The following is a 57,671-nucleotide window of genomic DNA, read 5'->3' on the forward strand; positions in this document are numbered from 1 at the left end:
GGTCCACGGCTTCGGGACGCGGCTGCTGGCGGCGTACGGCATCTTCATCATGGCGGCGAGGATGCGGCGCTGGTCGCGCTCGCTGATCACGGTGCCGGTCGGGTCCGGCTGGTCTGCTCGGTCACTAGGGCACCATCCTCTCGACGGATGTCCGATGAGCATTCGTTGAAGGGACTCGGCGAGGGCCGAGGTGACGGCCGTGCTCGGTCGCCCCGTGAGGGCCACGATGACACCGCCGCCCTCGGTCCTCCCGGGGTCGCAGACCGGCATCAGGAAGACGCGCCACAGAGCGCCAGTTAGTGACCGTCCGGCAGCCGATTCCGGGGGCCTTGCCGGGTCGTCGCTGCCAACCTGAGGAGTTCCGTTGTCTGAAGAGACCCCTGAAGTCGTCTACGTCGGCCTGGACTGGGCCGCTCTCGTGCATGCCGTGTGTGTCATGTCCGCGGCCGGGAAGGTGCTGGCCCAGTTCACCATCGAGCACACCGCCGAGGGCATCGCGTCGCTGATCCGTCGACTCGCCAAGCATGGCGACCCCGAGCTCGTGCAGATCGGTATCGAGCGCCCCAACGGGCGCCTGGTCGACCTGCTGCTCGAGGCCGGACACCCGGTCATCCCGGTGTCCCCGAACGCGATCAAGACCTGGCGCGAGAGCGAGGTCCTCTCCGGAGCGAAGTCCGATGCCGGCGACGCGATGGTGATCGCTGAGTACCTGCGGCTGCGTCACCACCGCCTCCATCCGGTCCAGCCCTACTCGAGTGAGACCAAGGCGTTGCGCACCGTGGTCCGCACCCGCGACGACATCGTCGAGATGCGGGTGGCCGCGACGAACCAGCTCAGTGCACTGCTGGACGATTTCTGGCCCGGCGCCAAGGCGATCTTCGCCGATGTCGAGTCCCCGATCAGCCTGGCGTTCCTGCGCCGCTATCCCACCGCCATGGCAGCCGCCCACCTGGGCGAGAAACGCATGACCGCGTTCCTGACCAAGCACGGCTACTCCGGCCGCCGTCCCGCCAGTGAGCTGCTCGCACGACTGCGCCGCGCACCGGCCGGGACCAACGACTCGGCCCTGGTCGAGGCCGTCCACGACGCGGTGCTCGCTTTGGTCACCGTGCTCGAAGCCCTCAACACCGCCGGGAAGAACCTCGACCGCTCCGTGGTCGCCCACCTCGGGGAGCACCCGGACGCCGCTGTCTTCACGTCGCTGCCAAGGTCGGGTCAGATCAACGCCGCCCAGGTACTCGCCGAGTGGGGCGATTCCCGCGCAGCCTACGCCGGACCCGACGCCGTGGCCGCCCTCGCCGGCGTCACACCGGTGACCAAGGAATCCGGCAAGCAGCGCGCCGTGCACTTCCGCTGGGCATGCAACAAACGCTTCCGCAAAGCCATCACGACCTTCGCAGACAACAGTCGGCACGAGAGTCCCTGGGCCGCTCACATCTACGCCCGAGCCCGAGCCCGGGTCCACGACCACCCCCACGCGACCCGTATCCTGGCTCGTGCCTGGATCCGAGTGATCTACCGCTGCTGGCACACCGGCCAGCCCTACGACGCCAACCTCCACGGGGGAGCCCAGAGGTTGCCGATCGCGGCCTGAGGTTGACTCAGGAAGTGTCATCACAGCTCCTGTTCGGTGGTGCGGGTGGCGTACTCGGCGTGCAGGGCGTCCAGCGCCGTGGCGACGCTGGACAGGGCCGCGTCCAGGTGGGCGCGGGCGGTCTCGGGGGTCCAGCGGCGCACGTCGCGCAGCCGGTGCTCGATGACGATCAGGTCCGACGTGGTCTCGCTGAGGGTGTGCCGGTCCTTGGCCGCGCTGGCGGCGATGTCGGCGGCGGTGCCAGTCGGGGTGGTGTCTCGCTTCGCGATGGGGACGAACTGGTTGAGCGGCAGGGTTCGGGGGCCGAGGACTGGGGCTGCGATGTGGACTTCGCGTCCGGCGCGGCCGGGCTCATCCACCCTCACGGTGGTGATGGGGAATGCGATGCCGGTGTCGGGGTCGAGCAGGGTGTCGGTGGGCCGGAGATCCCATGCGCGGACCTGCTCGGTGGCGAGGTCGGTGTGAGTGGTGGTGTCGGTCATGGCTCCTCGTTCGGTTGGGCCGGTGGCGGGCCGGACTCGGGGTCTCGGCCCGCCACCGGAGGAACTGGGGTGACGGTCAGGCCGGGGCGAGCGCGGTCCTGGCGCGGCGCTTGATCCGGTCGGGGTCCTCGCTGGTGAGCATCCGCGTGGCCCGGGCGGTCTGCTCGTCGCCCTTGGTGCGGACCGGGGCGTAGTGGTCGACGTACTCGGCCACGGCCTGGTAGCCGGCCCACGCGGTGTCGCGCATGCCGGCCTGCGTCTCGGCGTCGGCGAAGAGCCAGTGCAGCCGGGAGCGGCGACGGCGCTCGGTCTCGCGGACTTGCTTGGTCGCGTTGGCCTCGGCCTTGCCGAACGTGGCGTCGATCAGGGCGTCGAACGCGGCGTCGGTCATGGTCTGCTGGATCAGCCGCTCGGCCTCGACCTGGAAGGCGTCGACGTAGGTGAAGGTCAGCCCGAGCGCATCGCGGGCGGCCTGTACGGCGGCCTTGGCGTTGCGGGTGTGCCGGATCGAGAACGACGACTCGTGGTTGCGCAGCGCTGCGCTCTGGGTGTTCGCGCACACGACGCGGACCGGGGTGAGGAGGATGCGGAACGCGCTAGACCCGTCGTGGCTGTTGAGCGCGGCGATGTTCAGGTCGACGCGGTCGGTGCCGCCGACGGTGAGCGAGTCCGGCAGCTGCATCGTGATGGACACCTGCCGACCGCCACGCAGCGACCCGGCGGTGTCGAAGATCGCGCCGGACTCGTCGGCCAGAAGGTTCAGGAACTCGGCGTGGTTTTCGTTCTGCAGCGGGGTGTAGCCGCCGCCGACGACGCCGAGCGCCTCAGGCTCGCCGGTGAACGGGTTGGTGCGCACCGTGGCGAAGCCCGGGACCTCGATCGCGGTGACGCCGCCCTCGCTGACCTCGGCGGTGGTGAGCGGCAACTTCCGGACGTCCCAGCCGCCCAGGTGGCCGAGCGTCATGGCCGCCTCGGCGGTGAACGCGCGGTCGCGGACGGTGGTGCCCAGGCGGTGCCAGGCGTCCTTGCGGGCGAAGACGGCTGCGGCCTGCGAGCCGTGGGTCTCGTCTCGTGTGACATGTCGGGGTCCTCCCGGGTAGCGGATCAAACGAACTGGGTTCGTTCTATGGTTTCTATTCCATTGAGGGCGGGTTCTCCACAGGAAGAACCGCCCTCAGGTGGTGGGGGTGGGGGAGTGCGACCCGGTTAGGCGGCGCTGTCGCTGGCCTCGGTGCCGCTGGCCTCGTCCTCCGGCTCGTCGCTGCCGGTGGTCGTCTGCGGCTCCTCGCCGAGCAGGATCCGCTCGACCTCGCTGGGCTGGTAGCCCCACTCCACGAGCGCGCCGAGCACGCGGGCATCCCACGCGGTCGGGTTGCGCCACGAGTGCTTGCCGGTCGTGGCCTCCCACGCGGCGATGACGGCGGCGAGCGTGGTCATGGTCGCGGCCTTCGGCGTGCTCGCCTTGGTGGCGATCTTGTGGCACTCGTCGTGCCCCGCGCCGTAGTAGCCGGTCGGACGGTCGACGCCCAGCAGCGTGAACAGCATCGGGTGCCGGTGGTCCATGGCCTTGCTCAGCGAGTGGTGGCCGGTGACGACGGCCTCGCAGATCAGGGCCTCGGCACCCTTCGGGGCGGTCTTGCGGGCGACGAACGTGGCCAGCCACTCGCGGCGCACCGTCTCCGCGCTCGCCCAGGCCTTGTTGTTGGCGATCACGCGGCGGCGCTCCTCGCGGCGGGCCTCGGCCTCCTCCTCGCTCTCGCCCTCGTGGCTGCTGTCGCCGGAGGTGCTGCCGGACGCGCCGCGACGGCGCAGGCCGGAGGCGGCGAGGTCGGTCACGACCCACACCGGCAGGTACTGCTGGTAGGGCTCGGCGGGCTCGTAGACCTCGTCCTCCGACTCGTCGCCGTCCTCGCTCTCCTCGTCGTACTCGTCCTCGGGGTAGACCCACTCCTTGACGACGTGGACGCGAGCGCCGGGGACGTTGGGCCACTCCTCCTCGGGCAGCGGCTCGCCGTCCTCGGTGACCAGCCGCTCGATGCGCAGCACCTCGTCGGCCTCCTCGACCTCCTCGGCGCTCAGCACCGGCAGGCCCTCGGCGCGCAGCCGCTCGACCTCGGTGGCGTCGGCCTCGCGCTCTGCGGCCTCGTCGCGCAGCCGCTGGGACTCGTGGGCGAGCGAGCGCCGCCACTTCTTGGTGTTCTCCAGGCGCTCGACGGCCTCGGGGTCGTGCTCGAACTCGGCGAAGATCGCGGCCTCCTCCAACGTCAGGTCGCCGGAGTCGAGCCGGTTGCGGCTCTGGTCGGCCTTGGTGACCGTCAGGGCGGCGTTCACGGTCGGGCGGTCGATGCTGGTGCGCTTGGCGATCTGCGCGGCGCTCACGCCGAGCAGGGCCAGCTGCTCCACGCCCGCGACGACCTCGGCCTCGCGCATCCCAGCGCGGTGGATGTTCTCGACCATCTGGTCACCGATCCGGTCGGCGTCGGCGGGCTGGGGCACGACGCGGGCCGGGATCAGCCCGGTCGGGGTGCCGACCTCGGCGGCGGTCACGGTGCGGCGCTGGCCACGCAGCAGGACGTACTGGCCGTCCTCGTTGCGGTAGACCGTGACGGCCTCCAGCACGCCGCGCTCCTTGATCGACTTGCGGAACTCCTTGTGGTCGGCGCGCAGGTCGGTCCGGACGTTGGTGCCGATGATGATGTCGGCGGGGTCGAAGTACATGAACTCCTCGGCCTGGACGACCTCGGCGGCCTCGTCGGCGACGGTGTCGGCGGGGGTCTGGACGCTGTCGGTCATGCTGCTGTCCTCCATGAGTAGAATAGAAAGAACTGACAGGACTGAGTCTCCCAACGGGGGCCGACGCCTACCGGGCCACGGGGCGGACTTGTGGAAAGGTGGGCACCCGGTGAGGGTGGGGTAACCCCGGCCTCACCGGGCGCGGACTCCGCTGCGGCGGCGCGGCGCAGTTGCACCTCGTAGCTGGCTGGACGGGAAGGACTCGAGCGAGGGTGGGAACGGCTGCGCGGGGCCCCGACCGGGAATGCAGCGGCGTTGGTGTTAGCCGCTGCAGCTCGGCGCCGGCGGCCGAGGCCAGGGGAGTGATCAGGTGACGAGCCAGACCACGATCCCGGTGGGGATCTACTGGAAGCCCGGTGTGTGGGACCTCGCGCGATCGGCCTACCTCGCAGACCTGGACACCGACGCCGACTCGCCCGGCTCGTTCGTCGGGTGGCTCGCCCAGGCGCTCGAGGTGCACGCCCGGCGCTCACCGCAGCAGCGGGCCGAGCTTGCGGCTGCGGGCGAGAAGCATCCCGCCCTGGTCAGCGTGACGCGCAAGAGCTTCAACAAGAAGCACGACCTGCCGGCCTCGACCCTCGAGGCGGTCGAAGACGCGCTCGTGGCCGATCGCCAGGAGCTCGGCCGGATGCTCGCCCGCTCTGCGTTCGCCCAGGAGGCGGTCATCGCGGCGGCCGAGGAGGCCCGCCGGCGGCTGGGCCGAGACCTGCCCCCGCCGCCGCAGAAGCTCAGCAACCGCCCGCCGCGGCGCCGGCCGGCACGGTAGGCCAGCTGCCCGCCGGCCGGGTGGTGTCGGTGGCTGCGAGCGTCCTTCCCGGCGCCCCGATCCGGTACCCGAGAGCCGGTCGGGGCACTTCCGTGCGCTGTGGGGATGACCGGCTGCACGCGAGCTCGAGCAACTAGTTCGACAGATGTAATCGCTGCCGGACCCCGACGGGACCTAGGTGACTGCGGGACCGATTTCCGTCTCGCAGTCACCCAGGAGGAAGTCATGTCGACCACCGTCACCTTCGCCGGCAACCTGGCCGAGGCGCCAGAGCTGCTCTACACCCGCGAGAACAAGCCGTTCGTCAGCTGCCGGGTCCTGGTCAACCGCCGGACCCAGAACGACCAGGGGGAGTGGGTCAACGACGAGCCCACCGCCCACAACGTCAAGATCTTCGGCTCGGCCGCCACCCACGTGCACGACAGCTGCGGATCCGGCGACCCGATCTTCGTCCACGGCCTCGAGCGCACCGAGGCCTGGGCTGACAAGGAGACCGGCGAGAAGCGCACCAAGGACGTCGTGGTCGTCGACAACCGCTTCGGCGAGGTCGGCCTGTCGCTCAAGTACGTCTCCGCGCGCATCGAGCGCGCCCCCCAAGCGGCCCAGGTCAGCTGAGGAGGTTCGCTCCGATGGATCTCGTCGTACAGTCCCCGGACGAGCTGCTGGCCGCGGTGCCGCACGTCCTCGGCTTCAAGCCGGAGGAGTCGATCGTGCTCGTGCCCTTCCGGCCCGGGCTGTCCATCACTCGCGTCGACCTGCCGAAGACGGCGGCAGACCGTGAGGAAGTGTGGGACGCCCTCAGCGGCCCGTACGGCCGCCACGCCCGCCCCGGAGCCCGCCTGGCGATCCTCTGCTTCACCGAGGACCGCCGCAGCGCCGAGCTGGCCAGCCAGCATCTGTCCAACCGCCTCGAGACCGTGGGCATCACCACCCACATCCGGCTGTGGGCCGACGGCGAGCGGTGGCGTGAGTTCAACACCGGCCAGACCGGGCTGCAGACCCAAGCGACCGCCGAGCGGATCGCGGCCGCCACCGTCCTGACCGGCGCCGCCCAGCCGGCGGCCAGTCGAGCCTCGCTGGCCGCCTCCATGGTCGGTGACCGGGAGCCGATCGCCCAGCTGCTCCCCGCGGCCCGGGCCGCGGCCGCGGACAGCACTCCCGTCCTCGAGCGGGACTGGGCGCTGGACCGGCTCGAGCAGTTCCACGCCGACGGCAACCGGCTCTCCGACGTCGACGGCGCACGGATGCTGGTGGCCCTGGGGACGATCAGCACCCGCGACGCGCTCTGGGAGGACATGAGCCGCGAGAACCGCACCTGCCACATGGCCCTGTGGAACGACCTCACCCGCCGCGCTCCTGACGAGGTCCGCGCAGCGCCGGCCTCCATGCTCGGCTTCGCCAGCTGGCTGCACGGCGATGGGGCCAAGGCCTGGTGCGCCCTCGACCAGGTGCCCGCGGACCGGCCCTACTCCATGGCCGCCATCGTCGCCTCGGCGCTGCAGAACGGCATCCACCCCCGTGAGTCGGAGCGGTACCAGACCCAGACGCGTGGCCTCGCCGCCGAGCTGGACGAGTCCTTCGTCCCCAAGCCAGCCGGCCAGCAGCGCGACATCCCCGGCACGCAGCCCATCACCGACCGTCCGGCCCCGGGCCGCTGAGGAGGACCACCGCGATGAACCACGACGACGACACCACGGTGCAGCACAGCACCACCGAGCGGCAACTGCGGCGCCTGGTCGTACCCGAGCGCGCGGCCTACGCGGCCGACAAGCGCCTCGACGTCATCCACGAACCCGACCTCGACCTGCTGTGGGGAGGCCCGGAATGAGCACTCCGCACGCCGACGTCGACGACCGGCTGGCTCGCCCGCGTCAAGCTGAGCAGCACCATCGAGTCCGGCGACCTGCGCGTCACCGGGCTGGTCAGCGAGCTCGGCGTACCGAATGTCCTGGTATCTCGAGGCCCGGGCGAGGTGGAGAACCACTGGGCTTCTGCATCGGCCAGGAGCTCGCCCACGACGACCCACCAGGCTGCTCGAGCAGGTCGCCGGCGCCGGCGTCCGGTTCATCATCCCGTCCGACCACTCCAAGCCGGCGACCTGATCCAGCTTGGAGCCGACGCCGTGGCCGTGGTCGGGTCGCGTGCCGCGACGAGCTACAGCACGCACCAGGCCACCGAGCTGAACCGCGAGCTCGCGACCATGGGCCACACTGTCGTCAGCGGCCTCGCCTACGGCGTGGACCAGGGCGCGCACCGCGGCGCAGTCGTTGGCGGCGGCCCGACCATCGCCGTCATGCCGTCCGGCGCCGACCGGTCCCCTCCGGCCGCGAACGCCCAGTTGCTCGAGGCGATCGCGGAACGCGGCCTTATCGTCGCCGAGGCGCCCCCGGGGGCCGCGCCCACGCGCACCGCGTTCCTCGCCCGGAACAGGATCGTCGCTGGTCTGTCCGAAGGCACTGTGGTCGTTGAGGGCGCCATACGCAGCGGCGCCCTCAACACCCTCGCCCAGTGGACCGACACACTCGGCCGTCCCGTCATGGGCGTCCCAGGACCAGTCAGCAGCGCCGCCACGCGGACCGAGAGTCCTGGCCGCCGACGGCAACCTCGACGCACTACGTTTGCGTACCGGCCTCCCCAGCGTCCATTTTCGCCTCCCGAGCTGGCTGCGCGAGACGGAGCACGGCCCTGCTGTCCACCTCGAGGTCTGTAGGGAGGGCCGGGATGATCGGCGGCCGCCACGACGTCGACGAGGTCGACAGAGTGGGGCGCGTCAAGCACTGCTGCACGCTCGACCCCGGCGACCCCAGGGGACCGGGCTTAGTCAGCGACCTCGGCGCCGGAAAGGTCCTCGGCTACCTCGATGCGCCGGCCGACGTGGACGAACACGTGGCCTGTCGATCGGCCAAGACGTCGCGCACGTGGACCCCGGGGGGGGGGGGGGGGGGGGGGGGGGGGGGGGGGGGGGGGGCGAAGAGCAGGCAGCTCACCAGGGCATTCGGCTTCCTCGCATCGGCCGACGCCGAATGGCCCCGACTAAGTCGGAGCATTGCCCGACGGCTGTCAACTGCGTAAGCGGGGCGGGGAGCCGGTTGGGTCGTGAGTCGGGGAGAAAGAGATCTGCGTCAGGCGGCGGACCCCTCGGTGACACTGGTCGGGTCACGAGCCGCCACGAGCTACGGCCTGGAGTTGGCCACCAATCTCGGTCGAGATCTCGCATCCATGGGGCGGGCCATCAACGGCGCCCCGTACGGCAGCGCCGAGCCCACCCACCTGGGGGTACACGACCTCTTGGGTCGAGAGGCCATCGCCGCATCTCGACAGCGGCGGGCCACTCCTTCGCCAGGCAGCGCGACCGCCGCTCGTGCACTTCGGCCACCGGGTCTTTTCGCAGTCCATTGAACGGAACAACGACGTTGTCCTGGATTCGGGGGCGGGCCATCATCTTGAACGTCGGCCAGAGCGGGACACCCGTTAATCGTGGAGACGACCGAACTTTGAGGACCGAGTGATCTAGGACGATGGTATAGCGGTATCTAACGAGAACCAAGCAATGCTCGGTTCTCAACAATAGGTAGGACTCTAGGCGCATTCTTAACGAGCAATATCGGGTGTTCGGCCATGTCTTCGCAGCTTATGTCCACGTAGAGATCTGCCTGCCATTGGCCATACCAACATGAAGCGTTGATTCATCTATACCACAAGGAGGTACACCAGTGGCAGTCGACAGGAGTGAGTTGTTGGCCAAGGTTGACTGGGAGCGAGGTGAAGTGAGCGCCGATATCTTCATTGATGAAGATATCTATCGTCTCGAACTGGAACGGCTGTTCAGCAGGGCCTGGCTGTTCTTGGCCCACGACACCATGATCCCCAAGCCCGGTGACTTCCTCAACACCTACATGGGCGGGGACCCCGTCCTCGTGGCACGGCAACGCGACGGCAGCGTCAAGGCATACCTGAACGCCTGTAGGCACCGGGGCATGAAGGTGTGTCGCGCCGAGGACGGAAACACGAAGCACTTCATGTGCACGTACCACGGTTGGACGTACGACATTGCAGGCAATCTCGTCAACGTGCCGAACGAACATGACGCATACCACGGCGAGCTTCCTAAGGAAGAGTTCGGCCTAAAGCAGGTTGCACAGATCGATAGCTACAAGGGTCTCATCTTTGCCACGTTCGACGCCGACGCTCCGCCACTCCTGGAATATCTGGGCGACTCTGTCTACTATATCGATGCATGGGTCGATCATGTGCCCGGCGGTATCGAAGTTCTGCCGGGAGTCGTGAAGTGGACAATTCATGGCAATTGGAAGATCGCCGCGGAGCAGTTCGCTGGCGACGGGTACCACGTCAATGTGACCCACATGAGTTCGCTAGCCCAGATCAGTAATACCGATCTTTACACTGGCCCTTCTCCCGCTGGATTCCAGTTCTCATCCAGGCTTGGACACGGCTATTCAGGTATCTACAATCAACCCAGCCGATTTGAGGACGGGGCGGCAGATTATCGTACCCAGCGCATGCAGACTGCTATCGATCGTCTCGGGCCAGAACGCGCCAACACCGTGGGCAACTTCACGGTCTTCCCGAACCTCTCTGGGCTCCCAGGTCAGTCGAACCTCCGCGTCTGGCACCCGAAGGGCCCGAACACCTTTCAGATCTGGTCCTGGACGGTAGTAGACAGGGACGCCCCAGAAGAGGTAAAGCGCGCACAGCAGTTGTCGTCGACGTTGACCGAGGGCGCGGCCGGCACCGTTGAGGTCGACGACGGGGAGAACTGGGACCTGATGGGCCAGCTGCTCCAGGATGGTTATCAAACAAGGCTTCTCAAGTGGAACTACCAGATGGGCCTCGGTCACGAAACCGACGACCACGCGACGTTGCCCGGACGTATCAATGAAATGTATTTCGGCGAGGGCCCGCAGCGCGCCTTCTATCGGCGGTGGCTGGAGTTCATGACGAGCGAAAAGTGGCCACACTGTGACGACTTCGACGATGACTGGTCAAAGAAGGTGAACCGATGACGACGCAACTCGAGCGTTCTACTGCACCGATCGCCACGGGTGTAACGATGCAAGTCCAGCACGAGGTGGAACAGTTCCTCTACGCTGAGGCCCAGTTGCTCGATGACTGGCGCTACCGACACTGGTTTGAGCTCATGGCGGACGACATTCGCTACCGGGCTCCACTTCGGAAGAACCGCCTGCGCCGCCAGCGCCTTGAGGACGAAGTTGCCGACCGCGGAACTGAGATGGCGCTGTTCGACGACGACAAGGAATCCCTCGACGTTCGCGTCATGCAGCGCGAGACTGGAAAGTTCTGGGCTGAAGACCCGCCGTCACGCACGCGCCACCTGATCAGCAACGTCCGGATCTCATTGCCCGTCGATTCTGCCGGGGATGAGTACGACGTTCGGTCGAACTTCATCGTGTACAGGAACCGGCTTGAGACCGAGGTCGACATCTGGGCGGGTGAACGATTCGATCTACTGCGACGCGATGGCGCCTCGTTCAAGATCGCCCGTCGAACGATCCTTCTGGATCAGAACGTGGTGCTGTCGAAGAACCTCAGCGTCTTCTTCTAGGAGAGACCAGGTGACTCGCACCAGCAGGGAAATCGATTCCACATGAGCGCAGATCTGAACGACAACCAGTCGATGTCATCGCCAGGCAGTCCGCTGCCGCTTAGTCAATCGCTGTGGCAGAGCGTAGCTAGTGTCTCCCACCAACTGCGGTACATCGAAACAAGCACGGGGGCCCGAACTCGCATCATCGAAGCGGGCGCGGGCCCCTCCCTGCTCCTCTTGCATGGTACGGGCGGGCATCTGGAGGTCTTTCTGCGAAACGTTGGGTCCTTCGCTGACGACTTTCACGTGGTCGCGATGGACCTATTGGGTCATGGTCTAACTGATTTCCCGGATGATGAGCAGCCGTTCGACTGGCGCACAGTCGGGGAGCACGTTCTCGCGACCATGGACGCGCTTGGCATCGACTCCGCGGCCATCGTCGGTGAAGCTCTCGGTGCACAAGTTGCCCAGTGGTTGGCTGTCAATCACCCAGCTCGGGTTGACTCCCTGGTCCTGTGCTGCGCATGCATTCTTCCGGAGGAAGACGCAGACGATCCCTCTCTCATGCACTCTCAAGCGGCTTTTCAGGAGCTCACGGCACGGGTACTCAAGGACCCCGGATCTGTTGAACTCATGCGTGAGCGCATGAGTTGGTTGCATTTGGGACGGGAACAAGTCGACGAGGAGATGCTCGAACTACGGATGCGGTTCTGGACACGTAAAGGGTTCACAGATGCGCACAAGAGGCTTCTGGGCTCATTGCGCACCGCCAGGCATGACTCTCGAACGTCCGTCAGCCAGACTGAACTGCAGCAAATCCGCATCCGAACGCTGATTGTATGGACCGAGCAGAATCCACTGTTCAGCCTCGACTCTGCGCTCCGACTAGCGGAGTATCTTCCAAATGCACAGTGTGAGGTCTTCTTGGAGTCTGCGATGTGGCCCCAGTTTGACGAAGCGGCCAAGTTCAACGCGCTGGTCAAGTCATGGCTACGGGCATAGTCGCCACCATCTCGCGTTCTGCGTGGATCCGCTGCCCAGTGCATGTCTAGGTCAGCGATTCTGTTATCTGGCCGCGCCATTAGAACAGATCGCGGCTTATGCGCACCAACAGCCAGCGACATCCCTCCAACTAACACTTGAAGCCTGTCCGGAGGTCTGCTCAGTGGAACACATTGCTACACGCCATCCAGTACATCTGTAAGAATCCTCACACGCTGAGGGAGGAACTTTGTCTGAGGGGAGTGGATCGTTGACGATGGATGAGAAGCAAAAGCCGGCCTTCATCCGCGTGCGAGGAATATGCAAGTCATTCCCTGGCGTACAGGTGCTGGATGACGTATCGCTCGATCTTCACAGGGGCGAAATTCGCGGGCTCACCGGCGAAAACGGGTCCGGAAAGTCCACTCTCGCCAAGATCTTGACGGGCCTGTATCAGCCGGAGGCGGGATCGATTGAAATCGACGGAAAGGAGGTGCTGCTAAAAGGTCCCGCAAGCGCCGCCTCGTACGGAATCATTGCGGTCAGTCAAGAACTCACTCTCGCGCCCGAACTCACGGTCGCTGAGAATATCTGCTTGGGACAACTGCCCCGCAAGAAGTTGGGCACCGTCGATTGGCAACGTTGTCGACTGATTGCCCGTGATGTGCTTGCCCGTTTGAATTTGGAAATCGATGAACAGGCGATCGTAGGGAAGTTGCCCATCGAACTGCGTCAGGCAGTGGAAATCGCGCGTGCCCTTTCCAGGAACGCGAAGCTCTTGATTCTCGACGAGGCCACAAGTTCCTTGTCAGAGGCTGCCACAGACCGCCTATTGACAATAGTTGAGGAGATGCGCGACAAGGACGCCGCCATCCTCATGATCACCCACCGGATGCCAGAGCTCTATCGATCAGCCAGCCGGGCCACTGTGCTGCGAGACGGCAAAGTCGTCGACACCGTTGCGCTGCCCGCGACATCTGAGTCGACGCTCGTTCGACTCATGGTCGGGCGCGAAGTGGGCGACTATTACGGCGCGCGCACGTCTGCCCCGGGCGACGTGGTCATGCGCGTACGGGGGCTCGACACGGACGGAGGAGTTCTCGGGGGAGCGTCGTTCGACCTCAGACGTGGCGAGATCCTCGGTATAGCTGGACTCGTCGGCTCTGGAAAGTCTGAGCTGGCGTTGGCTATCGCTGGTGCCATCCCAAGCACAGGATCGATCGAGGTCGCCGGAAGGCAGCTCAAGGACCGATCTCCCCGCGGCGCACTCGCAGCCGGAATCGGTTACGTCCCAGACGATCGGAAGGCGGCAGCCATCCTGCCCCGGAGGAGCGTCGTCGAGAATTTCGCTCTCGGATGGATGGACAACGTCTCGCGCTATGGGTTCATGCGCGTCCGCGAAGAGCGCAGACGGGTCAATGAGGCGTCGGCTGACTACGGTGTACGGGCCCTATCTGAGGCGGTACCGATCGCGCTCCTGTCTGGGGGCAACCAGCAGAAGGTGGTCGTTGGTCGAACGTTTGGGCGTGCGGAGTGCAACATATTCGTGCTTCACGAGCCGACGCGTGGCATCGATGTTGCAGCCAAGAGCGAGTTGTACAAGCTCGTGCAAGCCGAAGTGGACGCTGGCGCAGCTGTCATCGTCGTCTCGTCCGAATTGCCCGAGCTGCTCGGCTTGGCCGATCGCATCCTTGTATTCCATCGCGGCAGGGTCCATGCAGAATTTGCGGCCGGCCAAGTGGACGAAGAAACCCTCGCTGCCGTTGCGGTATCAGGTACGGACTCGGGCATGGACCTGGCAAGAGAAGGCGAGGCCATGTGGGCCGATATCACGGATGGCGCGTCACCGAGTCTTAGGTAGGAATTATGACATTGCTGGCACCTGAGGATCTCCAAATGGAATCCACCGACAACAACAGGAGTATTGGGCTCGCCAAGAAGAGCTACGTGCGCCTGGCCCAGGGTAAGCAATCGGGCCTGCTCATCGCGCTCCTATCGGTCTGTACCTACTTCGCGATTACAGAACCGATCTTCGCTACGTGGGGAAACGTGACGAATATCGTTTCGAGCAACAGCTCGGTCCTGATCTTGGCAATCGGGGCGACGTTCGTGATCTTGATCGGACAGCTTGATCTGTCTGCCGCCGCGGCCGCCGCTGCGTCAGGAGTTGCTATGGGGTTGGCTTTGGAGAGTGCTGCGCCGACCGTAGTTGCTGTTGTCCTTCCTATCGCGGTGGGCGTCGCCATCGGCTTGATCAACGGAGCGCTTATTGCGTGGGCGAAGATCTCGTTCCTAGTCGTGACCCTCGGCACAATGTCAATCCTCATGACCATCGCACTGGTGCCAAGCGACGGACACACCATCAGTGTTTTCGGGTTCGCGGGTTTCGGGCCGATCGCATCATTCGTCAATAGCGGCGTCGGTCCGTTTCCGGTGCTGATGCTGTTCGATGTGCTGCTGGTTGCACTGGCAATAGTGGTGTTGCGATTTACCAAATTCGGCCGCTCAGTCTTTGCGATCGGATCAAACATCGAGGCGGCGCGGCTTAATGGTATCCACGTGACACGGATGATCATTTCTGTCTATGTCCTCGCAGGGATGACCGCAGGTATGGCCAGCATCGTTCAGGTTGGTCGACTAACCGGCGCTTCGCCGGCTGTTGACATGACACAGCTGATGACTGTGATCGCTGCTGTACTCATCGGTGGAACAGCATTCTCCGGTGGTGAGGGCGGTGTTTTAGGAACCGTCCTTGGCGTAGTTTTCTTGAGCGTAGTTCAGAACGGCGTGACCCTGAGCGAAGTGTCGTCATTCTGGCAAGGAGCAATCAATGGCTGCATCTTGATTGCAGCCGTTGGCCTCGGATCTCTTCGTGGGAGTGGTGGAAGACTCGGGCCGCGAAGGAGGGGAGGGCGCAGAGGCCGCATCAGGGCCTGAACAGAAAGCGTCCACCCTAAACATAGTTCCCCTTTGAAAGGATCGGATATTACTGTGAAGTTGGTCTTTGTACGTCTTATGGTCCCACTTCTTGCCTGCGGACTCACTGCCTCCGCGTGCGGATCTTCAAGTGACGCTTCTCTCAACGGGTCCTCTGAAGAAAGTACGATGATAGGATTTGCTTCTCCTGTCGCTTCACAGCCAAGCGTTGCGCTCGTCGGGCACGGAATGAAGGAAGCCGCGGAGTCCATCGGCTGGCATGCGACCGTTCTCGACGCCAATCTCGATCCGAATGCTCAGGTCTCGAACATTCAGAGCCTGATCCAGCAGGACGCTGGCGCGATCGCATCGTGGACCCTTGATGCAGGTGCCACGGCAGGTATTTACGCCCAGGCCGATCAGGCAAACGTTCCCATCATCGGTGTCAACTCCGAGGGTAGCGGCGTCAAGTACGCCGTGTGGAATGAGATCCAGCAGTGCTCGCCCGGGGGCCCGGCAGAACAGACCGCCGATCTGATCGCATCGAAATTCCCCGATGGGAACGTCGTCACGATCGGGCTCGACGTTGTGCCGTCGTGGGCGTCGGTGGCCGATTGTTTCGAGAAGGCCGCGAAGCAGGCGGGCCTAACCATCCTCGCACATCAGTCGAACAATAGCGACGACGCTGCCGGCGCGCAGAAGCTCACCGCTGACATGCTCACGAAGTATCCGGACGTGAACGCCATCTGGGCGTACAACGACGCCTCCGCGCTTGGCGCCTCGGCCGCAGTCATTGCAGCAGGGAAGACCGTCTCAGATGGCGAATCCGATGGAATCATTATCACTGGCGAGAATGGCGACTCGGACGCAATCCAAGCTGTGCGTGACGGTCGTCTCACCGGCACATGGGATCTGAATATGGTGGAGTTCGGCTGGCTCATCGTGAAGACGGCGGAAGATGCACTTAAGGAAGGTACGGCTCCCGCGAAGACGGTTCTTCGGTCGACTCTGTGGACCGCGAACAACATCGACGATTACGTGCCCCCGAAGGATCGCGATGTCAGTTTCGAGGAGCTGGACATCGTCGAGTAGGACGACCCCCGCGTTGGGGGCTCTGACTCTACCGAACCGAACGAAGTCGACCGGAGGAATTGTGATGTCTGGAGGCGGTGTGTCGCAGCTCGCTTACGTCGAGCTGCGCGTGATGAGCCTGTCGGAATGGGAGCGATTTGGTCGAGCAATAGGGGTACAGTGCGTCAGGCGCGAGGCGGCGCCTGACAGCGAGATGCTTCTGCGCATCGACGAGCGTGATTACCGCTTCTGGCTCAAAGAAGACCGTGCGGACTCCCTTGGAGCCGTCGGGTGGGAGGTACCCTCCGCTGAGGCGTACTCGGGAGTGGTGAACAGGGCACGCGAGTGGGGCGTTGAGGTCGAGGAGTGCGATCCTTCTTATGCGATCGAGCGGCGGTATGGACGCGTCGCTCGGTTGCGAGACCCAGCCGGGATGCCCCTCGAGATTGGGTATGCACCGATTGTGGGTCCTGCACGATTCGAGCGCTCGCGTCCAATTAGCGGCTTCAAGGCGGACAATCTGGGGCTGGGACATCTATTTGCGTACGTTCCTGATATTGGCGAAATTGAGGAATTCTACAAAGAGGTTCTCGGTTTCCGCACGAGCGATTACATCACTTGGCCCGAGGCCGACATTGACGCGGTTTTCCTCAGGTGCAATTCGCGACACCACAGTGTGGCGTTCGCTGAGAGCTCTTCTGCTGCACCTCGCCATCTCGAGCACGTAATGCTGGAGACATACGAGGTCGACGATCTGGGCTTGGTGCTCGATGCGTTGCAAAGTGAAAAGTTTTCATTGGGGACGTCCCTTGGTCGTCACATCAATGACAGGATGCTGTCGTTCTATGCAAGCACCCCGTCCGGTTTCTGGCTGGAGTACGGGTGCGATGCAGTGTCTGTTGAGGACAACGGGTCTTGGGAGATTAAGCGGTATTCAAACGGACACACATGGGGTCACGCCATGGGTGTCGGACTGACGCCTCGGCTTCTGTCGTTCGGGTAGGGTTTGATATCGACACACATCCCCGCTTGTACGAGAGTTCGTGTTGCCAACAGTTTGCTTGGCGCTGATCCGTAGCCGGCCCGTCTAGCTGAGGGACGCGGCCCCTCCCGCCGAGCACGGCCTGCCGAAGTTTGCGATTAACGCTAGTATGTCATTGAAGGGTGTTGGTGCAAGAGTGAGCGACTTCGAGCTGCTGCCTCCTGCCGATATGAGCCACATGATCTCCACACGTGAGGGCCCACTTCACTTTCAAGATGTCGGTACAGGTCAGCCGGTGCTCTTCATACATTCCTTCGGTCCTCAACCAGGCGTGACCGCGTGGATGATCTTCCACCGCGTGCTGCGGGAGATTTCGACGTCGAGAAGATGCATCGCCCTGGACATGCCGAACTTTGGCTTGTCTGGACCGATTGTCTACGACGAACCGTTCCACGACGTGGTCGTGCGTTCAGTTCTGTCGTTGATGGATCATCTCGATCTCGACGAGGTTCCAGTTGTTGGAACATCCATGGGCGCAACGGTTGCGCTCGATCTCGCGATCACGGCTCCACACCGAGTATCGGGACTCGTCGTTGGATCGTGCCACGCGTCAACTGGAGGAGATCCATATCTACTTGGGCCATTTCCGTCTGAAGTCCAGCGACTTTATGACGAGGCGCAACTCCATCCGACGGATCTGACTCATACTGTGCGGCTACTGAAGGCATTGGTGTACGACGAGACGGTCGTGACAGAGGCCATGGTGTCCGCGATTCAAGCCTTTCGCGATAGCCGGCTGGGCCATTGGAGGGCTGTGTCTCAATCTACGAGCAGGGCGCACAGCAATTTGAGCGCATTGTCCTCGATCGGTATCCCCATGAGGATTATTCACGGTCGATTCGACCGGATGGTCCCTTTTGAACAGGCGCTTATGCTCATGAGCTATGTTCGTCATGCCGATGTAACTCTTCTCAATCAATGCGGCCATTGGCCTGCGTTCGAACGTCCTGTGGCGTTTTCGTCGATTGTGGAAGAGTGGCTGGATTCGAATCATTGGTGAGGCCGGTGACGCGGTTGTCGTAGAGCAATCCGGATTCGCGTGAGCCCTTTGACAAGATTTTGGAGAGTGCGAGAGAATGATCAACCAGACGGAACCCGAATGGCACGACGTTTGTGCCGTTTCCGAGCTTGCGCCGGGCGATGCGCGAGTGTTGGAGATTGAACCGCCTGTCGCGATCTTCTTTGTGGGTGGTGAGTACTTTGCAACGGACGATACGTGCACCCACGCTCAGTCGTCGTTGGCCGACGGATACATCGAAGGCCAGACTGTTGAGTGTGAATTCCATTTCGCGAAGTTTTGTCTCCGGACGGGTGCAGCTCTAACGCCCCCGGCCGTGACGCCACTTAGGTCCTATCCTGTAGACATCGTCGGTGGGATGGTACGGGTAGATCTATCGGCTCGTAACGCTGATCCTAATTGAACTCAGGGTTTGGGGTCGAGTCTCGAACGTGCACATCCCACGTGAAGGAGGTTGCGGCTGTCGGCGACGCCTGAAAACGCACCCGGTATCGACGCGCGGGTTCCATGGCGGATTCGAACCGGCGTCGCAACACTTCGGTCAGGAGGAGGCTAGCGCCGCGCACACAATCTGAGTTGGGGAAGCCCATGTCAGCGTCCTTCGGGGCCGGTTGTTTGATGCGCTCCCGACCCGGCGTAGGTCGTCCGAACTGTAAGCGCGGAGGTCAGTTTCCTTAGGAAGTACTGGCGCCGGGGACCGTTGCTGCTCTCGTTGGTCGGTCGCTTCCAAGGCTTGCCGGCGTGGGAGAACACTCCCTCAGCGAAGAGCGCAGCGATCTGCTCGAGGCGTGCCATCTGGGAACCCTAATCCCACGCCAGCGTGAGCCGTGCGGCGTCAGGGAGTTCGGTCATGACGTCGTTCATGCCGGCAACCAATTCCTCGGCGGGGCGGCAGCCGGGCAGGTGGATCAACCTGATGTAACGGCTGCGGCGACACACCAGTGTGCCATCGCGGACAGTCCTCCCCGGCCGGTGATGAGGATGCCTTCCCAGTCGCCGATCCGGAATCGTTGCTGGACCGCAAGCGGGCGGTGGTCGATCAGCACAGGGCAGGTGCAATGAACCGCGGAGTCTGCTCGTGTGCCGTCGCCGGCGCTCTCGTAGGGGCCACCCGGTACGGAGCTTGTTGGTGAGTTGCCTGCAGGCCGCCTTTCGACCCGTTGTAGAGCGCGTGGTAGATCGTTTCGTGGCACAAGTGCCAGGTTGGCCGGTCGGGAGATACTCGGTGCGGAGCCACGCGGCGATCTGCTCGGGACTCCATTCCAGGAGCAACTTCCCTTGTGTCGCTTCCCGGAGCCCGGCTCCTGGGCTATGCGACCGCCCCGTGGTCGCTCAAGCCGCTGGCGAGCGGGAGCATGGGCGAGGTCGCCGGCCTAGCCCCGACGTCGTGTGGGGACGTGTTGCGCCGCATCTCGCGGCTAATCGTCGAAGATGCTGTCCGTGGCCATGAAAGAGTCCCCACTGGTGGCCAGGTTGAGGTCCCCGCTGGTGGCCAGATAGAAGTCCCCACCCTTCGTGTCGTGTCGTAGCCGACGGTGAAGGCCCTGCGTGGTGACGGTGGCGGTGCCAACCAGTCACCGAGCACCACGCAGGGGCTTCCATTGAAGAACGCGAAGGAACGGATGGACGTGATTTCGGCCTACCGAGATGTAGGCACTTACCGGGGAGCGGCCGCGATCTGCGGGACGACCCACAAGACCGTCAGACGGATCATCGAGGCCCACCAGGCTGCCAGTCGGGGCGATGCGCCGGCGTCGCGGGCGGTGCGGCCCAAGAACTACGAGAGCGTGGCCGAGTTGGTCGCGGCCAGTGTGAAGAAGACCGAGGGTCGGATCAGCGCCAAGCGGTTGCTCCCGGCTGCCCGCGCGGCTGGCTATGGGGGCTCGGACCGCAACTTCCGGCGCCTGGTCGCCGAAGCAAAGTCCGCTTGGCGGCAGGGACAGGCGCGGGCCGGTGGCCGTCGTCCGGCGGTGTGGTCACCGAGCGAGGTGCTGGCGATCGACTGGGGTGAGGAGGTCGTCGCCGGCCGAAAGGTGCACGTGTTCTGCGCGGTGCTGGGTTGGTCGCGGTTCCGGTTCGTCCGCTTCGCTGCTGATGAACAGCAGGCCACCACGCTGGGCATGCTCGCGGAGTGTTTCGAGGTCCTCGGCGGGGTCCTGAAGACGGTGCTGGCCGACCGGATGGGCTGCCTGAAGGGCGGCGTGGTCGCAAACGTCGTCGTCCCGGCGCCGGACTACGTCCGGTTCGCGACCCACTACCGGTTCCGGCCCGACTTCTGCCACACCGCAGACCCGGAGTCCAAGGGCATCGTGGAGAACCTGGTCGGCTACGCCAAGGACGACCTGCTGGTCCCGCTCGAGCTCGACGACCCCTGGGTTGGCGGCCTGGCTGGGCTCAACGCCCGAGCGCGGGTGTGGTGCGGCGAGGTCAACAGCCGCCGCCACAGCGAGATCCACGCGATCCCCATGGAGCGGCTGGAGTCGGAGCGGGAACTGCTCGCCGAGCTGCCGTCGCTGCGCCTGGAGGTGGGCGCGAAGCCGACCACGAGGAAGGTCGACAAGCTGTCCTGCATCCGGTTCGGCTCAGCGCGCTACTCGGTCCCGAACTGCCTCATCGGGACCACCGTCACCGTCGTCGTGGACGAGCGGGAGAGGGTGCTGCGGGTCATCGAGCCGGTGACCGGCGAGGTCCATGCCGAGCACCAGCTGGTCGCGCCCGGGGAGACCAGCATCCTCGACGCCCACTACGACCGCCCCCGTCCCGACACGCCGCACCGTGGTGCGCGTCCGCGGACGCCGGTCGAGCGGGAGTTCCTGGCCCTGGGCCCGGTCGCCGAGCAGTTCCTGGTCGGCGCTGCCGCCGCGGGCGTGACCAAGCTGGGCACCGAGATCGCCGAGATCCTCACCCTGGACGCGGCCCACGGCACTCACCGCTGCTGGCCGCACTGGAAAGAGCTGTGGCGTTCGGTCGGTCGCGCGCCGACGACGTGCGGTCAATCTTGGCCACCAACGGCCACGCCCCCCGGCCCACCGCCGCGGGGCAGGCGCTGGTGATGACGCTGCCCACGGTCCCGACCAGGTCACTGGACGCCTACCGCGTCGACGCAGACGGGGGTGAGGGAGCATGACCGCCACGGCTCCGCCGCCGCTGCCGGCCGACCTGAACGAGGGCCTGAAACGGTTGAAGATGGCCGCGATGCGTCGGCTGGCATCCGAGCTGCTGGTGACCGCGAAGACCCAACGGTGGAAGCCCGAGGAGTTCTTGCGCACCCTGGTCGAGGCCGAGATCGCCTCGCGTGATGAGTCCAACGTCCGTACCCGGATGCGGCAAGCGAGCTTCCCGGTCGCCAAGCGGCTCGAGGAGTTCGACGTCGCCGCGTCCTCGATCCCGCCCGCAACGTTCGACTACCTGGCGTCGTTGGAGTGGATCCGCGCGAGGGAGAACGTGTGCATGATCGGCCCGGCCGGCACCGGGAAGTCCCACACGCTCATCGCTGGGGATCGCCGCCGTCGAACACGGGCACCGGGTCAGGTACTTCACCGCCGCCGACCTCGTCGAGACCCTCTACCGCGGCCTGGCCGACAACTCCGTCGGGAAGGTCATCGACACCTTGTTGCGCAACGACCTCGTCCTGTGTCGACGACGCTCGAACTCTGGTCGGTTCCGACGCCCGAAAAGTGAACGGTGTGCGGGGCAGCCTAACCGGGCTGGTGGTCCGCGGTCTCCCGGATGCTGGGCAGTGTGTCGATGCCGCGGTTGCGCAGTCGGTAGCTGGCCCCTTTCAGGGTGAGCACATCAGCGTGGTGGACAACGCGGTCGATCATCGCGGCGGCGACGACCTGGTCACCGAACACGCCGCCCCAACCGCTGAACGGCAGGTTCGATGTGAGGATCAGCGAGGCGTGTTCGTAGCGGCTGGACACGAGTTGGAAGAAGAGGTTCGCGGCGTCCTGCTCGAAAGGCAGGTAGCCGACCTCGTCGACGATGATCAGCCCGTAGCGTCGTAGCCGAGCCAGCTCGTTCGCGAGCTTGCCGGCGCGGTGGGCCTCGGTGAGCCGGGTGACCCATTCGGTCGCGGTCGCGAACAGCACCCGGTGACCGTGATGCGCGGCCGCTATCCCTAGCCCGGTGGCCAGATGGGTCTTGCCGGTGCCGGGCGGACCGAGCAGGACGACGTTGCGGGCTTCGGTGAGGAACCCTCCCGATGCCAGTGCGGCGATCTGCTGACGCACGCCCGGTTGGGCGTCCCAGTCGAACTCCTCCAGCGTCTTGCGCGCAGGGAACCCGGCGGCCCGGATCCGCAACTGGGCACCCGATGCGTTGCGGGCGGCGACCTCGCGGTCGAGCACCGCGGCGAGGTACTCCTCGTGGGTCCAGCCCGCGTCGCGGGCATGGTCGGCCAGCCGGACCGCGGACTCCGTGATACGGGGCGCCTTCAACGCGGACGCCAGGTAGGTCAGCTGCTTGAGCGCCTCGGTCGCATCGCTCTTCGCCCTGCCCGCCATCAGGCCACCTCCTCACCGTCGATCACGCCGTTGACAGCGCCGTCGGTCAGGCCGCCGTCGATGAGCCCGAACGCACGGTCGTAGTCAGCCAGGTCCCGCACCAGCCCCTCGTCCGGATCGGCCGCTGGTCGGGGTCGCTGGTAGTCCTCGCGCAGCACCTTCGCGGCCGCGACGTGGACAGGGTCAGTGATCGTCATGCCGCGGGCCCAGACCCGGTCATGAGCTGCGACCAGACGTCCCTCGTGGCGAACCTCGACCCGGGACAGATCCGCGCTCACGTCGACGAACCGGCCGATCACCGCCGGGTCGACGGAGTAGTCGGATGAGTCGACGCGGACGTAGTAGTCGCGGCCGAGCCGGACCCGGTTGGCCCACCCGACCGCTGGCGGCACCGGCGGCAGGGGCAGCATCGCGGCCCGGTCGACCTCGAGCAGGTCCACCGGATGTGCCTTGATGGTGCGCACGATCCGCGCGTTCGCGCGGGTCAGCCAGTCGCCGAACTGGGCGTTGAAGTCGGCCGGCGACGCGAACTCCCGGCCCGGCATGAAGGAGGTCTCGAAGAATCCGTTGCGGCGTTCCACCAGGCCCTTGGACTCGGGGTCGTAGGGCTTGAGCCGGACCAGTGTGGTGGCCAGGGTGCCGGTGAATGCGCCGACCCCATCGGCGTGCCGCTTGCCGCGGCCGATGCCGGCCTCGTTGTCCCAGATCAGCCGGCGCGGGACCGCGCCGAGCTGCTGGAGCAGCATCCACATGCCCAGCAGGAGGTCCTCGGTGTGCCGGGTTGGGATCATCCGCCCGACCATGAACCGGGAGTGCGCGGCCGTGATCACCAGGACCGGCAGCAGCGTCTTGGAGCCGTCTTCGAGCGGGACCTTCCTCGGCGGGAACCACAGGTCGCACTGCGCCGCATCACCCGGCAACCAGGTCAACCGGTCCGCCGGGTCGACCGGCCGATGCTCGGGCCGGAGCCGGCGAACGTTGTCGCGGAACCACGTGATCGACCCGGTCCAGCCGACCCGCTCGGCGATCACCGTCGCCGGCATATCCGGCGTCTTCGCCAGCAGCTGCCGCACCACGGGCTCAAACGGCGTGAACGACGTCGACACCGCCCGCCGCTCGTACTTCGGTGGCGCATCCGATGCCACCGCCTTGACCACGGTCGTGCGCGAGATCCCCAGCCGCGCCGCGATCTGGGCCTTCGGAACGCCCTCGCCGGCAAGCCGCCGGATCAACGCCCAGTCCTCCAAAGTGATCACTCTCCGATCGTCGCGAGTGTTCACTTTTCAAGCGTCGCAACTGTTCAGTTTTCGAGCGTCGTCGACAGTCCTGGTTGACGAGCTCGGGTTCGCCCCGCTGGACGACACCGGCGCCCAGGTGCTGTTCCGGTTCGTCGCGGCCGCCTACGAACGCAGGTCACTCGGGATCGCATCCCACTGGCCGTTCGAGTCCTGGGGACGGTTCCTGCCCGAGCACACCACCGCGGTCAGCATGCTCGACCGGCTCCTGCACCACTGCCACACCGTCGTCACCGACGGCGACTCCTACCGCATGCGAGAGGCCCGGGCGAAGGGAGGAACCCGACTCAAGAACAGCGGAAACTCAGCGAAGGGTGGGGACTTTTAGTTGGCCACCAGCGGGGACCGCAACTTGGCCATTGACAGATGCCCGGCCAAGTCGTCTGGCGATCTCCCGTATCGAGAGCCCGTGCCGGCGCAGCGCCGCTATCCGCTGCCGCTCGAGCAGCGACAGGTACCGCTCCTGACCTCTCGCGATCGATGCGCCGAAGCGGCGGTAGCCCGGCGCGTTCGGCAGGCCACCGAAATCCAGTCTCGCGACCCATCCCGACCAGCGTGCAGGCCTCGATCGTGCCGACCCCCGACAGGATCAGGTGTCAGTACTCGTCCTCGACTCCCAAACGCCGCTCGCGGCCGCGTCTCGCCAACTCCATGCCCTCATCCAGCAGAGAGCGTTGCGACGTGACATGGAGCCGCGCGACGGAAGGGGGTTGAACATGCAACGAAGGCAGTTCTACGCGATCTGGCGCGAGATCAGCGCAGCGGTATCTCGAACAGCGGGCGCGAGTCGACGCGGATCGATCATGTTGCCCAGTCCAGCGACCGAGATCGCTGCAACAGGGAGGCCCCGTGCATCCAGGACCGGTGAAGCCGCACACACGAGCCCGACCGTTGACTCTTCCCACTCGAACGCTACGCCCATCTCGCGTGCTGTTGCGAGTTCTCGGATCAACAGTCCGGGCATTGTGATCGTTCTGGGCGTTCGTCTCTCCAGCCCCGCGTCGAGGACGGCCTGGACTTTGTCTGTCGACGAGTGGGCCAAGATGGCCTTACCAAGGCCAGTGCAATAGGCCGGCATGCGGCCGCCGGGACGCGTGGGGACTCGAGGTCCGCGTGGGCCGACCAACTTCTCCAGATATACGACGTCGGTCTGATCTAGCACCACCATGTGGACTGTGGCGCCCGTCCTCTCGCGGAGATGATCCAGGCGCGGGAGCGCTCTGTCTCTCAAGGTGCGTACTTCATTCGCAAGCTGTCCGAGTTCGAAGAGCCGCATGCCGATCTGATAACCTGTGCCGGTACGATCGACAACGCCGAGCTTGATCATCTCCTGCAGCATGCGATGGGTGGTTGCCTTCGGCATCCCTGAGCGTCGCGCGAGTTCGGTGACCCCCAGACTGGTTCCGTCCGTTGGAAAACATCCCAGCAGCGCGAATGCGCGGCTGAGTACGGAAGGGGAGAGCACGTCCCGCTGGGTGACCCGCATTTGGATAGTGTGCCTCAACTGGCGCGCACTTGTCCCGGGATTCGGAGTCTAGCCTCGATCTTTCGTCCAGCCGCTGGCTGAGTCGTTGACCCGCTGGTTGATGAGGATCGTCGCCGGGGCATCGCCGGTCTCCGGCGCTGTGTCGCGCCGGTTCTCCGATGGCCTTGGGTCGCTGGGTCAGGGTCGCTGGGTCAGCCGGGTTGGAGGGCTGCCCACCCGGTGTCGAGGAGGTTGTTCCATGGCCAGTGGCGCGGCAACCGGAGCCGCCGTCGTCGCCCGGACCGGGTGATCCGTCCGGCGACCGAGAGCAGTCGTAAGCGCAGTCGCTTGGGTTCCCAGCGTCGGGCGGGGTGGTCGTGCCAGGCGAGGTTCTGGGTCCAGACGAGCAGGTCGGCGGCGAGCGCGATGATCTCGAGCCAGATCTGGTTCTGAGCGAACCCGTGAAAGGGAAGGTTCCGCAGACCGGTGTCCTTGAGGTTGCGGATGCGGTCCTCGGCGCGGGCGCGTTGCCGGTGGCGGACTTCGAGGTCGGCGAGCCGCCAGCCCTTGGTGTTGATGGCAAAGCAGGTGATCCGCCAGCCGTCCTCGTCGGTCAACCGGAGCGGGGCTCCAGGGTGCGGGCGTTCGCGGCGGGCGATGACCCAGCGCGGACTGGCCGGTGTTCAGCTGGCCATCTCCGACCAGCACTCCGGTCTCGTGGCAGCGCTCAAGCGATCCTTCCAAGGCTCCGCGCACCAGCGGCGCCGAGTCCACTTCGCCCGCAACCTGCTCGCCCACGTCGCCAAGACCCACGCCGACATGGTCGCCGCAGTGTTCCGCACGATCTTCGCCCAACCCGACCCCGAGGCAGTCAACAAGGCCTGGGACGAGATCCGCGCCCAGCTCACCAAGACGTCTCCGAAGGTCGGGCCGCTGATGGACGACGCGAAGGCCGAGGTGCTCGCGTTCACCGGCTTCCCCAAGGCCCACTGGCGCAAGATCTGGTCCACCAACCCGCTCGAGCGGGTCACAAGGAGATCAAGCGCCGCAGCCGCGTCGTGGGCATCTTCCCCAACGCCGCCGCGGTCATCAGACTGGTCGGCGCGGTCCTGATCGACATGCACGACGAGTGGATCGCTGGCGACAGCCGCTACCTCTCAGAGGAGTCCATGGCCCTGCTCACCGCGACCATGGATAATGGTGACCACGCCGCCATCGAGAGCGGCGAGTAGGGCACCGAGGAACCCCTCAAGGCCCACCACCCCGCGAGGCTCTGTTCATGCGCTTCACCTCGAGAGGCCGTCGGTCGCGGTCGTCGGCGACGACGGGGAAGCGGCTCACACCAGTTCATCGCTCAACGGGATCCCCGATCACTTCACGCAAGATCGCCTTCTCGGGTGTCGGCCCCGCCGCCCGCCGCTGGGTGTTCTGGGCCTCGCCCCAGCGGCCCCGGCGCACACTTCCAGCGTGCACCTCGCCCATGATGACGCCGTCCAAGCGACCCCCTGAGAACTCAAGAGTCCGGTCCGCTTCGGCCCTCTCCAACTGCTAGGCATCTGAGCCCTGGAGGCCAACGGCGCGAACGATGGAGGCGCACAATATTGCTACGGGCGCACGAACGAAGGTGGGAAATGCCGCTGGGTCAAAGACCGCAATGACTGAGCCCCTTGTTCCACTCTCTTGAACGGGATCCTTCGCGTCGGTTCGCGACGGACCTAGGATCTTCGCAATGCCGCAGAGGCATTCCATCGCTGCGAAGGAGGGTATGTGGATCCGCTGGCCAGAGCCTCAGCAGCTGATCGGCTCATGGAAGCGAATCGAACGGGGATTCCGATCGCACCGCTATCTGAGTCTCATTCCGGGATGACAATCGACGACGCGTATGCGATCCAGTTGCTGCAGGTCGACGCGTTGCAGGCACAAGGGCGTTCGGTCCGCGGCCATAAAGTAGGGCTTACTAACTCTCGGGTGCAGGCCCAACTGGGCGTCAATCAGCCAGACTACGGTCATCTGCTGGACGACTACTTCTACCCTGAGCACCTTCCAATTCCGGTCGTTAGGTTCCTTCAACCGCGGATTGAACCAGAAATCGCATTTGTGTTGCGTGCACCACTCAGCGGTCCTGGTGTGACGGTCGTGCAGGCACTCGCGGCAGTGGATTACGTGCTGCCGGCGTTGGAAATCGTGGACTCCCGAATCGACGATTGGCGTATCACGATCGTAGATACCATCGCCGACAATGCATCTTCAGGAGCGCTCGTACTCGGCAGTAAACCGACCCTTGTCAGTGAATTGGACTTGCGCCTCGCCGGGTGCGCCCTTTTCCAGAACGGCAGCGTCGCTGCGACTGGAGCGGGTGGCGCGGTACTGGGGTCGCCGGTGAACGCGCTGGTGTGGCTTGCCAACACCCTCGGAGCGTTGGGAATCGCGCTTCAGCCCGGCCACGTCGTACTAACTGGCGCGGTGACCCCGATGGTGGGGGTCGGCCCGGGCGACACCATCACTGCGTCGTTCACCGGGCTCGGATCAGTGACCGCCCGGTTCACTCAGGAGACAACATGAACCAAGCTCCCCGTGGCACAGCAGCCATCGTCGGCTCAGGAAACATCGGTAGCGATCTGATGTTCAAGTTGATGCGCCGAAGTCGGCACATTGAGCCACGCTTCATGGTCGGCGTGGATCCGGCCAGTGACGGCCTAGCGCGCGCAGCCCGGATGGGCTTAGAAGCCTCAGCTGAAGGTGTCGACTGGTTGTTGGCGCGCCCAGAACTGCCTGACATCGTGTTTGAGGCGACCTCAGCACGAGCACACGCCACCAACGCGCCGCGCTACGCGGAGGCCGGCATCGTAGCGGTCGACCTGACGCCAGCTGCAGTCGGTCCGTTTGTGTGTCCACCCGTGAACCTTGATTTCAATGTACACGCCATGAACGTGAACATGATTACGTGCGGTGGTCAGGCCACGACCCCGATCGTGACTGCGGTCTCGCGTGTCGTCCCCGTGGTGTATGCGGAAATCGTTGCATCGATCTCATCACGATCAGCCGGCCCAGGGACCCGAGCAAACATCGATGAATTCACGGAGACAACCGCTGCCGCGCTGGAGGTGGTTGGTGGCGCAGAGCGCGGAAAGGCGATCATTATCCTCAATCCGGTCGAGCCTCCGCTAATGATGCGCAACACCGTCTTCTGCGCGATCCCCGCTGAGGCCGCTGAGGCCGGCATCGTGCGGGACCGACTTGACGAATCCATCCACAGAATGGTCGATGCAGTCCAAGAGTATGTACCTGGATATGCCCTGCGCGCGGATCCACAGTACGATCCGCCGCGCGCGACATGGCGCGGGATGGCGCGAGTAACAGTGCCACTGGAAGTCCGCGGACGCGGGGACTATCTGCCCGACTACGCCGGCAACTTGGACATCATCACCGCCGCGGCCGCGCGTGTAGGCGACATCTTGGTCGCGCACAAGCTTGGCCTGCCTCCCGACGGGGCCGCAGGCCCATCCCTTGATGTCCGTGAGCAGCCGGTAGGAGCACGCGCATGAAGCACCAGTTCACCGACGCCGGGCCCGGGGAATCCAGCTTAACTGGCCGAGATCTCAGGATTACCGACTCAACGCTGCGAGACGGCTCTCACGCGATGAGCCACCAGTTCACTGAAGAGCAGGTGCGTGGCGTCGTGCACGCACTGGATGCTGCAGGCGTCGAGGTCATCGAAGTTGCCCACGGAGACGGCCTAGGCGGGTCGTCATTCAACTATGGCTTCTCCCAGGTCGACGAGTTCGACCTGATCAAGGCGGCAGCAGAGGAGGCACAGCAGGCGAAGATTGCCGTGCTGGTTCTGCCTGGGTTGGGCACGGTTGAGAACCTCAAGAGGGCGCACGCCATGGGTGCTTCGGTCGCTCGAATCGCAACCCACTGCACCGAAGCTGACGTGTCCATCCAACACTTCGCCGCTGCGCGCGACCTGGGAATGGAAACCGTCGGGTTTCTCATGCTCTCCCATCGAGCAAAACCAGCCGAGCTCGCACGCCAGGGCCGGGTCATGGTCGACGCAGGTGCTGATTGTGTGTACGTCGTCGACAGCGCTGGCGCGCTGGTACTCAGCGACGCACAGGAACGTGTACAGGCTCTGATCGACGAGTTTGCCGGCAGCGCCGAGGTCGGGTTCCATGGGCACCAGAACCTCTCGCTGGGCGTCGCGAACTCCGTCCTCGCCTACCAAGCGGGGGCTCGCCAGATCGACGGTGCCCTATGCGCGCTCGGCGCAGGCGCCGGCAATAGCCCCACCGAGGTTCTCGCTGCGACCTTCGACCGACTCGGCATCCGAACTGGCGTCGACGTTGACAGTGTCTTGGCTGCCGCTGAGGACGTAGTTCAGCCGATTATCCCGCGGCTTCCCTGGATGGATCGATCCTCCATCACGCAAGGCTACGCCGGGGTCTACTCCAGCTTCTTGCTCCATGCCGGACGCGCCGCCGAACGCTACGGTGTTCCGGCCCATGCCATTCTGCAGCGCGTCGGTGAGCACGGCTACGTTGGCGGGCAAGAGGACATGATCATCGATATCGCGCTAGCGCTGCAGGAGGAGCACGCGGCCAGTGCCGCGCTCTATGAAGGCGCCGGTGTCGGCGCGTGAGGACGCCCTGGGATATTCAGTCGGTGGCGGCCGAACTCATGGCCTGTGAAGCCGAACGGCGAGATCGCGAACCATTCACCGATGAGTGGCTCGACCTCGATCTCGCTACCGGATACGCAATCCAGGATCACAATTTGCGCCGACGACTCGACCGAGGAGAACGACTCGTCGGAGTCAAACTCGGGCTGACCAGCAGAGCCAAACAGCAGCGCATGGGCGTTTACACGCCATTCGTCGCATGGCTCACCGACGCCATGGCGTTGCCTGCGGGAGACCCGATCCCGCAACACAAGCTCATCCACCCGCGAGTCGAACCGGAGATTGTGTTCGTGATGGGCGAACGACTTGCAGGCCCCGGCGTTACCGCCGCGCGAGCGATGGCTGCCGTTGAAACCGTACGGGCCGGCGTGGAAATCATCGACAGTCGCTACCGCAACTTCCGGTTCGCCGCGCCTGACGTTGTCGCTGACAACGCCTCATCCGCCGCGTTTGTCACGGGACCGATCGGTCTACCACCGAGCGAACTCGACCTTTCCCTAGAGGCGACTGTCATCGAAGTCAATGGCGAAGTCGTTGACACGGCCACGGGCGCTGCTGTTCAAGGCCACCCGGGAGAGGCCCTCGCCTTGGCAGCCAACGACCTCGCTACCCGGGGCCACGCCATTGAGGCCGGCCAGATCGTGCTCACTGGCGGTATGACAGACGCGGTCTCCGCGCTGCCGGAAGCGTCCATCGCCTGCCACTTCACGAATCTGGGCTCGGTGTTCCTGAACGGAGGCAAGCGAGATTCCGATCGTCGAGATAACCCTAGCTGAGGGTCGCACCCCAGAACAGCTCCGCAACTTGATCAGCGCCATCACGGTTGCGACCTGCGACTCGATCAGTGCACCGAGTGACAGCGTGCGCGTGATCATCCGGGAAGTTCCCCTTACCCATTTTGCGGCCGGTGACGTCACCCTAGCCGAACGGGCTTGACCGAGACTTCCTATCTCCCAACGCCATGACCAAATATTCGACCCCGGGCCTTGAAGAGACATGTGTGGCTCTTCAAGGAATCCGGGGTCCGGCCCATCTTCGATGGACCGCAACTACCGAAGGGTTTCCGCTACATGAATGAAATCGCGTTCCTAGAAGCTCGGGACTTGGTATCGCTTGTTCACGCTAAGGAGCTCTCCCCGGTCGAAATCAGTGAATATTTCCTCGCTCGAATCGAAGAGCACGACAACTCAGTAAACGCGTTCAGCACCGTCGACCGTGACAGCGTGGTGGAGCAAGCAAAGGAATCTGAGCGGGCTCAGATGGCGGGGCAGATGGGTGACCTCCATGGCGTCCCGGTCGGCATCAAAGACCTCATCTTCACGAAGGGTCTCCGTACGACCGGTGGCTCCCGAATGTACGCAGACCTGGTGCCAACAGAAGACGACGTCGTGGTGGAACGATTGCGGGCAGCTGGTGCGATCATTCTGGGCAAGACGAATACGGCCGAATTCGGATTTTCCGCGAATCAGACCGAAAACGAATTGTTCGGCGCGACCAGAAACCCTTGGGACCTTGCCACCTCGCCGGGCGGCTCAAGTGGTGGCTCAGCGGCCGCGGTGGCTGCCGGTCTTTGTCCGATCGCGGTGGGTAGTGACGGTGGCGGCTCGGTGCGGGTTCCGAGCAGCTTCTGTGGGGTTTTCGGGCTGAAGCCGACTTTCGGTCGAATTCCACTCTTCCCTGGATGTCGCGATCCGAAGTTCCCCGGACTCAGCGCATGGGAGGCGTTCGAGCACATCGGACCTATTGCGCGCTCCGTCGCCGATGGCGCACTGCTAGTAGACGTGATGAGTGGCCCCGACCGGCGTGACCGTCACTCTGCCCAACACGGCATGCCGGCGCGTCTGTCTGGTTTGTCCAGACTGGACAACTTGAAGGGGCTCAGGATTGCTTGGTCGACAGACTGGGACGGTGCTGAACTAGTGGACCCAGAAGTCGCCGACGCCTTCAAGGCCGCGGTCGAGCGACTGTCCGAGCTTGGCGCGACAGTGGTGAACGCGTCTCCCCATCGGGCAGTGGCGCGAGAGCAGTTCGCAGCCCTTGTTGCGCTCGAAGCCGACCCGCCTGCCTTCAAGAAGGCAATGCAAGGGTACGAGGACAGCATCAATGACCGAGTGTTGCAGATGCTGAACCGCGAGTGGACTCTTGGGGAACTCGCCGCGGCCGTGACGAGCAGGAAGGCGATGTACCTCGCGTTCACCGACTTTTTCGATCGCTACGACGCTTTTGTAACGCCCACGGTGCCGTTCACCGCGATGCCGCTCGGACAGGAGGGCCCTGATCGGATCGCGGGACAGAAGTTGGAAGCCCCGGCGCGGGCAGTCATCGGCTTCTGCTACCCGTTCAACGTCACAGGCCACCCGGCCGCGAGCGTTCCGTGTGGTGTGTCTGCTGACAATCTTCCGATCGGAATGCAGATTGTCTCCAAGTCGCATGGCGACGACCTGGTCGTCCAGATCGCTGCGGCTTACGAGCAAGCATTCACCCATCCTCCACAGTTCATCCCGGCGGGATAGGTACGGTGTCCGACGCGCGAGTGGAACTGAGTGCGTTCGGTCGCCGCGCGCGTCCCTTGAATCCATTAGACAATAGGAGGGGTCAGCGTGGAAGGTCTGGACAGCGTCGCCATCGTGGGTGCGAATCTCGCGGGAGCGCGCGTTGCCGAGTCGCTTCGGCATCGCGGGTACGGTGGAGAGATAGTCCTAATAGGCGCCGAGCCACATCTGCCCTACGAGCGTCCCCCCCTGTCAAAGCAGGCTCTGCTCGACGGTCTGACGACTCCGGACTCGCTACTCATCCGCTCACATGAGCAGTGGGCCGAGCTTGACGTTGAGATCAGAACGGGCGAAACAGTTGCTGACATCGACCCGTCCCTGTCGTCGCTTTGCGTTGAGTCGGGATACGAACGTCGAGGCTTTGATGTGGTCGTCCTCTGCACAGGGGCTAAGAATCGGGTCCTGAACGTGCCAGGTGGAAACCTCGGAGGTGTTCACTACCTGCGAGATATAGCGGAGGCGGCCGCTCTGTCTAACTCTTTGAAACCAGGCGTGCAGATAGTGATTATAGGTGGAGGCTACATTGGATGCGAGGTCGCAGCCAGCGCGGTAACCCTCGGCTGCGACGTAACTATCCTGGAGGCAATGCCACACGTCCTTTCCCGCGCACTACCGCCCCGTTGGAGCGACATAATTGCGCAGGAGCATCGGCAGAAGGGCGTGGAAGTTCGTACCGGTACGATGGTTCGGAGGCTGGTGGGCGAAGACCGAGTGCGAGCGGTTGAGCTCGACGAAGGAGAGTTGCTGGAGGCTGACGTTGTCGTGATCGGCATCGGTACGGAGCCATCGGTTGGACTGGGACGTTCGCTGCGGTTGAACGTCCAGGGCGGCATCGTGGTCGATGAGTTCGGCCGGACGAGCCACCCGCGTGTTTTCGCTTCGGGTGATGTGACGAGTCAGCCGGACGTCTGGGCGGGGTCGGGGCTGCGTCGTCTGGAATCATTCCAGAATGCCCAAGAACAGTCGGACAGCGTGGCCGCGGCCATTCTTGGCCAAGAAGCGTCCCGACGGCCTGTGCCTTGGTTCTGGTCTGACCAGTATGACCTCAACATTCAGACCGCAGGCGTTGTCGATGACGGGGACGAGGTCGTGGTTCGTGGCAGTGTCGAAGACGATGGCTTCTGCGCGTTCCATCTCCGCAACGAACAACTTGTCGGTGCATTCGCGATAAATCGCGGACGCGAGGTGCGGGCCGCTATGCGTCTGATGGAGTCGGGAGGGCGCATTGAGCCAACTGAGTTGGCGGATACCTCCAATGATCTCCGCAGAATTCGGGTACGGCAACCATAGTGAGCCAACTTTTCCGGCTGGCGAGTCGATGCCCAGGGTCTACAATAGATCGTCATTCCTACGGATGACCGTCATCTGCAGGAGGCCTCGCATCAGATCGGGGCTCGGCCGCGGCGAGGGCTTCCCCGAGCGGGGTCGACGTGGGAGCGCTCATCGTGATGACTCCATTCGAGTGCTCTGGGGATCACGCGGTGGCCGCGGCTTGTCCGGCGTACCCGTCGCCGACGATTTCGGCGACCGCGCACACCTCTTAACGGGAATTCGAGCGGAGAAAAAGGGACTGCTGAAGAGATAGGGGACTTCCAGAACGGCTAGGACGAGAGTCCTGGCTGGAAGGATGGTCCTCGTGGCTGGCAGGTATCCCAAGGAGTTCAAGGAAGACGTGATCCGGGTGGCCCGTGATCGTGGTCCGGGCGAGACTCTCGAGCAGATCGCGCACGACTTCGGTGTGCACCCGGTGACGTTGTCGAAGTGGCTCAAGCAGGCCGACATCGAGGACGGGATCAAGCCCGGCGTCACCAAGGAGCAGGCGAACGAGCTGCGCGAGGCACGGCGCCGGATCCGGCGGCTGGAGCAGGAGAACGAGGTCTTGCGCCGTGCGGCCGCCTATCTGTCCCAGGCGAACCTCCCGGGAAAAGGCTCTACCCGCTCGTGAGAGACCTCGCGGCGAGCGGGATCCCGGCCGAGGTCTCCTTGCAGGTGCTCGGCGTGGCGCGTTCGCCCTACTACCGGTGGCTGGCTGCGCCGGTCACCGACTCGGAGCTGCGAGAGGCCTACCTGGCCAACGCGATCTTCGACGCCCACCGCGACGACCCCGAGTTCGGGTACCGGTTCCTCTTCGACGAGGTCACTGACGCCGGACACACCGTGTCGGAGCGGACTGTGTGGCGGATCTGCTCCGACAACGGCTGGTGGAGCGTCTTCGGCAAGAAGAAGCGCCGCGGCAAGGGCAAGCCCGGGGTGCCGGCGCACGACGACCTCGTGCGCCGTGACTTCACCGCTGCCGGGCCCAATCAGCTGTGGCTCACGGACTTGACCGAGCACCGCACGAGCGAGGGGAAGCTCTACGTGTGTGCGATCAAGGACATGTGGTCCAACCGGATCGTCGGCTACCCCATCAGTGACCGGATGGAGTCCAAGATCGCAGTCGACGCCCTCAACAACGCCGTCGCCAGACGCGGCGTCGAGGGCCTGTCGGTGGCAGGATGCCGGCTGCACTCAGACAGAGGCTCGCAATTTCGAAGCCGGAAGCTGCAGCAGGCGCTGTGGCGTCACCACCTGGTCGGATCGATGGGCCAAGTCGGCTCAGCAGGCGACAACGCCGCGATGGAATCGTTCTTCGCGCTACTGCAGAAGAACGTCTTGAACCGGCGTCGCTGGGAGACCCGCGACGAGCTCCGGATCGCCATCGTGACCTGGATCGAGCGGACCTACCACCGCCGCCGACGCCAAGAACGCCTCGGCCGGTTGACCCCGGTCGAGTTCGAACTCATCATGACCAAGGCCGCCGATCAGGCAGCGTAATCAGAAGTCCCCTGATCCTTCAGCAGACCCAAACCATGCCCGAATGTTCCGAAGCATGAAACAGCTTGGATGGCGTTCAACGCTTGCCGGTCTTACCGTCGGGTCATGAGAACCTTGGAAAACCAGCCGGAGGCCCTAATGAGCTCGGTGCCTTGCAATGAGAGGTTGGTGTCAGCGGAATCGCCGGAGGGGTATCCCGCCATCGCCGGCCGAATCGTACGCTACGGAGTGGTTCGCCAATGCAGGGTTGGAGGGGACAGGACATCGCTCGAGGTGGAGAACGCCGTCGGTGAGCGCGCTTGGCTGACTCTTGAGGGCCATCCCGAGAGAGCTGCCGTCGACGTGATGCTCAGTTCTGGGCTCAAGCCTCTGTCGATCAAGCTCGTGATCGGCGACAGAGGGGAGGTCTATTGCAGTGTCATATGCACATCGTCCTCCGGGCCTTCGCGCCATGAAGTTCCGCTGGCGCTGGCGCTGGCGCTTTGCGTGGGTGGGCACCACACGATCGTCACTCGGCCGAATCTCTAGAAACACCCCCTACCAAGGGCCGGGATATGACTGGGCCGGCGCAGCGAGGAGATCCGCCGTCGCGGTTGCTAAACGATCAGGTGGAAGGTTGATACGATCAGTTCGTTGCGGCCGAGCCCGCTGCGTGTTTGTCGCGGGACTAGTAGCCGGGCCGCGTTGCACTCTCCCAGCAACCTTGCCGCCCGAAGCGGTGAGGAACTGGAACGAGGTCTCCTAGTGGGAGGCAGGATCGGGTCTGTGCGGTCGACCGGAGTCGAAAGTGGAGGACGGTGGCCGGGCGCGGCGAGAAGCTAACCGGCAAGGTGGCCATCGGACGCGCAGATGGTGGCCGTGCCTGCCGGGACAGGCCAAACATTCGCGTCACACGCCCGATCCAGGGTCCTGTCAAGCACTTGAGCCACGACGAAGCCGACAGACTCTGCGGATCTCCGGAACCAGCTCGGCATCGCGGGCCGCCCGGGCCGAGGGCTCCCGGTCCTTCGCGGCGTAGTAGGTGCTCAGGGCGACCTCCACCCCTGCGCTGCGCAGGGCGGTGATGATCGGCTCGACCCCGAGCCGGCGGCCCTCAACGACCCGGTCCTTGTGGGCGTCGATGTAGGCCACGGTCACTTCAGTTTGCGGTCGAGCTCCGCTGCCGCGAAAAACGGCTTGATATGTAGGTGATCCGCGAGTCGCTCCAACTGGGCGGTGACTCGGGGCGGATGCTGGTTGCAGTGCCCGTCGAGGAGGCCGTGATGGCTGGCGTGTTCACCCCGTGTCTGATCAGCTCGGTTGGTGAGTCGCCCCGGCTGGGCGACCCTCTGGTCGATGAGTACCTGCGGTTCACCGCTGCGCGGGTGCGCCCGAACTCGCTGGTCGCGCAGTCCTTCGACCTGAAGGTCTTCTTCACCGTGGTCGCCAAGCCGCCGCAGCAGGTCGAGGTGGCCGACGTGCTGGGGTTCATCGAGGAACAGCGCGCGCCCCGCAGGGGCGGGAACGTCGTTCGGCTGGTCGACGGTGAAGCCGGGCTCGCGGCGTCGACGATCAAGCGCAGGCTTGCAACGATATCGTCGTTCTACGACTACTTGTTGCTGCGGGGGATATGCGACCGCAACCCTGTCCCGCGCAGCATCAACGCCCGTCACCGGGGCCACCGCGGTTCCCCGCTGGTGCGGGCGCCGAAGAAGATGCCGCGGGTGCTGTTGCCGGAGGAGGTCGTCGCGCTGACCTCGGCGCTGAGGACCGATCGGGACCGGGCCATGATCTCGTTGATGGTCCATGCCGGGCTGCGGCGCTGTGAGGTGCTCGGGCTGCGGTTCGGCGATGTCCACATCGGCGACCGGCGGGTCTTCATCGCCGACGGCAAGGGCGGCCACCAGCGCCTTGTACCGGTCGTCTCGGCCTTCTTCACACAGTTGGCCAGCTACCTGAGCGCTGAACGTCCCAGCGACGCGCCCAGTGCGGGCGAAGACCACGTGTTCGTCGTCCTCAAGGGTCCCACCCGCGGCCGGCCGCTGACCGCGGCCGGGCTGGATCAGGTGCTGGCCGGTGCCCGGGGCCGCGCGGGGCTGACACACGCGACGTGCCACGAGCTGCGGCACACCTGCTTCACCCGGCTCCGGGAAGCGGGGATGGCGCTCGAGGCGATCCAGGCACAGGCCGGGCACGCCTCGATCGAAACCACCCGGATCTACCTGCACCTGTCCAACGACTGGCTCGCCGGTGAGTACCAGCAGGCCATGGCCATCCTCGACAACTGGCACGACGAGATTTCAGGAGAACCATCGTGAGCACCAACGCCGCCAATGACCTCGTGTCACCGCAGGTAGTTCCATCGACGACGCCGGCTTCAGCGGTGCCGCTGGCGGCGCCGACGTTGGATACGGCCGCTCGTGCCTACATCGACGCTGCTTCCGGTGAGTCAGGTCGTCGGTGCCGGCGCCGTGGTGTCGTGGGTTTCATCAACCGCTACGGCGACCTGGATGCGTGGCTGGCGCTGTCGGTCCAGGAACGCCGCGATACCCGCAGTGACGTGATGGCGTTCGCGGGGCACGCCCTGGTGCACTGCGGCGTCCCGGTCGACCCGGTCTTCGTGGTCACCTCTGGATGCCGCTGGGGCAAGTACGTCGCCGACGCTTACCCCGAGCAGGTCGCCCGGTTCGGTGATCAGGCCGCCAGTCTGGGGTACTGCCGGCAGGAGACTCACCGGATGTTCGCCTACCTGGCGAAGATTTGCTTGACCACGGGCACCGCGCCCGACCAGATCACGCCGGCGGTCTACAGCCACGCGCGCCGCCTGATCCACGACACCGTGATCACGGTCCGGGGATACCGACCCAAGACGTTGTCGACGCCGCTGTTCGGCCTGGATGCGGTGATGTTCCACCGCGGCCAGGCACCACCGCCCGACATCCGGCGACGGTGGACCGGCCGTCCCGTCAAGGAGGTCACCTGGGAGCAGCTCCACGCCACAGCGCCGATCATGGTCGCCACGATGCGTCGCTACCTGGACCAGTGCCTGCTCAGCCTGCGGCCCTCGTCGGTGGCCTGCTTCGACACCACCTTCCGCCAGTTCGCCGCCATGTTGGTTGCCGCGGACCCGCCGGTGACCCGGGCCGCGGACATCAGCCGCGAGCACATCGAGGCATACAAGACCCTCCTCGCGACCCGGCCCGGCTACCGGGGCAGGCCGTTGTCGAAGACCACGCTGGGGATGCGGATCGGGCACCTGCACACCTTCTTCACCCGGATCATCGAGTGGGGCTACGACGACGTCCCGGCACGGATCCCGGTCTACGCCAGCGACCGTCCCCGACTGGACAAGCCGCTGCCGAAATTTCTCGACGACGCCCAAGCTGTCGCGTTCATGAACGCAGCCCGCAACCTGCCCGACCCGCTGGACCGGCTCGTGGTCATCGCCCTGGCCCGCACCGGCATGCGTCGTGGTGAACTGCTCGGACTCACCGTCGATGCGGTGGTCCAGATCGGCGCCGGTTACTGGCTGCGCACCCCCGTCGGGAAGCTCCACACCGACCGGTACATCCCGCTGCATCCCCAGTTGAAGGGCCTACTCGACGAGTGGATCGCCGACCGGCCCGGCTGGCAGGTGACCTCGCTGCTGCTGACCGACCGCGGACGGCCGATCCCACCGACCAGGGTCGACAAGGCAGTCCAGAAGGCCGCGACCGCCGCCGGGATCGGGCACGTCCACCCCCACCAACTGCGTCACACCCTGGCCACCCAGGCCATCAACCGCGGCATGTCGCTGGAGGCGATCGCCGCCCTGCTCGGACACCACGACTTGTCCATGACCATGGTCTACGCCCGCATCGCCGACCGGACCGTCGCCGAGGAGTACTTCGCCGTCACCGAAAAGGTCGAGGCGCTCTACCAACACCACGACCAGCCCACCGTGCTGCCCGCCGAGGCTGCCGGGCCGAACATGCGCGTGCTACGCAACGAGGCCGCCAAGCGTCTGCTCGGCAACGGCTACTGCGGTCGCCCCCGGGAGCTCGACTGCCAGTACGAGACCATCTGCGAGTCCTGCACGATGTTCTTCACCACCATCGAGCACCGCGACACGATCCAGGCCCAGCGCAACAACGCCGCCGAACAAGGGCACGACCGCCGCCGAGACGTCTACGACGCCCTGCTCACCAAGCTCGACGACACCCCCGCTTGACACCGATCACCCACATAAGCAGACGCGGTTCGCAAGATCTCGTTGGCCCGCTTGAGCTCGCGGTTCTCCCGCTCCAGCTCAGCCAGCCGCTTCGTGTCATCGGTGGTCGTGCCGGGACGGACGCCGCCGTCGATCTCGGCCTGACGAACCCAGTTCCGCAACGTCTCCGGGTGCATGCCCAGCTGGTCGGCAACGCGCTTGATCGCGCCTGGCTTGGTGGCCGGGTCCTGGCGGAGCTCAACGGCCATTCTCGTGGCCCGCTCACGCAGCTCGTCGCCGTACTTCCTGGGTGCTGACATGACTCTCATCCTCCATGGATTGAGAGCCTCCATCAGACCCGGGATGCTTCTATGTGCTGTCAAGCAGCCGAAGCCGGCAGGTCGGGAGCGGCGGCGGCGAGGGTTCGGTAGATCTGGCGGGTCGCGTAGCGCTTGAGGCAGCGCCTGATCTCGCGGCTGGTCTTGCCTTCGGCGGTGCGCCTGGTGACGTAGTCGCGGGTCGCTGGGTCGGTGCGCATCCTGGTCAGCACGACGGTGTTCAGCGCCCAGTTCAGGCGGCGGTCGCCGCCGCGGTTGAGTCGGTGACGCACCGTGTTACCCGAGGACGCTGGAATCGGGGAGGTGCCGGCGATCTGGGCCATGGCGGCTTCGCTGCGCACCCGCCCTGGGTGGACCAGACCAGTCGCACAGCACAACGGCTGCGGTGACGGCCCCGACGCCCGGCATCGCCAGCAGTTCGGGTGCGCGAGTGGTGACGAGCGCGGTGAGTTGAGCGCGGTTGCCTTTCAACTCGATGTCGAGCTCGGCGACTCGGCCGGCCAACCGAACGGCCTCGGCGCGCGCGGTCGCGAGACCGATGGCTTCGGCACGGCGACGCCAGTTGGCGATCTGGCGGATCTGGGTCCTGGTCAACGCGCGGCGTGCATCGATCCCGAGGTCGTGGGTGCGCACCAGTGCGGTGAGCGCGTTGATCGCTCGTAGGCGCTCGGCGTCGAGCTGCTCGCGCGCGGTGGTGAGGACCTGGAGCGCAACCTGGTCCTGCCCACCGCGTCGATCGCGTAGGCGGGCCACCGCATCGTGAGAGTGCTGCGGGCTGCCGCGACCGCGTCGATGGCGTCGGTCTTCCCGCGGCCACGTTCACGACGCGGCGTGGGTGCCTCGACGACCCGGTAACCGACCTCGGTGAGGGTCTCAGCGAGCACGGCGCCGTAGGAGCCGGTGCCTTCAGCAGCGACCAGGACGCCGTCGAGTTCGCCGCCTGGTGCGTCGACGCGGTAGGCGTCCAGTGACCTGGTCGGGACCGTGGGCAGCGTCATCACCAGCGCCTGCCCCGCGGCGGTGGGCCGGGGGGCGTGGCCGTTGGTGGCCAAGATTGACCGCACGTCGTCGGCGCGCGACCGACCGAACGCCACAGCTCTTTCCAGTGCGGCCAGCAGCGGTGAGTGCCGTGGGCCGCGTCCAGGGTGAGGATCTCGGCGATCTCGGTGCCCAGCTTGGTCACGCCCGCGGCGGCAGCGCCGACCAGGAACTGCTCGGCGACCGGGCCCAGGGCCAGGAACTCCCGCTCGACCGGCGTCCGCGGACGCGCACCACGGTGCGGCGTGTCGGGACGGGGGCGGTCGTAGTGGGCGTCGAGGATGCTGGTCTCCCCGGGCGCGACCAGCTGGTGCTCGGCATGGACCTCGCCGGTCACCGGCTCGATGACCCGCAGCACCCTCTCCCGCTCGTCCACGACGACGGTGACGGTGGTCCCGATGAGGCAGTTCGGGACCGAGTAGCGCGCTGAGCCGAACCGGATGCAGGACAGCTTGTCGACCTTCCTCGTGGTCGGCTTCGCGCCCACCTCCAGGCGCAGCGACGGCAGCTCGGCGAGCAGTTCCCGCTCCGACTCCAGCCGCTCCATGGGGATCGCGTGGATCTCGCTGTGGCGGCGGCTGTTGACCTCGCCGCACCACACCCGCGCTCGGGCGTTGAGCCCAGCCAGGCCGCCAACCCAGGGGTCGTCGAGCTCGAGCGGGACCAGCAGGTCGTCCTTGGCGTAGCCGACCAGGTTCTCCACGATGCCCTTGGACTCCGGGTCTGCGGTGTGGCAGAAGTCGGGCCGGAACCGGTAGTGGGTCGCGAACCGGACGTAGTCCGGCGCCGGGACGACGACGTTTGCGACCACGCCGCCCTTCAGGCAGCCCATCCGGTCGGCCAGCACCGTCTTCAGGACCCCGCCGAGGACCTCGAAACACTCCGCGAGCATGCCCAGCGTGGTGGCCTGCTGTTCATCAGCAGCGAAGCGGACGAACCGGAACCGCGACCAACCCAGCACCGCGCAGAACACGTGCACCTTTCGGCCGGCGACGACCTCCTCACCCCAGTCGATCGCCAGCACCTCGCTCGGTGACCACACCGCCGGACGACGGCCACCGGCCCGCGCCTGTCCCTGCCGCCAAGCGGACTTTGCTTCGGCGACCAGGCGCCGGAAGTTGCGGTCCGAGCCCCCATAGCCAGCCGCGCGGGCAGCCGGGAGCAACCGCTTGGCGCTGATCCGACCCTCGGTCTTCTTCACACTGGCCGCGACCAACTCGGCCACGCTCTCGTAGTTCTTGGGCCGCACCGCCCGCGACGCCGGCGCATCGCCCCGACTGGCAGCCTGGTGGGCCTCGATGATCCGTCTGACGGTCTTGTGGGTCGTCCCGCAGATCGCGGCCGCTCCCCGGTAAGTGCCTACATCTCGGTAGGCCGAAATCACGTCCATCCGTTCCTTCGCGTTCTTCAATGGAAGCCCCTGCGTGGTGCTCGGTGACTGGTTGGCACCGCCACCGTCACCACGCAGGGCCTTCACCGTCGGCTACGACACGACACGAAGGGTGGGGACTTCTATCTGGCCACCAGCGGGGACCTCAACCTGGCCACCAGTGGGGACTTTTTCATGGCCACGGACAACTGGTTGGACATGCTTCTCATCAAGCCATCGTGGTGGACCAGGGTCGACGCCGGCCCCCGGACCTGGCGGACAGATCCCGGGCAAGACACCCCGGAGGGGTCAGGCGATTCAAGAGTCACGCCGGATCCGAGAAACCGCCGCCAACCCTGCCAGCCAGCCCCAGGCCAGCCACGACGAACACTCACAGGCGGTTCACCCGCGGGGACCGCAAACTGGCCGTTGGCGCTCTGTCGCCCCTCTTCGGCCCAGTCTGGTCAGCACAATCGGCTCCTGCGGAGGCAGCGACCCAAACGAGAGGGCCGCTTCCTCGCGAACTCGAAGGTGTCCAGAAACAGGCCAGAAACTCTGTCAAGGGCTGTCAACCATCGCCAGCCCGACAGCATTAGGTTCCAGCGTTTCCCCAGTTCAAGCGCCGCTTACCCGCTGAAGTCGTCAACGGGTGTCAACGCCTCATCGCAGTCGGGGCGGCATCGGAGGGTTGTTGGTTCGAGTCCAACCGGGGGAGCAAGCGAAGAGGGCCTCTGGTCTGCGGCGACGCGGACCAGGGGTCTTCTTGGTACCTACAGGCTCTCATCGCCTGCGGTGACGCCAGGCTTTCGTCGTACCCGACCTCAGTGTCGTGGATCCGCGGATTCGGGAGCAGGATCGTCAGGTGCGTGAGTCGCCCACGCCTCTGGTCAGTTCGGCTCGCCACCAGGCGCCGTCCTGGATCCGCTCCACGCGGCGCAGAGCGAGGCCGCGGTAGGCGAAGGCGTCGAGCTCGGTGCGGCTGAGCGGCCACGGCGGGCCCTCCACCTCGGCTCCTTCGTCGCGCGTGGTCGCCAGGACCAGGAGAGTGCCTGCTGGCGCCACCAGGGCGGCGATGCTCTGCGCCGCGACCGAGTGCTGCTCGGGCGGCATCGACTGCACGGTGAGGCTCTCCACCACCAGGTCGAACCTGCCCTGCCATGCACGAGGAAGGTCCAAGACGTCCGCGACGAGGTAGTCCACCTCGCTGTCCGGGTACGTGCGCCGCGCGGCAGCGATCGCGGTCGGTGCGAAGTCGAACCCCGTGGTCCGAAAGCCCAGCAGCGCAAGGAACTCGGCATCGGCCCCGTAGCCGCACCCCACCACCAGCGCCTCGCGGCCACTGCCCGCGAGGTCCCGGGTCTCGGCCCACTCGACGAGCTGGGGACGGGGCGCGCCGTAGTCCCAGGGCGGCCGGGCTCCGCCGGCCTCCGCGCTCGCGTAGAACTCCTCGAAGATGCCGGACATCTCACCCGTCACGGTGTGAGGCTACCGAGGAGGCGGCCCCGCGGGCCACGTCGCTGTCACAACTCGCCGCCGGCCGTCGTCTGGATGTCGAAGCGACTCACACAGGAGGACGACATGACGGGCACGACGCGCATCCCCGCCGCCGAGATCACCGGCTTCAAGGGCGCGCTGATCAAGCGGTTCGCGAAGAGGACCCTGGGCCGGGTGCCGAGCTCGCTCGGCGTCTACTGGCACAACCAGCAGGTGATGATGGGCATGGCCGCCGTCGGCGGCAAGGTCCGGAAGTGGGACACCTGCGACGAGCAGCTCAAGTCGTTCGCGCACATGGCGGTCGCCGCCCAGGTCGGCTGCAGCTGGTGCCTGGACTTCAACTACTTCGAGGCACACAACAAGAACCTCGACATGGACAAGGCGCGTGAGATCCCGCGGTGGCGGGAGTCGGATGCGTTCACGCCGCTCGAGCGGGAGGTGCTGGCGTACGCCGAGGCGATGACGGTCACGGAACCGACGGTGACCGACGAGATGGTGGCGTCGCTGCGGCGCCAGCTCGGTGATGCCGCACTGGTCGAGCTCACCGCGGTGATCGCGTTCGCCAACTTCACCACGCGCCCCAACGTGGCGCTCGGCATCGAGTCCGACGGGTTCGCCGCGGCGTGCGGCCTCAAGCCGCTCGCGCGGCCCACCGCCGTAGGCTCGTGACCGTGACCGAGGATCCGTTCGTCACGCATCGTGGGCTGCTCTTCACCGTCGCCTACGACATGCTCGGCTCGGCCGCCGACGCCGAGGACGTCGTCCAGGAGACCTGGCTGCGGTGGGACGCGATCGGCGCGGACGGGCGCGCCGAGGTCCGTGCACCGCGGGCGTTCCTGGTGCGGATGGTCACCCGCAAGACGCTGGACCGGCTGCGCTCCAACGCCCGGCGGCGCGAGGAGTACGTCGGCGAGTGGCTGCCCGAGCCGCTGCTCACCGCCCCGGACGTGGCCGACGACGTCGAGCTCGCCGAGAGCGTGTCCTTCGCGATGCTCACCGTGCTCGAGACGCTGACGCCCACCGAGCGCGCGGTGTTCGTGCTGCGGGAGGTCTTCGACCTGCCGTACGGCGAGATCGCCGAGGTGGTCGACAAGTCCGCGGCCGCCGTACGCCAGATCGGACACCGGGCGCGCGAGCACGTCGCGGCGCGGCGGCCCCGGATGGAGGTCAGCCGCGGCGAGCAGCAAGAGGTCGTCGAGCGGTTCCTCGCGGCGGTGACCGGCGGCGACCTGCAGGGGCTGCTCGACGTCCTCGCGCCCGACGTCGTGCTCGTCGCCGACGGCGGCGGAGTCGCCCAGGCCGTCGTCAACCCCGTGGTCGGCGCGAAGAAGGTCGCCAACCTGCTGCGGCCGTTCGCCCGGCTCGCCCCCGGGGCCGAGATCCTGCCGGTGCCGCTCAACGGCGCGCTCGGGGCGCTGATCGTGGGCACCGACGACGGCCACGACACCGCCGTCACCTTCGCCGTCGACGAAGGCCGGATCAGCCGCATCTACGCCGTCCGCAACCCCGCCAAGCTCGGGCGGATCGACGTGGAGACGACGGTCAGCCGCTAGGTCGTCCTTCCACGAGGCGACCGCCGAACGCGAGCCGTCCCGCGGGGGCCGTCGTCGACCCCTGGCGGACCGGAGCCGGCGGAGTCAGACTGGTGGACATGGGCGAGGTCCCGGTCGCACTGCAGATCGGCGTGTGTGCGCTGATCTCGATCGCCGCCGTCCTGGCGCTCGTCGTCGTCTGGCGCGACGACCACAAGTGGGTGGAGCGTGACAAGGACGCCGCCCCGGTCGCGGAACCAGGTCCCTACCTCCTGGATCTCCGCGAGCTGGCGCACCGGCCGGCGCACCACGGTCGCTCGTGACCGAGCGCGCCGGACCATGGCAGGGCGACGTCAGGCCGATGACGCCCGCACCCGGAGCTCGCCGGCCAGCAGGCGCTGTCGCCGCAGCCCACGCCGACCGTTGACCAGCCCGACCAGCAGGTCGACGGAGGCGACGCCGACCTCGGCCGGCCGCATGCTGACCGTCGTGACCGGCGGGTCGAGGTGTGCGTAACCGGGGTCGTCGCTGAAGCACGCCACGGCGAGATCGCGCGGCACCGTGAGGTCGTGCTCGGCCGCCGCCTCGAGCAGCAGCCGGCCCGAGTCGTCGTAGACGCCGAAGACCGCGTCGGGGGAGCGCCGCAGCGCCGCCTCGATCGCCGCCCGCTCGCCGGCGCCGGCGAGGTCGGGCGTGAAGGTCTCCACGACCGGCTCCTGGCCCGCCGCCGTGCACCATCCGTCGTACGCCGAGCGCAGGATCGCCGGGAACGCGTCGTCGTGGTCGGGTAGCACGGCCGCGATCCGTCGGGCGCCGCCCGTGCGGAAGTGGTCGAGGAGGTCGACGAGCGCGGCGCCGTCGTCGGTGTCGACCCAGGCGTCGGAGCGCCGTGACTCCAGCGGTCGGCCGGCGCAGACCAGCGGGATGCCGCGCTTGGCGAGGATCGACAGCACCGGATCGTGCACCCGCGGCTCGACGTGCACCACCCCGTCGAGCGGCGTGGTGAGCCAGGTCCACGACGACATCGACGCCGGCAGCACGACGAGCAGGTAGCCGCGCTCGTGTGCCGCCCGGATCGCGGCCAGGATCAGCTCGGCGTAGTAGGGGATCTCGGTGTACGGCACGGCCACGTCGCCGTGCGTGGCCATGGTGAGGCCGAGGACGCCCGTGCCGCCGCGGGCCTGCGCGCGGGCCGAGGTGTAGGGCACGTAGCTGAGGTCGTGCGCGGCCTCGAGCACCCGCTGCCGGGTCTCCTCCGAGAGCCGGCCGGTGCCGTTGAGCGCGTTCGAGACGGTCGCCGTCGAGACGCCGGCCCGCTCGGCGACCTGGCCCACCGTGGGCCGCACCCGTCGCCCCGCCATCGAGCCTCCCGTTCCACACCCCTTGTGGTTATCTCGTTAATCATCCACGTTCCTCGCCATGAGCGAGCCCGAAGCCGTCACCCAGATCTCCCGCCGGTCCCTGGTCGCCGGAGCCGGCGCCGCCGCGGCCGGTCTCGCCGTCGTCGGACCGTCGGCGGCGCTGGCCGCGGCGGCGGTCCGCCCCCGGCGTGCCGCCCGGGTCATCGTCGGCGGCCACGTCTTCACCGGCACCGGTCGAGGTGGGGGAGAGGCCGTTGCGATCGGCTCCGACGGCCGCATCCAGGCGGTCGGCAGCACCCGCGAGATCAAGCGGATGGCCGACCGGCGCACCGAGGTCGTGCACGCCGACGGCGGCACGATCATGGCCGGCATCCACGACGGCCACATGCACCCGCTCGGCGCCGCGGAGCAGGCGATGAACCCCTCGCTCGGCAACGTCTCGATGACCGTCGCCGACCTCCAGGCGACGCTCCAGGGCTTCCTCGACGAGAGCGCCGCCAAGGAGCCGGACGGCTGGCTCCAGGTCACCGACTGGAGCCCGGTCGGGCTGCTGCCCGCGGGCACCGTCGCCCACCGCTCGATGCTCGACGCGCTGAAGACGTCGCGGCCGATCTACCTCCAGGGCTCCGACTTCCACAACGCCTGGGTCAACAGCCGGGCGCTCGCCCTCGCGGGCATCGACCGAAGCACCCCGAACCCGCCCGGCGGCGAGATCGTGCGCGACGGCAGCGGCGAGCCGACGGGGCTGCTCAAGGACACCGCGCAGGACCTGGTCGGCCGGGTGATCCCGCCGCCGTCGCGGGCCGAGCTCGAGGCGGCGTACGCCGACACGCTCGCCTACCTGCTCAGCCTGGGCATCACCTCGTTCCTCGACGCCGCTTCCGGCGAGGACTCGCTGAAGTGGTACGCCGAGCTGCGCAGCGCCGGCCACCTCCTCCAGCAGGTCACCCCGGCCCTGCGCCTGTCGAACAAGCTGACCAAGCACCCCCAGCAGGCGGCCGAGTGGCTGGCCGGGCTGCGCAAGAAGTACGGCGACGTGCCGGGCCTGCACGTCACGACGACCAAGGTCTTCGTGGACGGCGTGATCGAGTACCCCGCGCAGACGGCCGCCCTGCTCACGCCGTACCTCGACGAGGACGGCAAGCCGACCAAGAACCGCGGCGACCTCTACCTCTCCAGCAAGGAGTACCAACGCCTCGCGGTGGTGCTCGACAAGGCGGGCTGGCAGCTGCACAGCCACGCCATCGGCGACCGGGCGGTGCGGGTGTCGCTCGATGCCTACGAGGCTGCGGTCAACGCCAACGGGCGGTCGGCGCGGCGGCACCGGCACACGATCGCGCACCTCCAGCTCGTGCACCCGGCGGACTACCCCCGCTTCGCCGACACCGGGACTCTCGCGTGCATGCAGCTCCAGTGGGCGGTGCGCGACGAGTGGACGCTCGACGCGCTGCGGCCGTTCATCGGCGAGGAGCGGTTCCGCCGGCTGTACCCGGCCCGCAGTCTGCAGCGCGCCGGCGCCCGCCTGGTTGGCGGCTCCGACTGGCCGGTCGACCCGCTGCGTCCGTTCAACCAGATCGCGACCGCGATGGACCGCACCTGGTACGCCGCCGTGCCGCGACCGCTGCTCGCGGAGGAGGGCCTGAGTCGATCCGCCGCGCTCACGATGCACACCGCGGGCAGCGCCTACCAGCTGCACGAGGGCAGTCGCGGCACGGTGGCTCCCGGCAAGGTCGCCGACCTGATCGTGGTCGACCGCAACCTGGAGAGGTCCGGGGCCCGGGCGATCCGGGCCGCGTCGGTGCGCACGACGCTCGTCGGGGGCCGGGTCGTCTACGACGCCGACAGCTCCGAGGGGCGCCGGCGGGCGCGCACGGGCGCGGCCCTGGCGGCGGCCGCCGGCCGCCGGGCGCCGCACTCCTGCTGCGGCTGAGCCTCGATCCACCGATTTGCGGCGTCCCGCAGCAGGCGGAAATCGGTGGATCGAGGCTGAGGCGCGGCTACTCGCCCCAGCCCATCGGGAACACCTCGAAGGCGGCGGCGAACGGCGTACCGAGCCGCTGCCCGGTCTGCCGGGCGAAGCCCTCGAGGAACTCGCGCGGGTCCCAGTTCTCCCAGCCGAGGCCGTCGATGTAGGCGCGGTGGGCCTCGAGCGAGGCGACGCCGGCGTCGAAGGTCTCGGTGGTGTCGACGGCGTGCGTCGCCTGCGGGGAGCCGGCGGCCCAGACGGCGCGGACGCCGCCCCACGGCTCGAGGCCGTCGGTGAGCTGCTCGGGGAAGACCCAGCGGTTGCCGGCGTCGCGGACCGCGTCGAGCACGGCCCGGCCGGTGGCGATGTGGTCGGCCTGGTTGAGGTTGAGCCCGCCCCAGGTGTCGCGGAAGTTGCCGGTGATCACGATCTCCGGCCGGTGCCGGCGGACGACCCCGGCGATCGCGCGACGCAGTGGTACGCCGTACTCGAGGATGCCGTCGGGCTGGCCGAGGAAGTCGACCTGGGACACCCCGACGATGCGGGCCGACTCCACCTGCTCGGCCTCGCGCACCCGCCGGCACTCGTCGGGCGGCAGCGCGTCGATGCCGGCCTCGCCGGAGGTCACCATGCAGTAGACGACGTCCTTGCCCTGACCGGTCCAGCGAGCGACGGCGGCGGCCGCGCCGAACTCCAGATCGTCGGGGTGCGCCACCACGCACAGTGCGCGCTGCCAGTCCTCCGGAACGGCTTCCAGCTTCTCGGGCTCCATGTCGACAGCATGGCAGGCGGGCGGGTCGTGACCCGTCGCCCGCTTGACATGCAGCCAAATGGCTGCATGAAATGGAGGGGTGGACGCGGTGTTCAAGGCGCTCGCCGACCCGACCCGGCGGGCCCTGCTCGACCGGCTGGAGGAGCGCAGCGGGCAGACGCTCGGGGAGCTCTGCGACGGCCTGGACATGGCCCGGCAGTCGGTGAGCAAGCACCTCGCGGTGCTCGAGGAGTCCGGCGTCGTCACCACGCGGTGGCGCGGCCGGGAGAAGCTGCACTTCCTCGACGCCGCGCCCATCAACGCCATCGCCGAGCGGTGGCTGAGTCGCTACGACCGCCGGCGCGCCGAGGCGCTCACCGATCTCAAGACCGCCCTGGAGGCACCTCCCATGCATGAGTTCGTCTACACCACCTACATCCGCACCACGCCCGACGCGCTGTGGCAGGCGCTCACCGACCCGTCGTTCACCAGCCGCTACTGGGGTGTCGAGCTGACGTCGGACTGGCGGGTCGGGTCGGTCGTCTCCTGGCGGTTCGCCGGCGTCACGATGGCCGACGACGAGGGCGTCGTACTCGAGTCCGACCCGCCGCGACGGCTGTCCTACCGCTGGCACCCGATCACGCCGGAGTTCGGCCGGGCGATCGGGTCCGACGCGGAGGAGGTCGCCCGCCTCGCCGCCGAGCCGCGCTCGGCGGTGACCTTCGAGATCGAGCCGGTGGGGGAGATGGTCAAGCTCCGGGTGACCCACGGCGGCTTCGCCGAGGGGAGCGAGATCCTGCCCGGCATCAGCGAGGGCTGGCCCGCCATCCTCGCGAGCCTCAAGACGCTGCTGGAGACGGGCGAGCCGCTGCCCGCGTGAGGGCTGCCCGCGGCGGGTACGGAGGCCGCGTGGGTGAGATCCGCGTCGGCATCTCCGGCTGGACCTACGCCGGCTGGCGCGGCGACTTCTACCCGCGCGGGCTCCCGCAGCGCGAGGAGCTGCACTACGCGGCCGAGCGGCTCGGCACCGTCGAGATCAACGGCTCGTTCTACTCGCTGCAGTGGCCCACGTCGTACGCCGCCTGGCGCGACGCGACCCCGGAGGACTTCCTCTTCGCCGTCAAGGGCGGCCGGTTCGTCACGCACCTGAAGCGGCTGCGCGACGTCAAGGCGCCGCTCGCCAACTTCTTCGCCTCGGGCGTGCTCGCGCTCGAGGGTCGGCTCGGTCCGGTGCTGTGGCAGCTGCCCGAGCGGCTGCGGTACGACGCCGACCTGCTCGCGTCGTTCTTCGACCTGCTCCCGCGCACCGTGGGGGAGGCCGCCGCCCTGGCCCGGCGTCACGACGACAAGGTGCGGGAGGACCGGGCGCTCACCCGAGCGCCGCGCGGGTACGCCGACCGCCCGGTCCGCCACGCCCTGGAGTTCCGCCACGAGTCCTACTGCACCGACGAGGCGTTCGCGCTGCTCCGCGAGCACGACATCGCCTGCGTCGTCGCCGACTCCGCCGGACGCTGGCCACGCGCCGAGGTCGTCACCAGCGACCTCGCCTACGTCCGTCTGCACGGCGACGAGGAGCTCTACGCGAGCGGCTACTCAGACCGCGCGCTCGACCGATGGGCCGAGCGGATCCGACGCTGGTCCCGCGACGCCGACGTGGTCGTCTACTTCGACAACGACGCCCAGGGCTTCGCACCCCACGACGCCCTCCGGCTCATGGGTCGCCTGGGCCTCCACTAGACTCTCGACCCCGAGGGCCGCGCCCTCAGGGGGCGGTAGCTCAGTCGGTCAGAGCAGAGGACTCATAATCCTTGGGTCGTGGGTTCGAGCCCCACCCGCCCCACGAGGCTAGACATCCAGGTCGCCGCCGGACGGCCCGCGACCAGTGCCTTGCAGGTAGCACCCTCACCAGGGCCTCTCGGACTCCGACGGCAACGAGGACTGTGCTCCGGCTACCCCGATGGCGGCCACGCCCGACACGAGACCGGGCACGGTGACGGCGTCGGTACGCCCTAGGCGTCCCCGAAGCTGGTCGAGGACCAACGCGCACCGGCGCGGCGTGACCGCCAGCCTTCCGTGGGGCACAGTGACTGTCGTGAACTGGAAGGAGTTCATTTCCGAGGTTCTGGGCGCTGTGGCATGGCCGACAGCGTTCGTCGCCGTCGCACTCATCTTCCGCACAGAGGTCAAAGCCTTGATCGGCCGGGTCAAGTACGGCGAGGCGTTCGGCGCCAAGCTCACCTTTGGTGACGGCATCAATGAAGTCGAGTCCGCGCGAGCAGAAGCGGACGTTGGCGGGATGCAATCCGCGTCCGTGGTCTCTGAGACCCGCCTCTACAACCTCGCTCGAGACCTGGCAGATCATCCGTCGTTGCTCGTCGTGACGGCTTGGGAGGAGGTGCAAGCGCCGATCTGGGAACTCGGTAGGGCGTACTTCCCGCGATTCGGGCCCGGCAGTGACAGGGCATCCGGCCCCATCAGAACGAATGACGACGTCGTCAGAGAGTTGGGCAGGGAGATCGTCCTGCCGTTCTGGGTCAGGCAGTATGAGCGGCTTCGGGATCTCCGGGATTCTGTCGCGCACGGACGCGTATCCCCCACGGAAGGCGAAGCCTCGGCCTACGTGGTGAATGCCGCCTGGCTGATCAGGTCCGCGCAGGCTCTGGCCGAATCGGCGCCGGGATGACCTCACGTGCCGCCACGTCCGCCCATCGACGGTGCCGCGGTGAGTGAGCAGCCTTCTGGTGGCGACATTCGGTTGCTGACGCACCGCCGCCCGGCGGGTGGCACTGGCCCGCCGTCCTCGCCGGGCCGCCTCGAGCAAGGCATGCCGACTCCGTCCCCTCGCCATCATCATCCGGTTGCCACCCGACGAGTCGAGTGCGGATTCGCGTGGCTACTCGATCGAGCAAGCTCGACGCCTGACACGTCGAGCGGCGACCTCAGGGACGGCAGATTGCGAGGAGACGCGGTCACTGCGGTCGGCGTGCTGCTGTCCGCAGGACGGTCCGCACCAGATCTGCTCTCGAGCCCGAGCACCGAGCCCGAGACATACGTCAGCCCGCTGGCGTCTCGGGTCACCAGCGGGCTGACGAGTGAAATCTAGCGCCACGGTGGCTGCCGTGGGGCGTTTTGCGGAAATTCCCCTCGCGTCCTCAGACGTGCCCCGACACCGGGTGCGGCCGGTAGCCGGCGCTGAGCTCCTCGAGATCGGCTTCCGACAGCTCCAGGTCGACCGCCGCGACGGCGTCCGCGAGGTGCTGCGCCTTGGTGACGCCCACGATCGGCGCGGTCACGGCCGGCTGGTGGAGCAGCCACGCGAGGCCGACCTGCGCCCGGGGTACGCCGAGCCGTCCGGCGACCCGGCCGACGGTCTCGACGATCGCGCGGTCCTCGTCGAGGTAGAGGTTCGCGCCGAACTCGTCGGTCTCCGACCGCGCGGTCGCCGCGTCCCAGTCGCGGGTGATCCGGCCGCGCGCGAGCGGGCTCCACGGGATGACGCCCACGCCCTGGTCGGCGCAGATCGGCAGCATCTCGCGCTCCTCCTCGCGGTAGATCAGGTTGTAGTGGTTCTGCATCGAGACGAACGGCGTCCAGCCGTTGCGCTCGGCCACGTGCTGGGCCTTCGCGAACTGCCAGGCCCACATCGACGAGGCGCCGAGGTAGCGGGCCTTGCCGGCCCGGACGACGTCGTGCAGCGCCTCCATCGTCTCCTCGATCGGCACGGCCGGGTCCCAGCGGTGGATCTGGTAGAGGTCGACGTAGTCGGTGCCGAGCCGCCGCAGCGACTCGTCGATCTCGTGCAGGATCGCCTTGCGCGACAGGCCCGCGCCGTACGGCCCCGGCCGCATCCGCCCGTGCACCTTGGTCGCGACGACGACGTCCTCGCGCCGCGCGAAGTCGCGCAGCGCGCGGCCGGTGAACTCCTCGCTCGACCCGCCGGCGTACACGTTGGCGGTGTCGAACGTCGTGATCCCCGCCTCCAAGGCGTCCCGGATGATCGTGCGGGCGGCCTCCTCGTCGAGGATCCACGGGTGCCAGCCGAGGCTGGCGTCGCCCCAGCTCATGCAGCCGAGGATGACGCGGGAGACGTCGAGTCCGGTGTCGCCGAGCTTCGCGTAGCGCATGGCTCCAGCGTCGCACCGACCGTGGACGCGACGGGGCTACCGTCGGATCGTGGACCGCCGCCGCCGACACCGCACCTACTTCTGGCTGATGGGCACCTGCATCGTGCTCATCCTGCTGGCCTGGAACGTCGTGCGCCTGTGGTCGACCACGGCGGCGATCGTGATGAGCGTGGTGGCCGCCCTGATCCCGCCGGTGGCGGCGTTCGTCGGCAACCAGGGTGCGCTCGACGAGTCGGCACCGCCCGCGGGCGACGAGGACCGCTGATCGAGCGTCACTGCGACGGCTGCGGGAGGTCGATGTTGCAGTCGACCTTCGGGTTCGCCCCGACGTAGTTGAGCGGCCCGGCGACGATGGTCAGGGCCGTGTCGCCCGTCGACTTGCAGCTGACGTCGCGGTCGTCGCCGAAGTACCCACGCTGCCACGCCGCGAGCACGCCGATCACGAGCCACACCACGACGACGAGTCCGATGATGGTCCTCATGGAGGGGTCGTACCCAGGCCGCGGCCCGGTGGAACCTCAGCCGGTGCTCGAGTACGTCGCCTGGTAGGCCAGCAGCGCGGTGCGACCGGCCTCGAGCTCCCGCTCCAGCCGGTCGGCGAGCTCGGCGGCGCCGGTGGTCGTGCCCGTGTCGGCGAGCAGCTCGATCTGCTGGGCGGTCCGGCCGGCGGGGGCGACGCCGAGGTTCAGGGCGCCGCCGGCGAGCTTGTGCGAGACCTGCTTGAGGGTGGGCGCGTCGTCGGCGTCGATCGCCCGCCGGATCGTCTCCAGGGTGCCGGGCGTGTTGCGGACGAAGTTGCCGATCGCGCGGTCGAGGTACGTCGTGTCGCCCGGGTCGAGGTCGCGCAGCTCGTCGAGCCGCTCGATCGCGAGGCCGTCGAGGGGCGAGCCGGAGTCGTCGTTGGCAGGCACGAGCGGCAGGGTACTGGCCCCGGCGGACCGGGGTGGGCGCTCCGCGCCACCCGCCCAGCGCGCGAGCACGGTGCCGAGCGCCGTGGCGTCGACCGGCTTGGTCAGGAAGTCGTCCATCCCGGCGTCGAGACAGCGCTCACGCTCGCCCTCGACCGCGGCGGCAGTCATCGCGATCACCGGCACGGTCGAGCCGCCCGCCCGGATCGCCCGGGTCGCGGCGTACCCGTCCATCCTCGGCATCTGCACGTCCATGAGCACGGCGTCGTAGTCGCCGGCGCGCATCGCCGCGACGGCCGCCTCGCCGTCGTCCGCGGTGGTGCTCGCGTACCCGAGCGCGCGCAGCAGGCCCACCGCCACCAGCTGGTTGACCGGGTTGTCCTCGACGACGAGCACCCGGCGGGCGCCGTCGGCTCCGGACGCCGGCTCGGCGCGGCCGTCGCGGCGCGGCTCGCGGCCGGCGAGGTGGCGCAGCATCGTCGTGCGCAGCTCCGCCGCGAGCGTCGGCTTCGTCAGGCACGCATCGATGCCGGCGGCCTGGAGCTCCTCGGGTCTCGGCGAGTCCGACGAGGTGAGCAGCACCAGTCGTACGCCGGCGTTGGCGGCCTCGACGCGCAGCGCCCGCGCCAGGTCGAGGCCGTCGCGGTCGGGCATGGCGAGGTCGAGCAGCACGGCGTCGAACGGCTCCCCGGCCTCCCGGGCCGCGACCATCGCGGCCTCGGCCGCATCCGCGCCGGCGGCGCTCGCGACCCGGACCCGCCAACGGGCGAGCTGCTCGCCGAGGATCAGCCGGTTGTTGTCGTTGTCGTCGACGACCAGCACCCGCTTGCCGGCGAGCCACTCCCGGCCGTACTCGTCGTCGGGATCGACGCCCGGGCCGGTGGGCGCGTCCAGCTCGGCGGTGAACCAGAAGACGCTGCCGCCCTCCGGGTTGGCGTGCAGCCCGATCTCGCCGCCCAGCGCCGTCACGATCTCGCGCGAGATGGCCAGGCCGAGGCCGGTGCCGCCGTACCGCCGGGTGGTCGACGCGTCGGCCTGGGTGAAGGCCTCGAAGAGCGTCTCGACGTCGTCCTCCCGGACGCCGACCCCGCTGTCGGTGACCGTCACCCGCAGCACGCTGCCGCCGTCGGGGCGGGGCGTCGCGGTCGCCCGCACGAACACCTCGCCCCGCTCGGTGAACTTGACCGCGTTCGAGCCCAGGTTGGTGAGCACCTGGGCGAGCCGGGTGGGGTCTCCGCAGAGCACCTCGGGCACGTCCGGGTGGCACGAGACGATCAGCTCCAGACCCTTCGCCCGGGCCGCCTCGCCGAGCATGCTGGCGATCTGGTCGAAGACCGCGCGCACCTCGAAGTCGAGCCGCTCCAGCTCGAGCATGCCGGCCTCGATCTTCGAGAAGTCCAGGATGTCGTTGATGATCGCGAGCAGCGCCCGGCTGGCGACCTGGACGCCGGAGGCGAGCCGCAGCTGCTCGGGGTCGAGTCGGGTGCGCAGCAGCAGGTCGTTGAGGCCGATCACGCCGTTGAGCGGGGTGCGGATCTCGTGGCTCATGGTGGCCAGGAACTCCGACTTCTGCCGGGACGCCTCCATCGCGGCGTCCCGGGCGTCCGCAAGCACCCGTTCGGTGCGCTCGCGCTCGGCGACCCGTCCGAGCTGGACGGCGACCTGCTCGACCATCGACTGGATCATCTGGAAGCGGTAGAGCGGCGGCGCGGAGGTGATCGTCAGCACCGCGACCACCTCGTCGGCGTACGCCACCGGGAACGCGATCGTGAGCCTGGAGTCGGCCCACACCGACCGGCGCTCCCGGAAGGAGCGGTTGGCCAGGTCGAGCTCCATCGCCGTCTCCTCCGGCGTCTCGGCGTCGGCCCGGCTGTCCTCCTCGGTGATCACCAGAGGCACGACGTGGGTGCCGGTCTCGTCGGGTACGAAGGCGCGGCCGCGCTCCCAGTCGTCGTGGAGCAGCACCAGGCCGCGCGCGTGGGTGAGCACCTCCGTGAGCGTGCGCGCCTCGTTGGCGGCGACGGCCACGGTCTGCATCAGGGTGTTCTGCCGGACCTGGTCCTCGAGCGCGAGGTCGGCGAGCTTGGTCTCGGTGATGTCCTGCTGGGTGCCCGACATCGACACGACCCGACCGGTCGCGTCCGCCATCGAGACCCCGCGGCCCCGCGTCCAGATCCAGTCGGTCGGCCCCTGGAGCCGGGCGACGAACTCGAAGTCGCCGGGTCGCTCCCGGGCGGCCCGGACCTCGGCGTCGACCTCGGCGAGATCGTCGGGATGGACGATCTGCAGGAAGTCGTCGTACCCGGCGGGGAACGAGGCGGGGTCCAGCCCGTAGAGCGCGCAGAGCTCGTCGGAGGCGTAGATCTCATCGGTGGCGAGGTCCCAGTGCCAGCTGCCGAGCCGGGCGATCCGGTGCGCCTCGGCGAGCTGCTCGCGGCTCTCCCGCAGCGCGTCGAGCGCCTGCCGACGGCCGCTGTAGTCGCTGACGCGGTGGGTGAAGCCGATGATCGTGCCGTCGTCGTCGCGCAGCTCGACCTCGCGGACGATCACCCAGAGCGACGTACCGTCGGCGCGCCAGAAGAGCACGTCGACGTCCTCGCCGATGCCGCCATGGCGCTTGAGGTCCTCGAGGTGGGCGGCGAACTGGGTCCGGCCGGTCTCGTCGAGGGAGTCCCAGACGGTGACGTCGGCCATCGCGTCGGCGTCGACGCCGTACAGCGCGCACATCGCGGGGTTGGCATAGATCGTGCGACCGTCGAGGTCACACACCCAGATCGCGTCTGGGGACCTTTCGACGATGTCCCGGTAGAGCGCCGCCAGCTCCATGGGGCAACCCTAGGGGGAAGGTCAGCTCTCGGCCGCGATGTCGAAGTCTCCGTCGGAGCCCTCGAGGGTGAGCGTGACGTCGTCGGTCGACGTGCGGCCGTCGGCGTGGACGTACTCGACCGTGTAGCTGATCTGCATGTTCTCCGGGTCCGGCTGTGCGGTGACCAGGGCGGCGGAGCGGAAGCCGCTCCAGAACTTCTGGTACTGGCCGAAGTTCCCGCTCCTCGCCTGGAACGCCGGGGTCAGCTGCTCCCAGGT

The 57,671-nt window shown here is 66.9% G+C and carries 50 protein-coding genes, 1 tRNA gene and 6 pseudogenes (1 of these 57 running past the window's edge); 38 read left to right on the forward strand and 19 right to left on the reverse strand.

Annotation, left to right across the window (positions count from 1 at the left end):
* The first annotated feature begins 364 nt into the window (after positions 1-364).
* Entirely contained in the window at positions 365-1,594 is a 1,230-nt protein-coding gene (locus tag FHU40_RS18845) for an IS110 family RNA-guided transposase (protein ID WP_183593915.1), read from the forward strand.
* 20 nt (positions 1,595-1,614) lie between these two features.
* Here the strand turns inward: FHU40_RS18845 and FHU40_RS18850 are convergent, their stop codons facing one another.
* The 3 genes from FHU40_RS18850 to FHU40_RS18860 form a co-directional block, all read right to left on the reverse strand.
* Positions 1,615-2,076, reverse strand: coding sequence for a hypothetical protein (locus FHU40_RS18850; protein WP_183593917.1), 462 nt, complete (start codon positions 2,074-2,076; stop codon positions 1,615-1,617).
* Between the two features lie 76 nt (positions 2,077-2,152).
* Entirely contained in the window at positions 2,153-3,184 is a 1,032-nt protein-coding gene (locus FHU40_RS18855; RefSeq protein WP_221200063.1) for a DUF932 domain-containing protein, read from the reverse strand.
* Between the two features lie 98 nt (positions 3,185-3,282).
* Entirely contained in the window at positions 3,283-4,869 is a 1,587-nt protein-coding gene (locus FHU40_RS18860) for a ParB/RepB/Spo0J family partition protein (RefSeq protein ID WP_183593918.1), read from the reverse strand.
* A 310-nt stretch (positions 4,870-5,179) separates the two neighbouring features.
* Between FHU40_RS18860 and FHU40_RS18865 the strand changes: the two genes are divergently transcribed.
* The 16 genes and pseudogenes from FHU40_RS18865 to FHU40_RS18940 all read left to right on the forward strand — a co-directional run bounded on the left by FHU40_RS18865 (position 5,180) and on the right by FHU40_RS18940 (position 21,910).
* Positions 5,180-5,635, forward strand: coding sequence for a hypothetical protein (locus tag FHU40_RS18865; protein ID WP_183593920.1), 456 nt, complete (start codon positions 5,180-5,182; stop codon positions 5,633-5,635).
* Between the two features lie 225 nt (positions 5,636-5,860).
* On the forward strand, positions 5,861-6,250 hold the full coding sequence (locus FHU40_RS18870) for a single-stranded DNA-binding protein (RefSeq protein WP_183593922.1): 390 nt from the start codon (positions 5,861-5,863) through the stop codon (positions 6,248-6,250).
* Between the two features lie 14 nt (positions 6,251-6,264).
* Positions 6,265-7,293 carry a DUF4192 domain-containing protein gene (locus FHU40_RS18875; protein ID WP_183593924.1) on the forward strand — a complete coding sequence of 343 codons (1,029 nt, stop codon included), beginning with the start codon at positions 6,265-6,267 and terminating at the stop codon, positions 7,291-7,293.
* A gap of 14 nt (positions 7,294-7,307) precedes the next feature.
* Positions 7,308-7,463 carry a hypothetical protein gene (locus FHU40_RS18880; protein ID WP_183593926.1) on the forward strand — a complete coding sequence of 52 codons (156 nt, stop codon included), beginning with the start codon at positions 7,308-7,310 and terminating at the stop codon, positions 7,461-7,463.
* Between the two features lie 300 nt (positions 7,464-7,763).
* Positions 7,764-8,345, forward strand: a complete 582-nt coding sequence (locus FHU40_RS29865) for a DNA-processing protein DprA (RefSeq protein ID WP_425490205.1) — start codon at positions 7,764-7,766, stop codon at positions 8,343-8,345.
* A gap of 1,003 nt (positions 8,346-9,348) precedes the next feature.
* Positions 9,349-10,659 carry an SRPBCC family protein gene (locus tag FHU40_RS18890; protein ID WP_183593929.1) on the forward strand — a complete coding sequence of 437 codons (1,311 nt, stop codon included), beginning with the start codon at positions 9,349-9,351 and terminating at the stop codon, positions 10,657-10,659.
* Positions 10,656-11,219, forward strand: coding sequence for an aromatic-ring-hydroxylating dioxygenase subunit beta (locus tag FHU40_RS18895; protein WP_183593930.1), 564 nt, complete (start codon positions 10,656-10,658; stop codon positions 11,217-11,219). Before FHU40_RS18890 ends, FHU40_RS18895 begins: the two co-directional genes overlap by 4 nt.
* Before the next feature lie 42 nt (positions 11,220-11,261).
* Entirely contained in the window at positions 11,262-12,203 is a 942-nt protein-coding gene (locus tag FHU40_RS18900) for an alpha/beta fold hydrolase (RefSeq protein ID WP_183593932.1), read from the forward strand.
* A 256-nt stretch (positions 12,204-12,459) separates the two neighbouring features.
* Complete coding sequence (locus FHU40_RS18905; RefSeq protein WP_183593934.1) at positions 12,460-14,043, forward strand: sugar ABC transporter ATP-binding protein; 1,584 nt, start codon at positions 12,460-12,462, stop codon at positions 14,041-14,043.
* Between the two features lie 35 nt (positions 14,044-14,078).
* Positions 14,079-15,119, forward strand: coding sequence for an ABC transporter permease (locus FHU40_RS18910; protein ID WP_183593935.1), 1,041 nt, complete (start codon positions 14,079-14,081; stop codon positions 15,117-15,119).
* A gap of 168 nt (positions 15,120-15,287) precedes the next feature.
* Complete coding sequence (locus tag FHU40_RS18915) at positions 15,288-16,190, forward strand: sugar ABC transporter substrate-binding protein (protein WP_183593936.1); 903 nt, start codon at positions 15,288-15,290, stop codon at positions 16,188-16,190.
* A 79-nt stretch (positions 16,191-16,269) separates the two neighbouring features.
* Positions 16,270-17,172, forward strand: coding sequence for a VOC family protein (locus tag FHU40_RS29635; RefSeq protein WP_183593938.1), 903 nt, complete (start codon positions 16,270-16,272; stop codon positions 17,170-17,172).
* Between the two features lie 175 nt (positions 17,173-17,347).
* The gene (locus FHU40_RS18925; protein WP_221200064.1) at positions 17,348-18,211 is read left to right on the forward strand and encodes an alpha/beta fold hydrolase; all 864 of its coding nucleotides are present in this window, start codon (positions 17,348-17,350) and stop codon (positions 18,209-18,211) included.
* Positions 18,212-18,287: 76 nt separating this feature from the next.
* Positions 18,288-18,632 (forward strand): bifunctional 3-phenylpropionate/cinnamic acid dioxygenase ferredoxin subunit, encoded by a 345-nt coding sequence (locus tag FHU40_RS29640; protein WP_183593940.1) that lies wholly within the window; start codon positions 18,288-18,290, stop codon positions 18,630-18,632.
* A 1,198-nt stretch (positions 18,633-19,830) separates the two neighbouring features.
* A pseudogene (gene istA, locus FHU40_RS18935) lies at positions 19,831-21,356 on the forward strand (IS21 family transposase).
* A complete protein-coding gene (locus FHU40_RS18940; protein WP_281374789.1) occupies positions 21,353-21,910 on the forward strand; it encodes an ATP-binding protein in 558 nt (185 codons plus the stop codon). Before istA (FHU40_RS18935) ends, FHU40_RS18940 begins: the two are co-directional and overlap by 4 nt.
* Positions 21,911-21,927: 17 nt before the next feature.
* Here FHU40_RS18940 and istB read toward each other — a convergent pair whose 3' ends face one another.
* Positions 21,928-22,734: an IS21-like element helper ATPase IstB gene (istB, locus tag FHU40_RS18945; RefSeq protein WP_183593942.1), complete on the reverse strand. Its 807-nt coding sequence runs from the start codon at positions 22,732-22,734 to the stop codon at positions 21,928-21,930.
* Positions 22,734-23,990, reverse strand: a complete 1,257-nt coding sequence (gene istA, locus FHU40_RS18950) for an IS21 family transposase (RefSeq protein WP_183593944.1) — start codon at positions 23,988-23,990, stop codon at positions 22,734-22,736. The genes istB and istA (FHU40_RS18950) overlap by 1 nt, the downstream gene beginning before the upstream one ends.
* Positions 23,991-24,006: 16 nt before the next feature.
* Here istA (FHU40_RS18950) and FHU40_RS29065 point away from each other — a divergent pair, with 16 nt between their 5' ends.
* Positions 24,007-24,357: an ATP-binding protein gene (locus FHU40_RS29065; RefSeq protein ID WP_343057945.1), complete on the forward strand. Its 351-nt coding sequence runs from the start codon at positions 24,007-24,009 to the stop codon at positions 24,355-24,357.
* Here the strand turns inward: FHU40_RS29065 and FHU40_RS29870 are convergent.
* The 3 genes and pseudogenes from FHU40_RS29870 to FHU40_RS18970 form a co-directional block, all read right to left on the reverse strand.
* Positions 24,334-24,561, reverse strand: a complete 228-nt coding sequence (locus FHU40_RS29870; RefSeq protein ID WP_183594752.1) for a helix-turn-helix domain-containing protein — start codon at positions 24,559-24,561, stop codon at positions 24,334-24,336. The two genes, FHU40_RS29065 and FHU40_RS29870, sit on opposite strands and share 24 nt — an antisense overlap.
* 201 nt (positions 24,562-24,762) lie before the next feature.
* Complete coding sequence (locus FHU40_RS18965; protein WP_183593945.1) at positions 24,763-25,515, reverse strand: IclR family transcriptional regulator; 753 nt, start codon at positions 25,513-25,515, stop codon at positions 24,763-24,765.
* Positions 25,516-25,706: 191 nt separating this feature from the next.
* A pseudogene (locus tag FHU40_RS18970) lies at positions 25,707-26,156 on the reverse strand (transposase); the annotation flags it as partial.
* A gap of 4 nt (positions 26,157-26,160) precedes the next feature.
* Here FHU40_RS18970 and FHU40_RS18975 point away from each other — a divergent pair.
* The 9 genes and pseudogenes from FHU40_RS18975 to FHU40_RS19015 all read left to right on the forward strand — a co-directional run.
* Positions 26,161-26,726: pseudogene (locus FHU40_RS18975) on the forward strand (transposase); the annotation flags it as partial.
* 535 nt (positions 26,727-27,261) lie between these two features.
* The gene (locus tag FHU40_RS18980) at positions 27,262-28,056 is read left to right on the forward strand and encodes a 2-keto-4-pentenoate hydratase (protein ID WP_221200066.1); all 795 of its coding nucleotides are present in this window, start codon (positions 27,262-27,264) and stop codon (positions 28,054-28,056) included.
* A complete protein-coding gene (locus tag FHU40_RS18985; RefSeq protein ID WP_183593947.1) occupies positions 28,053-29,039 on the forward strand; it encodes an acetaldehyde dehydrogenase (acetylating) in 987 nt (328 codons plus the stop codon). The genes FHU40_RS18980 and FHU40_RS18985 overlap by 4 nt, the downstream gene beginning before the upstream one ends.
* Complete coding sequence (gene dmpG, locus FHU40_RS18990; protein WP_183593948.1) at positions 29,036-30,133, forward strand: 4-hydroxy-2-oxovalerate aldolase; 1,098 nt, start codon at positions 29,036-29,038, stop codon at positions 30,131-30,133. The genes FHU40_RS18985 and dmpG overlap by 4 nt, the downstream gene beginning before the upstream one ends.
* Positions 30,134-30,156: 23 nt before the next feature.
* The gene (locus FHU40_RS18995; protein WP_221200067.1) at positions 30,157-30,948 is read left to right on the forward strand and encodes a fumarylacetoacetate hydrolase family protein; all 792 of its coding nucleotides are present in this window, start codon (positions 30,157-30,159) and stop codon (positions 30,946-30,948) included.
* Between the two features lie 28 nt (positions 30,949-30,976).
* Positions 30,977-31,108: a tautomerase family protein gene (locus tag FHU40_RS29875; protein WP_425490186.1), complete on the forward strand. Its 132-nt coding sequence runs from the start codon at positions 30,977-30,979 to the stop codon at positions 31,106-31,108.
* 62 nt (positions 31,109-31,170) lie between these two features.
* Positions 31,171-32,685: an amidase family protein gene (locus FHU40_RS19005; RefSeq protein ID WP_183593950.1), complete on the forward strand. Its 1,515-nt coding sequence runs from the start codon at positions 31,171-31,173 to the stop codon at positions 32,683-32,685.
* Positions 32,686-32,772: 87 nt separating this feature from the next.
* On the forward strand, positions 32,773-34,014 hold the full coding sequence (locus FHU40_RS19010) for an FAD-dependent oxidoreductase (RefSeq protein ID WP_183593951.1): 1,242 nt from the start codon (positions 32,773-32,775) through the stop codon (positions 34,012-34,014).
* A gap of 337 nt (positions 34,015-34,351) precedes the next feature.
* Positions 34,352-35,538 (forward strand): IS3 family transposase gene (locus FHU40_RS19015; RefSeq protein WP_183593952.1). Its coding sequence is split into 2 segments (ribosomal slippage): positions 34,352-34,645 and positions 34,648-35,538, totalling 1,185 coding nucleotides; the frame shifts between segments, so codons are not numbered across the junction.
* 912 nt (positions 35,539-36,450) lie between these two features.
* Here FHU40_RS19015 and FHU40_RS19020 read toward each other — a convergent pair.
* The gene (locus FHU40_RS19020) at positions 36,451-36,669 is read right to left on the reverse strand and encodes a hypothetical protein (RefSeq protein WP_425490187.1); all 219 of its coding nucleotides are present in this window, start codon (positions 36,667-36,669) and stop codon (positions 36,451-36,453) included.
* A gap of 110 nt (positions 36,670-36,779) precedes the next feature.
* On the opposite strand from FHU40_RS19020, the gene FHU40_RS29645 reads away from it, so the two are divergent.
* Positions 36,780-37,835, forward strand: a complete 1,056-nt coding sequence (locus FHU40_RS29645; RefSeq protein ID WP_221199477.1) for a tyrosine-type recombinase/integrase — start codon at positions 36,780-36,782, stop codon at positions 37,833-37,835.
* Positions 37,836-37,996: 161 nt separating this feature from the next.
* Positions 37,997-39,727, forward strand: coding sequence for a tyrosine-type recombinase/integrase (locus FHU40_RS29650; protein ID WP_221199478.1), 1,731 nt, complete (start codon positions 37,997-37,999; stop codon positions 39,725-39,727).
* 14 nt (positions 39,728-39,741) lie between these two features.
* Here FHU40_RS29650 and FHU40_RS19035 read toward each other — a convergent pair.
* The 4 genes and pseudogenes from FHU40_RS19035 to FHU40_RS19055 form a co-directional block, all read right to left on the reverse strand.
* Positions 39,742-40,059: pseudogene (locus FHU40_RS19035) on the reverse strand (transposase); the annotation flags it as partial.
* A 26-nt stretch (positions 40,060-40,085) separates the two neighbouring features.
* Positions 40,086-40,434: pseudogene (locus tag FHU40_RS19040) on the reverse strand (transposase); the annotation flags it as partial.
* Between the two features lie 545 nt (positions 40,435-40,979).
* Positions 40,980-42,493 (reverse strand): annotated as a pseudogene (istA, locus tag FHU40_RS19050) (IS21 family transposase); the annotation flags it as partial.
* Between the two features lie 816 nt (positions 42,494-43,309).
* On the reverse strand, positions 43,310-43,927 hold the full coding sequence (locus tag FHU40_RS19055; RefSeq protein WP_221200068.1) for a methyltransferase domain-containing protein: 618 nt from the start codon (positions 43,925-43,927) through the stop codon (positions 43,310-43,312).
* A 102-nt stretch (positions 43,928-44,029) separates the two neighbouring features.
* On the opposite strand from FHU40_RS19055, the gene FHU40_RS19060 reads away from it, so the two are divergent.
* From FHU40_RS19060 to FHU40_RS19070, 3 genes are all read left to right on the forward strand, one after another.
* Positions 44,030-44,614 carry a carboxymuconolactone decarboxylase family protein gene (locus FHU40_RS19060; protein ID WP_183593957.1) on the forward strand — a complete coding sequence of 195 codons (585 nt, stop codon included), beginning with the start codon at positions 44,030-44,032 and terminating at the stop codon, positions 44,612-44,614.
* 2 nt (positions 44,615-44,616) lie between these two features.
* Positions 44,617-45,498: an RNA polymerase sigma-70 factor gene (locus FHU40_RS19065; RefSeq protein ID WP_183593959.1), complete on the forward strand. Its 882-nt coding sequence runs from the start codon at positions 44,617-44,619 to the stop codon at positions 45,496-45,498.
* 98 nt (positions 45,499-45,596) lie between these two features.
* The gene (locus FHU40_RS19070) at positions 45,597-45,800 is read left to right on the forward strand and encodes a hypothetical protein (RefSeq protein ID WP_183593960.1); all 204 of its coding nucleotides are present in this window, start codon (positions 45,597-45,599) and stop codon (positions 45,798-45,800) included.
* A gap of 30 nt (positions 45,801-45,830) precedes the next feature.
* On the opposite strand, the gene FHU40_RS19075 is transcribed toward FHU40_RS19070, so the two are convergent.
* On the reverse strand, positions 45,831-46,838 hold the full coding sequence (locus FHU40_RS19075; protein ID WP_183593962.1) for a LacI family DNA-binding transcriptional regulator: 1,008 nt from the start codon (positions 46,836-46,838) through the stop codon (positions 45,831-45,833).
* Between the two features lie 58 nt (positions 46,839-46,896).
* Between FHU40_RS19075 and FHU40_RS19080 the strand changes: the two genes are divergently transcribed.
* A complete protein-coding gene (locus FHU40_RS19080) occupies positions 46,897-48,768 on the forward strand; it encodes an amidohydrolase (protein WP_183593964.1) in 1,872 nt (623 codons plus the stop codon).
* A 67-nt stretch (positions 48,769-48,835) separates the two neighbouring features.
* Here FHU40_RS19080 and FHU40_RS19085 read toward each other — a convergent pair whose 3' ends face one another.
* Complete coding sequence (locus tag FHU40_RS19085) at positions 48,836-49,576, reverse strand: PIG-L deacetylase family protein (protein ID WP_183593966.1); 741 nt, start codon at positions 49,574-49,576, stop codon at positions 48,836-48,838.
* Between the two features lie 79 nt (positions 49,577-49,655).
* Here FHU40_RS19085 and FHU40_RS29655 point away from each other — a divergent pair, with 79 nt between their 5' ends.
* The 4 genes from FHU40_RS29655 to FHU40_RS19105 all read left to right on the forward strand — a co-directional run bounded on the left by FHU40_RS29655 (position 49,656) and on the right by FHU40_RS19105 (position 52,238).
* The gene (locus FHU40_RS29655; protein ID WP_183593968.1) at positions 49,656-50,435 is read left to right on the forward strand and encodes a metalloregulator ArsR/SmtB family transcription factor; all 780 of its coding nucleotides are present in this window, start codon (positions 49,656-49,658) and stop codon (positions 50,433-50,435) included.
* 29 nt (positions 50,436-50,464) lie between these two features.
* Positions 50,465-51,292, forward strand: coding sequence for a DUF72 domain-containing protein (locus tag FHU40_RS19095; protein WP_183593970.1), 828 nt, complete (start codon positions 50,465-50,467; stop codon positions 51,290-51,292).
* 29 nt (positions 51,293-51,321) lie between these two features.
* Positions 51,322-51,395: transfer RNA gene (locus FHU40_RS19100), tRNA-Ile, on the forward strand.
* 252 nt (positions 51,396-51,647) lie between these two features.
* The gene (locus FHU40_RS19105; protein WP_183593971.1) at positions 51,648-52,238 is read left to right on the forward strand and encodes a hypothetical protein; all 591 of its coding nucleotides are present in this window, start codon (positions 51,648-51,650) and stop codon (positions 52,236-52,238) included.
* 469 nt (positions 52,239-52,707) lie between these two features.
* On the opposite strand, the gene FHU40_RS19110 is transcribed toward FHU40_RS19105, so the two are convergent.
* Entirely contained in the window at positions 52,708-53,679 is a 972-nt protein-coding gene (locus FHU40_RS19110) for an aldo/keto reductase (RefSeq protein ID WP_183593973.1), read from the reverse strand.
* A gap of 49 nt (positions 53,680-53,728) precedes the next feature.
* On the opposite strand from FHU40_RS19110, the gene FHU40_RS19115 reads away from it, so the two are divergent.
* Positions 53,729-53,944, forward strand: coding sequence for a DUF3099 domain-containing protein (locus FHU40_RS19115; RefSeq protein ID WP_252274594.1), 216 nt, complete (start codon positions 53,729-53,731; stop codon positions 53,942-53,944).
* Positions 53,945-53,951: 7 nt separating this feature from the next.
* Here the strand turns inward: FHU40_RS19115 and FHU40_RS19120 are convergent, their stop codons facing one another.
* The 3 genes in view from FHU40_RS19120 to FHU40_RS19130 are tightly spaced (at most 36 nt apart) and all read right to left on the reverse strand, a layout consistent with a single transcriptional unit that may run on beyond the window.
* Positions 53,952-54,161, reverse strand: coding sequence for a hypothetical protein (locus tag FHU40_RS19120; RefSeq protein WP_183593975.1), 210 nt, complete (start codon positions 54,159-54,161; stop codon positions 53,952-53,954).
* Positions 54,162-54,197: 36 nt separating this feature from the next.
* Positions 54,198-57,413, reverse strand: coding sequence for a response regulator (locus tag FHU40_RS19125; RefSeq protein ID WP_183593976.1), 3,216 nt, complete (start codon positions 57,411-57,413; stop codon positions 54,198-54,200).
* A gap of 21 nt (positions 57,414-57,434) precedes the next feature.
* Positions 57,435-57,671 carry the final stretch of a serine/threonine-protein kinase gene (locus FHU40_RS19130; RefSeq protein ID WP_183593977.1) on the reverse strand. Its footprint extends 1,152 nt past the window's final position, so the window shows 237 of its 1,389 coding nt (coding positions 1,153-1,389); the start codon falls outside the window, past its right edge; it ends in the stop codon at positions 57,435-57,437.

This window comes from Nocardioides soli (assembly GCF_014191495.1).
GTDB classification, from domain to species: domain Bacteria; phylum Actinomycetota; class Actinomycetes; order Propionibacteriales; family Nocardioidaceae; genus Nocardioides; species Nocardioides soli.

Bases quoted from the DNA above. Each gene is read 5' to 3' on its own strand.
- FHU40_RS29640 (WP_183593940.1), top strand. From the start codon at position 18,288: ATGATCAACCAGACGGAACCCGAATGGCACGACGTTTGTGCCGTTTCC.
- FHU40_RS18915 (WP_183593936.1), top strand. From the start codon at position 15,288: ATGATAGGATTTGCTTCTCCTGTCGCTTCACAGCCAAGCGTTGCGCTC.
- FHU40_RS18870 (WP_183593922.1), top strand. From the start codon at position 5,861: ATGTCGACCACCGTCACCTTCGCCGGCAACCTGGCCGAGGCGCCAGAG.
- FHU40_RS18985 (WP_183593947.1), top strand. From the start codon at position 28,053: ATGAACCAAGCTCCCCGTGGCACAGCAGCCATCGTCGGCTCAGGAAAC.
- FHU40_RS18895 (WP_183593930.1), top strand. From the start codon at position 10,656: ATGACGACGCAACTCGAGCGTTCTACTGCACCGATCGCCACGGGTGTA.
- FHU40_RS18850 (WP_183593917.1), bottom strand. From the start codon at position 2,076: ATGACCGACACCACCACTCACACCGACCTCGCCACCGAGCAGGTCCGC.
- FHU40_RS18905 (WP_183593934.1), top strand. From the start codon at position 12,460: ATGGATGAGAAGCAAAAGCCGGCCTTCATCCGCGTGCGAGGAATATGC.
- FHU40_RS19060 (WP_183593957.1), top strand. From the start codon at position 44,030: ATGACGGGCACGACGCGCATCCCCGCCGCCGAGATCACCGGCTTCAAG.
- FHU40_RS18880 (WP_183593926.1), top strand. From the start codon at position 7,308: ATGAACCACGACGACGACACCACGGTGCAGCACAGCACCACCGAGCGG.
- FHU40_RS18965 (WP_183593945.1), bottom strand. From the start codon at position 25,515: ATGCGGGTCACCCAGCGGGACGTGCTCTCCCCTTCCGTACTCAGCCGC.
- FHU40_RS19075 (WP_183593962.1), bottom strand. From the start codon at position 46,838: ATGGCGGGGCGACGGGTGCGGCCCACGGTGGGCCAGGTCGCCGAGCGG.
- FHU40_RS18900 (WP_183593932.1), top strand. From the start codon at position 11,262: ATGAGCGCAGATCTGAACGACAACCAGTCGATGTCATCGCCAGGCAGT.
- dmpG (WP_183593948.1), top strand. From the start codon at position 29,036: ATGAAGCACCAGTTCACCGACGCCGGGCCCGGGGAATCCAGCTTAACT.
- FHU40_RS18940 (WP_281374789.1), top strand. From the start codon at position 21,353: ATGACCGCCACGGCTCCGCCGCCGCTGCCGGCCGACCTGAACGAGGGC.
- FHU40_RS19120 (WP_183593975.1), bottom strand. From the start codon at position 54,161: ATGAGGACCATCATCGGACTCGTCGTCGTGGTGTGGCTCGTGATCGGC.
- FHU40_RS19125 (WP_183593976.1), bottom strand. From the start codon at position 57,413: ATGGAGCTGGCGGCGCTCTACCGGGACATCGTCGAAAGGTCCCCAGAC.
- FHU40_RS19070 (WP_183593960.1), top strand. From the start codon at position 45,597: ATGGGCGAGGTCCCGGTCGCACTGCAGATCGGCGTGTGTGCGCTGATC.
- istB (WP_183593942.1), bottom strand. From the start codon at position 22,734: ATGGCGGGCAGGGCGAAGAGCGATGCGACCGAGGCGCTCAAGCAGCTG.
- FHU40_RS18910 (WP_183593935.1), top strand. From the start codon at position 14,079: ATGGAATCCACCGACAACAACAGGAGTATTGGGCTCGCCAAGAAGAGC.
- FHU40_RS18875 (WP_183593924.1), top strand. From the start codon at position 6,265: ATGGATCTCGTCGTACAGTCCCCGGACGAGCTGCTGGCCGCGGTGCCG.
- FHU40_RS18860 (WP_183593918.1), bottom strand. From the start codon at position 4,869: ATGACCGACAGCGTCCAGACCCCCGCCGACACCGTCGCCGACGAGGCC.
- FHU40_RS19080 (WP_183593964.1), top strand. From the start codon at position 46,897: ATGAGCGAGCCCGAAGCCGTCACCCAGATCTCCCGCCGGTCCCTGGTC.
- FHU40_RS19110 (WP_183593973.1), bottom strand. From the start codon at position 53,679: ATGCGCTACGCGAAGCTCGGCGACACCGGACTCGACGTCTCCCGCGTC.
- FHU40_RS19085 (WP_183593966.1), bottom strand. From the start codon at position 49,576: ATGGAGCCCGAGAAGCTGGAAGCCGTTCCGGAGGACTGGCAGCGCGCA.